This is a genomic window from Paraburkholderia nodosa (assembly GCF_001718195.1).
GTDB classification, from domain to species: Bacteria; Pseudomonadota; Gammaproteobacteria; order Burkholderiales; family Burkholderiaceae; genus Paraburkholderia; species Paraburkholderia nodosa_A.
Genome location: NZ_MCNV01000003.1, coordinates 339,129 through 395,880, shown reverse-complemented (window position 1 = coordinate 395,880; position 56,752 = coordinate 339,129). Strand labels below are relative to the sequence as shown.

Genomic DNA, 56,752 nt, shown 5'->3' with positions numbered 1-56,752 from the left:
CTGTGCCGTTCTGTTCGCTGTTGCCGTCTGGCTCATGCCCACGCTGCGTGGCACGCTCGCCGCCCGCGTGATGCCGTTCGTCTCGGCGGCGGTGCAGGCCGGCCCGGCACGTCTGCTGCAAGGCAACCCGCTGCCCTCGTTCGCGCCCCCCGGCGTGACGAATAACGAGGACAACGCCGACGGCGCGATGCTGCCCACGGCGCTCGCGCCCGATGCCGGTGCTGCCGGCGTCACTGCCGCCGCCGGCGCCACGGGCATTTCGCCCGCAGGCTCCAACGGCACGGTCGCGAAGGTCGCGAACTCGGTGTCGAACGGCGGCATCGCCACGCTCGATGCCGTCACGCTCAACGGCCTCGATCCGCGTGCGCTGCCGACCAGCGTCGGCTCGCTCGCGCGCATGATTCCGCCCCAGCGCGTCACGCCCGACGCGCGCGATGACCGCGTGCTCGTTTCGGCGCGTGAACAGGCGCTCGTCGCCACCTATCTGGCGCGCCGCTACCGGGTCGCGCAGGAGCCGGTCGGCGAACTCGTGAAAGCGGCGTTCGACACCGGCCGTGAAGTGGGGCTCGATCCGCTGCTGCTGCTCGCCGTGATGGCGATCGAATCGGGCTTCAACCCGTACGCGGAGAGTGGCGTGGGCGCGCAGGGCCTCATGCAGGTCATGTCGAAGGTGCACTCGGACAAGTTCCGGTACTTCGGCGGTCAGCGCGCGGCGCTCGATCCGCTCGCCAACATCAAGGTCGGCGCGCTGGTGCTCAAGGATTGCATCGCACGCGGCGGTTCGCTGCCGGGCGGCCTGCGTCTCTACGTCGGTTCGACGTCGCCGGACGACGGCGGCTACGGCGCCAAGGTGATGGCCGAGCGCGGGCGTCTGCGTGACGTCGCACGCGGCCGCAACGTGCCGATCAACGCGCCGCAGGCGCCCGTCACCACCACGGCCAGCACGTCTGCGCAGAAGGTGGCGAGCATCAACGGCGAGAAGCGCGTGCACGTGACGCTCGACAACGCCCACGCAATCGTCGAGAAGTCGTCGTCCGCGAACAGCGGTTCCGCTCAGGACGACGCCAGCACCAGCACGACGGCCCAGAAGCACGCTTCGTCCGAACTGGGTGCCTGAGCAGCTAGCTGAAAGACCGGACCAAACAAAAAGGCACCCGCGGGTGCCTTTTTCCATTTCTCGACCACTAGCGCATTAGCGTCCGAAGAACGTATGCAGCCGCTCGACCGCTTCCTCGAGGCGCTCGTACGCCGTGGCATACGAGAGCCGCACGTACTGATGCGGCGCGGCGACGCCGAAGTCCATGCCGGGCACCATCACCGTGCCCGCGTCGTGCAGCATTGCGCGGGTGAGCGCGTCGCTGTCGCCGGCGGCAGGGTGCGCGACGTTCGAGCAGTCGGCGTAGACGTAGAACGCGCCGTCGGGCATCACGGGTACCGTGAAGCCGAGCGACTCGAGCGCCGGCGCGATGAAGTCGCGCCGGCGCTTGAATTCGAGCCGGCGGCCTTCGTAGAGCTTCAGCGTGTCCGGCTCGAAGCAGGCGAGCGCGGCATGCTGCGCGAGCGCCGACGCGCAGATGAACAGGTTCTGCGCGAGCTTTTCGAATGCGCCGACCAGCGAGGGCGGCACCACGAGCCAGCCCAGACGCCAGCCGGTCATGTTGAAGTACTTCGAGAAGCTGTTGACGGTCACTACGTCGTCGCCGTACGACAGCGCGGAGACGGGCGGCGTGTCGTACGACAGGCCTTGATAGATTTCGTCGACGATCGTGAAGCCGCCGCGCGCACGCACGCTTTGCACGATGCGCTTGAGTTCGTCGGGCTCGATCGAGGTGCCGGTGGGGTTCGACGGCGAGGCGAGCAGCACGCCGCGCGTGCGCGGCGACCACAGGCGCTCGACATCGGCGGCGGTGAGCTGGAAGCGCGCTTGCGGGCCGCTCGGCACGAGCACCGGCTTGCCTTCCGCGGCGGCCACGAAGTGGCGGTTGCACGGATAGCAGGGGTCGGGCATCAGCACTTCGTCGTCGCGGTCGACGAGCGCGGTGCAGGCGAGCAGGAGCGCCGCCGAGGCGCCGGCCGTCACGACGATGCGCGCGGGGTCGACCGTGAGGCCGTACGCGTGCTGGTAGTGCGCGGCGATCGCCTCGCGCAGCGCGTGGATGCCGAGCGCGCTCGTGTATTGGGTGACGCCGCGGCGCAGCGCGGCGGCGGCCGCCTCGACGACGGGCTCGGGTGCCGTGAAGTCCGGCTCGCCGATACCCATGTGGATAATGTCGCGCCCAGCGCGCTCGAGCTTCGCGGCTTCCTTCGCCAGTTCCATGACGTAGAAAGGCTGGATCTCGTCGACGCGCGCGGCTAGCCGCAGCAGCGGTTCGGCAACGGTGTTCATGCGGGTCTTTCCAGTACTGACAGATCACGCGGCGCGCGGGGCCGGGCGCTCAGGCGCACCCGCTCGCCCCGGCGGCTCGCGTTCTTACGACTTGCGGGCGTTTTGTGCTTCGGTGGCGCGCAGTTGCGCCGCGAGCTTGTCGAGCACGCCGTTCACGTACTTGTAGCCGTCCGAGCCGCCGAAGGTCTTCGTGAGCTCGACCGCCTCGTTGATCACGACGCGGTACGGAATGTCGACGTGATGCTTGAACTCGTAGGTCGCGACGAGCAGCACTGCGCGTTCGACGGGCGAAAGCTGCTCGATCGGACGGTCGAGGCACGGCGTGATGGCGGCGGACAGTTCGTCCGACTCGCGGATGACGCCGTGCAGGATCGCGTCCAGATGCTCGTGATCGGCCTTGTCGTAGCCCTGCGAACCGCGCAGCTGCGCGTCGATCTCGCCGGCGGGCACACCCGACAGCAGCCACTGATACAACCCCTGCGTGGCCAGTTCGCGGGAGCGGCGGCGCGCGCTCTTCATTGCTGTTCCTCTTCGTCTTCCTCGTCTTCTTCGTCGTCGTCGCCGCCGTCGAGCTGCTCCAACGCCACCGTCAGGTTCGCCATTTCCACGGCGACGCGAGCGGCGTCACGACCCTTCTCGGTCATGCGGGCCACGGCCTGCTCGTCGCTCTCGGTGGTGAGCACGGCGTTCGCGATGGGCACGTTGAAGTCGAGCGAAACGCGCGAGATGCCCGCGCCGCTCTCGTTCGAGACGAGCTCGAAGTGGTACGTCTCGCCGCGCACGACCGCGCCGAGCGCGATCAGGGCGTCGAACTGGCCGCTTTCGGCGAGCTTTTGCAGCGCCAGCGGGATTTCGAGTGCGCCCGGCACGGTGACGAGCAGCACGTCTTCGCCCGTCACGCCAAGGCGTTCGAGTTCTTCGATGCAGGCATCGGCGAGGCCGTTGCAGACGGGTTCGTTAAAGCGCGACTGGACGATGCCGATGCGCAGTCCGTCGCCGTCGAGGTTCGGTTGGTATTGTCCGATTTCCATGTGGTGTCCGTAAGTTCGGTTGAGCGTGGTGACGCGTGAAAAGAGCGCGATGCGACTTCAGGCGCGCGACGAGGCTGGGTCAGCCGCTTCAGGCGGGCAGGGCGCTTGCGCGTCCCCGCCAGGCATCGGCACGAAGCCGGTGACCTCTAGACCGTAGCCCGACATGCTGCCGAGGCGGCGCGGCTTCGAGAGCACCTGCATACGGCCCACGCCGAGTTCGCGCAGGATCTGCGCGCCGATGCCGTAGGTCTTGAAGTCCACGGGCCGGCGGGCGAGCGCCTCCGCGCGCTCTTTCTGGTCGAACGCCTTGAAGACGTCGATCAGATGTTCCTTGGGTTCGCCGCAATTGAGCATGACGATCACGCCCACGTCGCGCGAGGCGATTTCGCGCATGGCGGCGTCGAGCGTCCACGAGTGCGTGGACGAACCCGTTTCGAGCAGATCCAGCACCGAAAGCGGCTCGTGCACGCGCACGGGCGTATCGACGTCGGGCTTCGGCGTGCCGCGCACGAGGGCGATGTGCGGCGTGCGCGTGGGGTGATCGACGTACATGATTGCGCGGAACTGGCCGTGCGCGGTTTGCATGGTGCGTTCCGCCACGCGCTCGACGATCGATTCGGTGCGGCTGCGGTAGTGGATCAGGTCCGCGATGGTGCCGACCTTCAGGCCGTGCTCCTGGGCGAACTCCATGAGGTCGGGCAGGCGCGCCATCGTGCCGTCGTCCTTGATGACCTCGCAGATCACCGAGGCCGGCGTGAGGCCGGCAAGCGCCGTGAAGTCGCAGCCCGCTTCGGTGTGGCCCGCGCGCACGAGCACGCCGCCTGGCTGCGCCATGATCGGGAACACGTGGCCGGGCTGCACGATGTGCTCGGCGCGCGCGTCGTGCGCGACGGCCGCCTTGATCGTGCGGGCGCGGTCGGCGGCGGAAATGCCGGTCGTAACGCCTTCGGCGGCCTCGATGCTGACCGTGAACGCCGTGCCGTACTGCGTGCCGTTGCGGTAGGTCATGAGCGGCAGGTTGAGCAGCTTGCAGCGTTCCTGGGTGAGCGTGAGGCAGATCAGCCCGCGGCCGTACTTCGCCATGAAGTTGATGGCTTCAGGCGTGACGAACTCCGCAGCGATGACGAGGTCGCCCTCGTTTTCCCGGTCTTCTTCGTCGACGAGGATGACCATCTTGCCGGCTTTGAGCTCGGCGATGATCTCAGGGGTGGAGGCGAGCGTCATGTTGGGATTCTGGCTGGAAAGGCCACATTTTACGCCACGCGGGCGGGCGCGTCGCCCAGAACGCGGGAAGGCGCGAATCGCGTCTGTTTCACGCTAGTAACGCCATGCGTCATTCGGGTGAAACGTTCCTATTCGTGGTTCATTTCGCGTGCTCGCGCGCATTGCGCCGCACGCGGGCGCGGCTCCCGCCTGAGCCGGCTTGCGGCGGGAGGGCGCGCCCGCGAGGGGCACGAACGGGCGAGGCGTCAGCGCAGGACCACATCGTCGGCGAGTCCCTTCGTCAGTTCCAGCGCCTGGCGCTCGAACAGGCGCCGGTACAGGCCGTTTTCGCGGCGCACGAGCGCGTCGTGCGTGCCTTCCTCCGCCACGCGTCCGCGTTCGAGCACCAGCAGCCGGTCGAGCGCGCGCACGGTCGAGAGCCGGTGTGCGACGACCACGGTCGTGCGGCCTTCCATGAGCCGCTCCATGGCCTGCTGGATCAGCACCTCGCTTTCACTGTCGAGGCTCGAGGTCGCTTCGTCGAAGATCAGGATCGGCGCATTCGCGAGGAACGCGCGCGCGATCGCCACGCGCTGGCGCTCGCCGCCCGAGAGCTTCACGCCGCGCTCGCCCACGAGCGTGTCGTAGCCGTGCGGCAGCGCCGTGATGAAGTCGTGGGCGCTCGCGAGCTTCGCCGCGCGCTCGATTTCGGCGTGCGTGGCGCCGGGCCGGGCGTAAGCGATGTTCTCGGCGAGCGAGCGGTGGAACAGCACCGGCTCCTGCTGCACGATGGCGATCTGCGAGCGCAGCGACGCCTGCTGCACGCGCGCGATATCCTGGCCGTCGATCGTGATGCGCCCCTCGGACACGTCGTAAAGGCGCTGGATCAGCTTGATCAGCGTCGTCTTGCCGGAGCCCGAATGGCCGACGAGGCCCACGCGCTCGCCCGGCGCGATACGCAGCGTGAGGTTCTCGTAGAGCGGCCTCGCGTCCGCGTGATCGCCGTAGCGGAACGTCATGTTCTCGAAGCGGATGTCGCCCTGATCGATCACGATGGGCGGCGCATCGCGCTGGTCCTCGATGCCGAGCGGCGCCGCGTCGAGCGCGACGAGTTCTTCCATGTCGTTGACCGAGCGCTGCAGGTTGCGCACGTGCATGCCCACATCGCGCAGGTAGCCCTTGAGCAGGAAGAACAGCGTGAGCGCGAACGTGATGTCGCCGACGCTTGCGAGACCGCGCGCCCAGAGCAGCAGCGCCGCGCCGAGGATGGCCGCCTGCATGCCCACGAGCAGCGCGCCCTGCACGCCGCCGTTGAGCGTGCCGCGCTGCCACGTGCGCCGCGTGCGGCTGCTCCACTTCGTGACGACGCGCGCGAGCCGCGCTTCTTCGCGCGTTTCCGCGCCGAACGCCTTGACGACGGCGTTGCACGAAATGGCGTCGGCAAGCGCGCCGCCCATCTTCGTATCCCACTGGTTCGCGAGCCGGGCCGAGGGCGCGACGTAAAAGAGCGAGAGCGAGACCGTGATCGCCAGATACACGGCCGAGCCGAGGCCGACAACGAGGCCCATCACGTGCCACTGCACCGCGAGCAGGATGGTCGAGCCGACCAGCATGACGAGCGACGGGAAGAGGGCGACGAGCAGCGTGTCGTTGAGCAGATCGAGCGCCCACATGCCGCGCGTGACCTTGCGCACCGTTGAGCCGGCAAAGCTGTTCGCGTGCCAGTCCGTCGAGAAGCGCTGCACGCGATGGAAGGCCTGCGTGGCGATCTCGCTCATCATGCGCAGCGTCAGCGTGATGATGTTGCGGTACGCGGCCTGGCGCATGATCGTGCCGCCGAGCCCGAGCGCCGTGAGCGCCCAGAATGCGACGACCGCCGCATGCCAGGCGGCGGCGCTGCTGGCTGCGCCGCCGTGCGTGAGGGCGTCGACGAGCTGGCCGGCGTAGTGCGGCGTGAGCACGTCGGCGAGCGCGCCGAGGAGCGAGGCGAGTGCGACGGCCGTGACGCGCACCGGTTGGCGCGCCCAGTGCCGGAAGGTGAAGCCGAGGACCTTGCGGAAGGTTTGTCCGCCCGATTCGGGTTTGTTGTTTAGCTCTGTCATGGACAGCATGCTCCGGACGTGATGCCCAAAGACTCTCCTGAAGCAAGCGTGAAGCGTTAAGACGGAAAACGGGCTTCGCACGCCCGGGCATCGGTTGCCGGACGGCCTGACCTCGAATTCGCTGAATACGGCGCGGCGTCTGAAAACATGCCGCGCGGGACGCGCTATGGCTGCGCTGGAAGCGGGACGGCTGCGTGACGCGACGCAACGTGCAACATCACCCGGACCATCGGCATGGCGGCGCTCGTGTCAATCGTTGCCAACTGTGCCTCCTGGTTCGATTCGGGTGATGGGAACGCGGCACGCCGTGCGGCGAGCGCGTAGGGAAAGGTTAGATTCTATCAGCGCCCCGGCGCGCGTGCTTGCGCGCGTCCGGGGCCGGCATGGCGCCGGCCAGGCGGCGCTTAGTCCTGCGCGGCCGAACTGGCGGCCTTCTCCGCTGAGAGCATCCGCTCCACATAGCGCGCAATCAGATCGATTTCGAGATTCACCTTCGTACCGGTCTGAAGATGCTTGAGCGTGGTGACTTCCACGGTATGGGGAATCAGGTTGATCGAGAATTCGCAGCCGTCTGCGCGATCGTCGACCGAGTTGACCGTGAGGCTCACGCCGTTCACGGTGATCGAGCCCTTGTAGGCGAGATAGCGGCCGATATCCGCCGGCGCGAGAATGCGCAGCTCGTGCGACTCGCCCACGGGCGCGAAGCGCGTGACGGTGCCAAGGCCGTCCACGTGACCCGAGACGATGTGGCCGCCCAGGCGGTCGTTCGCGCGCAGCGCCTTTTCGAGGTTCACTTCGCCCGTCGCCGCGAGGCCCACGGTGCGGTTCAGGCTTTCGCGCGAAACATCGACGTCGAAGCCCGTTGCCGACTTCTCGATGACGGTCATGCAGGCGCCCTGGATCGCGATGCTGTCGCCGAGCTGCACGTCGTCGAGGCCGAGGCTCCCTGCATTGACGGCGAGGCGCACGCCTGCGTCGGCACCTGTGCCGAGCGGCTTGATCGATTCGATGCGGCCCACTGCCGCGACGATTCCGGTAAACATCGTGCTGTTCCTTGTGTTCAGTGCTTCAGTGAGGGTCAGGCGTCTTGCGTCGTGACGACACGCGCAAGAATGCGCAGATCGCTGCCGAGACGATCGACGGAATGAAAGGCGAGGCGCGTGCGCTCGTCGAGCGTTGCGGGCGCAGCGATGTCGATCATGCCGAGCGCATTCGTGCCGAGCAGCGACGGCGCCACGTACACGAGCAGTTCGTCCACGCAGCCTTCGCGCAGCAGCGAACCGTTGAGCTTGTAGCCCGCTTCCACGTGCAGTTCATTCACGCCGCGCGCAGCGAGCTCCGTGAGCATGGCCGGCAGATCGACCTTGCCCTGGTCGTTGCCGAGCGCGACGATCTCGGCGCCGCGCACGCGCAACGCTTCGGCGCGTTCTTCGTTGCTCGCGTCGAGCGCCGAGCAGAACACGAGCGTGGGCGCGCCCACGAAAATCTGCGCGAGCGGCGAGGCGTCGAGCCGGCTGTCGATCAGCACGCGTTTGGGCTGGCGCGGGGTGTCGACGGCGCGCACGGTCATGCGCGGGTCGTCTTCCTTCACCGTGCCGATGCCCGTGAGGATGGCCGAGGCGCGCGCGCGCCAGGCGTGGCCGTCGGCGCGCGCGGCTTCGCCCGTGATCCACTGGCTTTCGCCCGAGGGCAGGCCGGTGCGGCCGTCGAGCGATGCAGCCACCTTCATGCGCACCCATGGACGCTTGCGCGTCATGCGCGAAACGAAGCCGATGTTCAGTTCGCGCGCCTCGTTGGCCAGCAGCCCGCAACGCACGTCGATACCCGCGTCGCGCAGGATGGAAAGCCCGCGCCCCGACACGAGCGGGTTCGGGTCTTCCATCGCTGCAATCACGCGCGCGACCTTCGCTTCGATCAGCGCGTTCGCGCAGGGCGGCGTGCGGCCGAAGTGGCTGCACGGCTCGAGCGTCACATACGCGGTCGCGCCGCGCAGGTCGTGCCCGCGCGCGCGGGCGTCCTTCATCGCCTGAATTTCGGCGTGGTCCTGGCCGGCCGGCTGCGTAAAGCCTTCGCCGATCACCACGCCGTCCTTCACCAGCACGCAGCCGACGCGCGGGTTCGGGTCGGTCGTGTACAGGCCGCGGTGGGCGAGCGCGAGCGCACGCTCCATGTGGACGAAATCGGATTGCGAAAACATCGTCGGGCTTTCTCCCGGGCGGCGGTCAGATGGGGCCGGCGAGGCGCGCGCCGCGCCGGCAGTCGTTGGCGTGATGCCTTATTGCGTGACGTTTTCCGCCGCGGCTTCCGCTGCAAACGCGCTGCGCGCCGCGGCGATGGTCGCGTCGAGGATCGCGTCGTCGTGGGCGCTCGAGACAAAACCCGCCTCGTAGGCCGACGGCGCGAAGTAGACGCCCGCGTCCAGCATGCGGTGGAAGAAGCGGTTGAAGCGCGCGATGTCGCTCTTCGTGACCTCGGCGAAGCTGCCTGGGACGTTGTCGGCGAAATAGAGGCCGAACATGCCGCCCACCGAATCCGCCACGAACGGCACCTTCGTTTCGCGCGCCGCGGCCGACAGCCCCTTCGCGAGACGTTCGGTCTTCGCGGTGAGCTGCTCGTAGAAGCCGGGCGCCTGGATGAGCTGCAGCGTTTTCAGGCCCGCCGCGACCGCGATCGGATTGCCCGAGAGCGTGCCTGCCTGATAGACCGAGCCGTTGGGCGCGAGGTGATCCATGATTTCGCGACGGCCGCCGAAGGCCGCCGCCGGCATGCCGCCGCCGATCACCTTGCCGAGGCACACCATGTCGGCCTCGACGCCGTAGAGCGCCTGCGCGCCGCGCAGGCCGACGCGGAAACCGCACATCACTTCGTCGAAGATCAGCACGCTGCCGTGCTTCGCCGTGAGGCTGCGCAGTGCGCCGATGAACTCGGGCGTGGCCTTCACGAGGTTCATGTTGCCCGCGACCGGTTCGACGATCACGGCGGCGATCTCGTCGCCGAACGCCTTGAACGCTTCTTCGAGCGCCGCGACGTTGTTGTATTCGAGCACCGTAGTGTGCTTCGCGATGTCCACCGGCACGCCCGCCGACGTCGGGTTGCCGAACGTGAGCAGCCCCGAGCCGGCCTTCACGAGCAGGCTGTCGGCGTGGCCGTGGTAGCAGCCTTCGAACTTCACGATGCGGTCGCGCTTCGTGAAGCCGCGCGCGAGACGCAGCGCGCTCATGGTCGCCTCGGTGCCGCTCGACACCATGCGCACCTGCTCCATCGACGGGACGATCTTGCAGATTTCTTCGGCGATCTCGATCTCGGCCTCGGTGGGCGCGCCAAACGAGAAGCCATTCGCGAGCACGCGGTGCACGGCTTCGAGCACTTGCGGATGCACGTGGCCGACGATCATCGGGCCCCACGAGCCGATGTAGTCGATATAGCGCTTGCCTTCGGCGTCCCAGAAGTACGGCCCTTGCGCGCGCTCGATGAAGCGCGGCGTGCCGCCGACCGAGCGGAACGCGCGCACGGGCGAATTCACGCCGCCCGGGATGGTGCGCTGGGCGCGTTCGAAGAGGGCTTCGTTGCGGTTATGCGTGCTGGACTGGATGTTGGACATGAGTGCTGGACCTGCGAAAGTGGTGTGGCGCGCGGCGCTGACGAAACGGGCCGGCGTACGGACCCATGCGGCGCCGCAGGGGCGCGGGCGACCGGGCTGTTCTCTTGAAATTGTACCGGAGTCGCGCGGATCGGGCCGGCCCGTCCGGTCGGTCTGGGCGGTCCCCGGCGCGCCCCGGGTCAGCGCGCTGACGGCCCCTTTTTGCCTGCTACTTTCTGCCTTTGCGGGCTGGCGGCGCGAGCTGCGGCGCCGTGTCGCGCAGATTGTCGTGCCATGCCTGCATGGCCGTGACGGCCGGCGCCGGCATGGGCCGCCGCCCGGTCAGTTCGGCCCAGCGTTTTTCCAGCGCGCCTTCGGCCGCCGGCTTGATGACGGTGCCCGAACTCTGTGCGTCCCAGGTCTGGATCGAAAACGGGTGCACGCGCAAGTCGTCGCGCGCGATGACGACATCCTCGCCCGCGTCGACGAGCCAGTCGTAGACGAAGTCGATACACAGCCGGTAGCCGCGCTTGTACGCGGCGTCCGGCACTTCGTAGGGTGCACGCGTGACGTAGCCGGAACCGAAGAGCCCGCGCGGCTCGGCAGCCACACGATGCAGGAACACCCGGTCTCCCGGCAGGATGCCGCGTGCGAAGCCGCATCCCCAGGTGTCGGCGACGGCTTCCCCGGCGCGCACACGGAGCGCGAAGTCGGGCAGTTCGGGCCAGGGCCACTTCTTGGGGCTCCAGATGAGCAGGAAGGCGGTCATGTCGGCAACGCGGCAAGTTGAGCGAAAGCGGGCAGCTTAGCGCAAAGCCGCGCCGCAGCCGCTTGTAGGGCGGCAGATGGCGGGCAAGGGGTGTCAGGTACAATTCGGCGGCACTCCGTTGCTGTTTTTGTCCGCTTTCGTCCGCTCCTGCAGCGACGGATGAATCGGCCCTTGACATCGAGACCGCGCGAGCCGCGCGAGTTTCGCCGCCACACACACCATGTCCCATTCCCCGCGCCGCCGGCCCGATGGCCGGCTGATTCTGTTGCTCGGCGCACTCGCCGCCTGCGGCCCGCTCGCCACCGACATGTATCTGCCGAGCCTGCCCGCCATCGCGCAGTCGTTCGGCGTGAGCGCTGCCGCTGCGGCCTCGACGCTCACGAGCTTCATGGCCGGCTTTTCGATCGGCATGCTGCTCTACGGCCCGGTTTCCGACGCTTACGGCCGCCGCCCCGTGCTGCTCGGCGGCATCGCGCTCTTCACGGTGGCCAGCATTGCCTGCTGGCTCTCGTTCTCGGTGGGCGAGCTCGTGATCGTGCGCTTTCTGCAGGCGCTCGGCGCGGGCGCGGCCTCGGTGCTCTCGCGGGCCATCGCGCGCGACGCCCACGAGCCATCGGACGCTGCCAAAGTTCTCTCGATGGTCGCGATTGTCACGGCGATCGGGCCGCTGCTCGCACCGCTGATCGGCGGACAGTTGCTGCTGATCGGCGGCTGGCGCGTGGTGTTCGTCGCGCTCACGCTGTTCGGCCTCGCGTGCGCCGTGGCGGCCTATCTGCGCGTACCGGAAACCTGGCCGCCGGAAAAGCGCGAAAGCGCGGCCGTGCTGCGCTCGTTCGCGGCGTATGGGCGCTTGCTGCGCGATCCGCTCGTCTGGGGGCACATGCTCTGCGGCGGCATGGCGTTCGCCGCGATGTTCACCTATATCTCGGCCACGCCGTTCGTCTATATCGAGTACTTCCACGTTTCGCCGCAGCACTACGGGTTCTTCTTCGGCGCGAACGTGTTCGGCATCATGCTCGGCAACTTCCTCAACACGCGCTTCATCGGGCGGCTCGGCACCCTGCGCATGGTGTCGATCGCTTCGGGCGTGAGCATCGTCGCGTCGCTCTTCGTCGCGCTCATGTGCGTGACGGGCTGGGGCGGCCTGTGGTCGATCGTGTTTGGCCTGTTCTTCGTGGTGAGCGTGGTGGGGCTGCTCGGTGCGAACTGCGCGACCGATCTCATGTACCGCTATCCGAAGAACGCGGGCGCGGCGGCGGCGGTATTCGGCGCGACGCAACTCGCGCTCGGCGCGTTCGCGAGCGCCGTCGTCGGCTGGTTCCCGGGCATCTCGCCGTTCGGCATGGGCGTGACGATCGGCGTATGCGGACTGCTCACGTGGGTGGGGCGCGCGCTCGTCGTGAAGTGGCACGGCACGCCGGCGCCGGACGCGGTGCGAACGGCAACGCCGTGAGCCGTACGTCGATACGACGTGCAAAATAAAAAATGGGACGCCGAGGCGTCCCATTTTTTCATCGCTCGAATGAGTCGATGAATGAGCCGACCTCAGTCGCGCGCCGTGGGCGAAGCACCGTGGCTCAGCCAGTCGAGCACGGCCGATGCATCGTCGTCGGCATGCTCGCGCACCTTTTCGACGGCGTTGCCGAGGTCCGCATCGGGTGAAGCACGGCGAATCGCGACGCCCACCGCGAGGATGTCGATCATCAGCAGATGCAGGATGCGCGAGATCATCGAAAGCTGCGATTCGCGCATCTCGATGTGATCGGTTTCGAGCGCCACGGTCGCGCGCTTGGCGAGCGGCGTGTTGCTCGACGTGATCGCGATCACCTTCGCGCCCGCCTGCATGGCGACGTCGAGCACGCGCAGCAGTTCCGGCGCGCGGCCCGACTTCGACACGGCCACGATCACGTCGCCCTTGCCGAGCAGCGCGGCGGAAGCGGCCTGCATGTACAGGTCGCCATAGGCGATGGTCGGGATGCCGAAGCGGAAGAACTTGTAGTGCGCGTCCTGCGCGACGATGTGCGAGTTGCCGAGGCCGTAGAACTCGATGCGGCGCGCGCCGTTGAGCAGCGTGATCGCATTTTCGACCTGCTCGAAGTTCAGGTGCTCGCGCAGTTGCAGGATGGCCGAGACGGTATTGTCGAGCACTTTCGCGCCGAAGTCGGTGGCGGTGTCGCCCAGATGCACCTGGCTGTGGCTCACCGGAATCGTGCCCGTGAGGCCCGTGGCGAGCTTGAGCTTGAAGTCCGAGAGGCCCTGGCAGCCCAGCGAGCGGCAAAAGCGGATGACCGTGGGCTGGCTCACATCGGCCTTGCGCGCGATATCGACGATCGGATCGTTGATGATCGAGCGCGGATGGTTGAGCGCGAGGTCGGCCACGCGGCGCTCGGCGGGCGTGAGCGCGTCGCGCATCTGGCGAATGCGTTCGAACACGGCCGACGAGCCGCCGCCCGCGCGATTCGACAGCTGCTCCGCGAGAATGGCCGACACGCCGAGGAACGCCGGATACTCCGCCGTGATCACGTAGGTGGGGACGTTCGAGAGATAGGTGTCGAAACGGCCCTTCGCCTCGAAGCGCTGGCGGAACGACGAGCGCGTGAAGAGGTCGCCCAGGCGCGGCACCACGCCGCCGCCGATATAGATGCCGCCGAGCGAGCCGAGCGTCATCGCGATGTTGCCCGCGAAGCTGCCGAGAATGCCGCAGAAGCATTCGACGGTCTCGAGCGCGAGCGCCTCGCCGTCGTGCGCGCGCTGCACGACTTCAGCCGTGCCGAGATCGGCGGGCAGTTTCTTCTTGTCGCGTGCGGCGAGCGCACGGTAGATGAGCTCGAGGCCGGGCCCCGCGCACACGCGCTCGAACGACACATGCGGCCACTTCTTGCGCGCGAACTGCAGCACGATGTCTTCGCGCTCGTCCTGCGGCGAGAAGCTTGCGTGGCCGCCTTCGCTGCCGAGCGCGATCCAGCGGTCGTCGGCGGGAATCAGGCCCGAAACGCCGAGACCCGTGCCCGGACCGAGCAGGCCGATCACGCTGTTCTGGCGGCGCTGGCCGCCGCCTACCTGCACGCGCTGCGAGTCGGTCAGGCCGGGCAGCGCCATGGCGAGCGCGGTGAAGTCGTTGACGACCAGCAGCGTGTCGAAGCCGAGCGAGCGACGCGTCGCTTCGATCGAGAAGGTCCAGTCGTGATTGGTCATGCGCACCTGGTCGCCGTCGACCGGATTCGCAATCGCGATGGCCGCATGATTCACGCGGCCGATCTTGTTGTCCTTCAGGTATTGCTGGATCACTTCCGCGACGCCGGGATACTGTGCGCACGGATACACGCGCACCTGGCCGATTTCGCCCGGACCCGTTTCCAGCGCGAAGCGCGCGTTGGTTCCGCCGATGTCGGCGAGCAGCCTCGGACCGTCGGCGTGCTGGCCTGCGCCAGGGGCGTTTTTATTAGGCGCACCAGTAGACATCGAGTCTCACTCCCTTGTCGTTCGCCAGCTTCGAGATGGCGTTGTTTTGTTCGGCCGCGGCGGCCTGTTGCAGCACTTCGAGCTTGCGCTGTCCCGCGATCAGCAGGAACAGCCGATCGACCTGGCGCAGCGCCTGCATCGACCACGAGACGCGCGCATGGGGCGCTGCCTGCGGATGCACGGCCACGAACGGGCGCGCCGTGGTGATCGCTTCGTGCCATTCGGGGGCGTCGGCGAAGATCGAGGCCGTGTGGCCGTCCTCGCCCATGCCGAGCACGGCGACGTTCGGCAGCTTGCGGGCAGGGTCGGCGTTGAGCGCGGCGACATGCGCGTCGAGGTCTTGCGCCACGTCGACGAGCGGCAGGAAGTGCGCGTGCGCCGCTTCGTGCGTGAGCAGCGTCTCGCGCGCGAGGCGCGCGTTGCTCGCGGAGTCGGTGTCCGGCACCCAGCGGTCGTCGACGAGCGTGACGTCGATGTGCGCCCAGTCGAAACGGTGCGTCGAAAGGGCCTCGAGGAAGGGGCGCGGGCTCGTGCCGCCGGAGACGGCAAGCGTTGCACGGCGCGCGGTAGTACCGGGCGCCGCCTGCTGAGCGGCGAGCGACGCATGTAGCGCGTCGCCCACGGCTCGCGCCAGCGCGTCGGATTGGACGCGCGGGTCGTCGAATACGTGAAGCTCGATCACTTCTCCTCCATGCTGCTTTTTTGTAGGTCTACGGGGTAGTTCATCTGTCCGGTCCGGCGTCGCGCTCGCTGTGCGCGCCGCCATGCAATCCCATCAATTCTCTTCTTCGAGCCAGCAGGTGCCGTGCTGCGCAAGCATCGCGCTCGCGGCCGCCGGTCCCCATGTGCCGGCCGCATACGGCTTGGGCGCGCGGGGCGTTGCCGCCCACTCGTTGAGGATCGGCTCGACCCACGTCCACGCCGCTTCCTGCTCGTCGCGCCGCACGAACAACGCGAGGCGACCGTTGATCACGTCGAGCAGCAGGCGCTGGTAGGCCTCCATCTGGCCTTCGCGGAAGAACTGGTCGAACGCGAGATCCAGATGCACGCTCGCGAGATTCATGCCTTCGCCGGGCTGCTTCGCGAGGCAGTAGAGGCGGATGTTCTCGTTCGGTTGCAGGCGAATCACGAGGCGGTTCGCGCCGGGGCGCAGCGCCGGTGCGCCGAGCGCCGAATGCGGCACCGGACGGAAGTTCACGACGATCTCGGCCACGCGGTCGGCAAGACGCTTGCCGGTGCGCAGGAAGAAGGGCACGCCCGCCCAGCGCCAGTTTTCGATCTCCACCTTGAGCGCGACGAAGGTTTCCGTGTGGCTTTCGGGTTTCACGCCATGCTCGGTCGCATAGCCCGGCACCGCCTGGCCGCGGATCACGCCCGCATGGTACTGCCCGCGCACGGCGACCTTGCTGATGTCGAGCGGGTTGATCGGCTTGAGCGCGCGCAGCACGCGAAGCTTTTCGTCACGCACCGAATCCGAATCCATCGAATGCGGCGGCTCCATGGCGACGATCGAAAGCAACTGCAACAGGTGATTTTGCACCATGTCGCGCAGCGCGCCCGTGTTGTCATAAAAGTCGCCGCGCGCTTCGACGCCCAGTTCTTCGGCAATCGTGATCTGGATGCTCTCGACCCATTCGCGGCGCCACAGCGGCTCGAAGAGCGCGTTGCCGAAACGCAGCGCGAGCAGGTTCTGCACCGGCTCCTTGCCGAGGTAGTGGTCGATCCGGTAGATCTGGCCTTCGGCGAAGATCTCGCCCACGGCGTCGTTGATCGCGTTGGACGACTTGAGGTCGTAGCCGAGCGGCTTTTCCAGCACGATGCGCGAATTCTCGTTCAGCCCCACGGCGGCAAGCGCGCGGCAGATCGGCACGAACAGCGACGGGCCCGTCGCCAGATAGAACACACGAATGCCGGGCAGCGACGCGATGCCGTCGCGCAAGTGAGTAAAGTCCTCGGCGCGCGAGAGGTCGAGCTTCACATAGACGATGCGTTCGAGGAAGCTGGCCCACGCGTTGTCGTCGAAGCCGCCGTTCTTCTTCACGTGCGGCTTGACGTGCTCGTCGACCCACTGGATGTACGCTGCACGATCTTCTTCGTGGCGCGCGACGCCCACGATCTTGCCGGCCTGGGCGAGCATGCCTGAACGGTGCGCTTCATACAGGGCGGGGAGGATCTTGCGCATCGACAGGTCGCCGGTGGCGCCGAAGAGCACGAACGTGAAACCTGAATCGATCGGGGTTTGCATGAGTCTCGGTCAGAGTCCTGGGGGCCGCTGCAGGGTACAACGGGTGCCCGTCTGTGTGGGCGATCGGGCGGCCGTAGTCCGATAAAATTTTTTTTGACACTGAATTGTAGTTTAACTACAATCCAAATCAAGAGGTAACGTTCATTCGAAGAAAAAAGCGTGGAACGCAGCCAGCAAGGCGGTTTGCGCGGTTTCGCGAGCGGACGGAATGCCCCCTCATGTTAACGGAGAACCACGCGGGACTCAGCCCGGCTTGCCAGTGAGCCGTGCGCCCGGTTCCCCGCCGTGCGGAGGCTTCAAGGCCGCGTGACGCAAGCGGCGCCTCGGCCGGTCGGGTGACCGGTGAAAATCAAAAGAGGAGACAGTCAAGTTGCATTCCGAACCACTCATCTCTTGAGCGTCCTGCGGCCGGTAACCGGCACGCGGCCCGCGCGCATCTAATGAAAAGCACGCGCGCGCGGCACTCCGGCGCCCGTCCGTCCAGTGTTTTGCCTGTTTTGCCTGTTTGACCAACCACCGCACCCTGGTGATCAGGGGCCAATCGTTTTTTGTTCAGGTGTCTGGAGGAGATAAGCAATGAAATTCCGCGCGATCATGGGCGCCCTGTGCGCAGCAGGTCTGTTGGGTGGCGTCGCCACGGCGCAAGCAGCCGAGTCCCTCGAAGTGCTGCACTGGTGGACTTCGGGCGGCGAGTCGAAGGCCGTCGGCGTGCTCAAGGACGACATGACGAAGCAGGGCTATGTGTGGAAGGACTTCGCGGTCGCCGGTGGCGCGGGCGCGGCGGCCATGACCGCACTGAAGACCCAGGTGATCTCGGGCAACGCACCGACGGCCGCCCAGATCAAGGGTCCGCTGATCCAGGAATGGGCTGAGCAGGGCGTGCTGGTGAACGTCGACTCCGTCGCCGGCGACTGGAAGGCCAATCTGCCGCCGCAGATCGACAAGATCATGCACGCCGACGGCCACTACGTGGCAGCGCCGTTCTCGGTGCACCGCGTGAACTGGGTGTGGATCAACAAGGCAGCGCTCGACAAGGTGGGCGGCAAGGCGCCGACCACGTGGCCGGAATTCTTCGCGCTGGCCGACAAGATGAAGGCCGCGGGCATCCAGGCGGTCGCCGCCGGTGGTCAGCCGTGGCAGGACCTGACGCTGTGGGAAGACGTGGTCCTCTCGCAGGGCGCGGACTTCTACAAGAAGGCACTCGTCGACCTCGACCAGAAGACCCTCACGTCGCAGCAGATGGTCGGCGTGTTCGACACGGTCCGCAAGATCGAGTCGTACATGGATAACGGCCGCACGGGCCGCGACTGGAACCTCGCCACGGCCATGGTCATCAACGGCAAGGCCGGCATGCAGTTCATGGGCGACTGGGCCAAGGGCGAGTTCGCGAACGCGAACAAGCAGCCGGATACGGACTACGTTTGCGCAGCCGTGCCGGGCACGGCAAAGGCCTACACTTTTAACGTCGACTCGTTCGTGTTCTTCCAGCAGAAGGGCCAGAAGGAGGCAACGCCTGGCCAGCTCGCCCTCGCGAAGACGATCATGAGCCCGGGCTTCCAGGAGCAGTTCAGCCTGTACAAGGGTTCGATTCCGGTTCGTCTCGGCGTGGACATGAGCAAGTTCGACGCATGCGCGAAGAAGTCGTACGCGGATGAGCAGGTCGCGATCAAGGCCGGCGGCTATGTGCCGTCGCTCGCTCACGGCATGGCTCAGCCGGACGCAACGGCCGGTGCGATCACCGACGTCGTGACGAAGTTCATGAACTCGAACCAGGATTCGAAGAGCGCGGTCGAAGCGCTCGCGAAGGCTGCGAAGACGAAGTGAGCGTAGCAGGTTAGTGCTGTAAGACGGGGGGCGCCATACGTGGCGCGCCCCGGGCATGACGGTTCACTCTCTGAACCCCATCATCGTGCGAAAGCGGTTTTCGCACCGTACCAGGAGTTGCGCAGTGACTGCTTCTCTTAGCGGCAACGGCAAGGCGGCCACGCCTGCTACCCGCCGCGCGTCGCCCATGGCGGCGCTCGCAGACCGCTGGATCCCGAAGCTGGTGCTTTCGCCCAGCATTCTGATCAGCCTCGTATTCGTCTACGGCTTCATTCTCATTACCGGGTATCTGTCGCTCTCGACCTCGCGACTGATGCCGCGCTATGAATTCGCGGGTCTCGACCGCTATCGCGAGCTGTTCGCGAACGACGTCTGGTGGACGTCGGCGCAGAACCTCGGATGGTTCGGCATCCCGTTCATCGCGATCTGCGTAGGGCTCGGGCTGTTCCTCGCGATCCTGCTCGACCAGCAGATTCGTCAGGAAGGCGCGCTGCGCGCGGTGTTCCTCTATCCGATGGCGCTCTCGTACATCGTGACGGGCACGGCATGGCAGTGGATCTTCAATCCGGACCTCGGCATTCAGCAGGTGATGCACAGCATCGGCTGGACGAGCTTCCACATCGACTGGCTCAACGACCCGGACAAGGCCATTTTCTGTATCGTGGTCGCCGCCGTGTGGCAGTCCACGGGCTTTTGCATGGCGCTGTTCCTCGCCGGCCTGCGCGGTGTCGATAGCGAGATCTTCAAGGCGGCCCAGGTGGACGGCGCGACGCTGCCCACGATCTACCGCAAGATCGTGATTCCGAGCATGCGTCCGGTGTTTTTCTCCGTGCTGCTGATCCTGTGCCACATCACGATCAAGACGTTCGACCTCGTCGTCGCCTTGACGGCCGGTGGTCCGGGCACGTCGTCGTCGCTGCCGGCCATCTTCATGTACACGTTTTCGTTCAACCGCGGGCAGCTCGGCGTCGGCGCAGCTTCGTCGATGATGATGCTCGCCACGGTCGTGGCCGTGCTCGTGCCGCTCATGTATCTGGAATCGAGGAGCACGCGCAATGCAGCCTAAGATGAACGTGAGCCGCGTGGTCATCTATGCGGCGCTGATCCTGTTCGCGTTGTACTTCCTGTTCCCGCTCTACGTGATGCTGTCGACGTCGTTCAAGTCGCTCGACCAGATTCACACGGGCACCATGCTCTCGCTGCCCACGAGCCCGACCTTCGCGCCGTGGATCAAGGCGTGGAGCGAAGCGTGTACCGGCGTGCGCTGTGACGGCATGCAGCCGTTCTTCATGAACTCGGTGAAGATGGTGATTCCGGCCGTGCTGATCTCGTCGATCATCGGCGCGTTCAACGGCTACGTGCTCACGCACTGGCGCTTTCGCGGCGCGGACGCGCTCTTCACGATGCTGCTGGTGGGCTGCTTCATCCCGTTCCAGGCCATCCTGTTGCCGATGGCGCGTCTCGAAGGCTTCCTCGGCCTGTCGAACACGATCGGCGGTCTGGTGCTGGTGCACGTCGTGTACGGCATTGCGTTCACCACGATGTTCTTCCGCAACTTCTACGTGAGCGTGCCCGCTGAACTCGTGAAGGCCGCGCGCATCGACGGCGCCGGTTTCTTCATGATCTTCACGCGCATCATGCTGCCGATCTCGCTGCCCATCTTCATGGTGTGCCTGATCTGGCAATTCACGCAGATCTGGAATGACTTCCTGTTCGGTATCGTGTTCTCGGGCGTCGATTCGATGCCGATCACGGTGGCGCTGAACAATCTCGTGAACACGTCCACGGGCGTGAAGGAATACAACGTCGACATGGCCGGCGCGATCATCGCCGCGCTGCCCACGCTGCTCGTCTACGTAATCGCCGGCCGCTACTTCGTGCGTGGCCTCACGGCGGGCGCGGTGAAGGGCTAACTGCGCGACAGAACGCGCATTCGATTAAAGGATTCATAGCATGGCAAGCCTTTCCATTCGCGACGTCTACAAGACCTACCCGAACGGGGTGCCCGTCCTCAAGGGCGTCAACATCGACATCGAAGACGGCCAGTTCCTGATTCTGGTCGGCGGCTCGGGCTGCGGGAAGTCGACGCTGCTCAACATGATCGCGGGTCTCGAAACCGTGACCAAGGGCGAGATCATGATGGACGGCAAGGTGGTGAACAACCTCTCGCCGAAGGATCGCGATATCGCGATGGTGTTCCAGTCGTACGCGCTCTATCCGTCGATGACGGTGCGCGAGAACATCTCGTTCGGCCTGAACATCCGCAAGGTGCCGAAGGCCGAGCAGACCCAGATCGTCGACCGCGTGTCGAGCATGCTGCAGATCCAGCATCTGCTCGACCGCAAGCCGGGCCAGCTTTCGGGCGGCCAACGTCAGCGCGTCGCCATGGGCCGCGCACTGGCGCGCGATCCGATCATGTTCCTGTTCGACGAACCGCTCTCGAACCTCGACGCCAAGCTGCGTATCGAGATGCGTTCGGAAATCAAGCTGCTGCATCAGCGCGTGGGCAAGACCATCGTCTACGTGACGCACGACCAGATCGAGGCAATGACGCTCGGCGACCGCATCGCGGTCATGAAGGACGGCATCGTGCAGCAGTTCGGCGCGCCGCAGGACATCTACGACTCGCCGTCGAACCTGTTCGTCGCGGGCTTCATCGGCGCGCCGCCGATGAACTTCATCGAAGGCAAGCTGGTGGAGCAGGGTTCGGGCATCGGCATCGAGCTCGACACGGGCGTGGCGCGCAACGTGCTGAACCTGCCGTTCGACGCGAACAAGGTGCGCGGCCATATCGGCCAGAATGTGGTGCTGGGCCTGCGCCCCGAGCGCATCACCGACGCGCGCAGCTCGCACGACGGCCACGGCCACGAACTGCAGCGCCACGCGGTGCAGGTCGATGTGATCGAGCCGACCGGTCCGGACACGCTCGTGTTCGCGCAGGTCAACGGCAAGCGCATCGTGAGCCGCGTGCACCCGGGCGCGAATCCGCAGCCGCTCAACAATATGGATCTGCTGTTTGACGTTTCGAAGGCCGTGCTGTTCGACCCGAAGACGGAAGCACGTATCGCCTGATCTTCGTTCACCGGTTTGTCCGGCGCGATAAAAAAACCCCGTTCGCTGCGCAAGCAGCAACGGGGTTCTTTCGTATCGGCGCGACGATGACGGGTTCGGTCAGGGCGCGTGTGTATGATGCTGCCCGTGTCCGACCGGGTGCGGCTGCAACAGCACGAGCACGGCGCCCGCGCCGCCGTCGTGCGGCCGCGCCTGGCAGAACGCGATGACTTCTTCCTTCTGCACGAGCCACGCGCGCACCTTGCCCTTGAGCACGGGCTCCTTGCCGACGGAACCGAGGCCCTTGCCGTGGATCACGCGCACGCAGCGCAGCCCGCGCTTGCCCGCTTCACGGATGAAGTCCTGCAGCGCCTCGCGCGCTTGCTCGCGGCGCATGCCGTGCAGGTCGAGTTGCGCCTGCACGATCCACGTGCCGCGCCGCAGCTTCTTGACGACTTCCTCGCTCACGCCGGGGCGGTGATAGTAGAGCGAGTCGTCGGTGTCGAGAAACGCTTCCGGGTCGAATTCGTCGGAGATCGCTTCGTGCAGCACGGCCTGCTCGTCGAGCCGCGTTTGCAGCGGCAACGGCACGGGTGCTGCCCGGCGCGGCTGCGCGCGCGCGGGCTGCTTGAGCGGCGCGATCTGGCCGATCTCGCGGCGAAAGAGATCACTGTCGGCGGCGGCTTCGACACGCGCCGCCTGCGCGGCCACGCGTTCGCGCTCGCGCTGGCGGGTTTGCACCTTGAGCGCGTCGCGCAGGCTGCCGAGGCCGGCGAAGCCAGAAGCCGTCTTGCCTGGCGTGGCTTCTTCCGTTGCGGGAGCCGGCGTGGGCGCTGGAGCCTGGCGAGCCGGGGCGGGGCGCCTGGGCTCGCCCGGGTGGGGCACGTTCTTGGGCATGACGAAAAACGCTGGGTGAAGCCCGCTCGTCCGGCTCAGCGGTCGGCTTCGGCGCTCATCACGTGCGCCTGGCCCAGCTCGTTGACGGTCTCGAGGTAGCGCTGCGCGTCGAGTGCGGCCATACAGCCCGTACCCGCGCTCGTAATCGCCTGGCGATAGACGTGATCCTGCACGTCGCCGGCCGCGAACACGCCCGGCACGCTCGTACCGGTAGCATTGCCGTTCAGGCCGCCGTTCGTGATGATGTAGCCGTTCTTCATCTCGAGCTGGCCTTCGAAGATGTCCGTGTTCGGCTTGTGGCCGATCGCAACGAACAGACCCTGCAGGTCGAGCTCGGTGGTCTCGCCCGTCTTCACGTTCTTGATGCGCAGGCCGTTTACGCCGCCTTCGTTGCCCTTGACTTCGTCGAGCACGTGGTCCCACTTGATGTCGACCACGCCTTCCTTTTCCTTTTCCAGCAGGCGGTCGATCAGGATCGGCTCGGCGCGGAACTTGTCGCGGCGGTGAATGACCGTGACCTTCTTCGCGATGCCCGAGAGGTAGAGCGCTTCTTCGACGGCCGTGTTGCCGCCGCCGATCACGGCGACGTGCTGGTTGCGGTAGAAGAAGCCGTCGCAGGTCGCGCACGCCGAGACGCCGCGGCCCATGTACAGCTCTTCGCTCGGCAGGCCGAGGTATTGCGCCGACGCGCCGGTCGCGATGATGAGCGAGTCACAGGTGTACTCGGCCGAATCGCCGATCAGGCGGATGGGCTTTTCGTTGAGCCTGGCCGTATGGATGTGATCGAACACGATTTCCGTATTGAAGCGTTCGGCGTGCTCGAGGAAACGCTGCATCAGTTCGGGGCCTTGCACGCCGTTCGGGTCTGCGGGCCAGTTTTCGACGTCGGTCGTCGTCATAAGCTGGCCGCCTTGGGCCAGGCCGGTGACGAGCAGCGGCGAAAGGTTCGCGCGCGCCGCATAGACGGCGGCCGTGTAGCCGGCGGGGCCGGAACCGAGAATCAGGACTTTGGCGTGTTTGGTTGCAGACATGATCGAATTCCGTAGAAAGACGCTGCGTGGCGCGTAAGGTCGGGCGCTCGGCGAGGGCCGCCCGGCATAGCGGCGGGGCTCACGCATTGTAATTGGGCATCAGCCCGCAATTATAAAGGCGGGGGACGTTCGCCGCTCGATGAAGCTTCCTCATCGGCGCGATAGCCTAAGCGTTGCGGGCGGGGCGCGCAGCGCGGATAGACGGGTGCGGCGCAGCCGGATGTCGCTTTGTGGCGCGCCCGCAGCGTTGTCAGTTACCGTCATTTACAGCGAGGGGCCGCCGGGGCCGAAACAACGCGTTTACAATAGGCCCGATCGGACGACGGCGGCCGCGCCCGTCTGCCCGGGGTTTCGGGCATACGGAAGGACTGGCGGACCGCAAACGCATCAAGAATCAGCCCAGGATTCAATGGCCAAAGCTCCCTTTTCCGCGCAGGCGCAGGCATTGCCTCACCGCATGTCGCGCCTTTTCACCGAAATTCGCTGGATCCTGCAGGTCGCGCTAGGCGTATTCCTGCTGATGGCGCTCATCAGTTACAGCCGCCACGACCCGAGCTGGACGCACGCGGCCCAGGTCGACCACATCTCGAACTGGGCGGGGCGCGTCGGCGCGCGCGTCTCGGACATCCTGCTGCTGCTGTTCGGCCTGTCCGCCTACTGGTGGATCGTGCTGCTCGGGCGCCTCATCTCGGCAAACTACCAGCGCATCACGCGCCACGAAGCGATTGCCGACGATGACGAGGACAAGCCGCGCGACATCAGCTGGGTCGCCGAAGCCTTGTCGTTCGTGCTCGTCATGCTGTCGAGCTGCGGCATCGAAGCGCTGCGCATGTGGTCGCTCAAGGTGCAACTGCCCCAGACGCCCGGCGGCGTGGTGGGCGGCGCGGTGGCGCGCGGCGTTTCACACGCGCTCGGCTTCACGGGCGGTACGCTCGCGCTGCTGCTCGGGCTCGCGATCGGTCTTTCGCTCTACTTCCGCTTTTCGTGGCTTTCGGTCGCCGAAAAGGTCGGCGAATACATCATCAACGCCGTGACCATGGCGAGGCTGCGCCGCGAGGCGGGCCGCGACCGCAAGCTCGGCGAAGCGGCGGCCGTCAAGCGCGAAGGCAAGGTCGAGCGTGGCCGCGTGAAGATCGAGGAACACGAGCCGGTTACGATCGTGCCGCCGGTGGTCACGCCGCAGCGCTCCGAGCGCGTCGAGAAAGAGCGTCAGGTGCCGCTCTTCAAGGATCTGCCGGGCGATTCAACATTGCCGGCGATCTCGCTGCTCGACCCGGCTTCGGCCACCCAGGAAACCATCTCCGACGACACGCTCGAATTCACCTCGCGCCTGATCGAGAAGAAGCTCAAGGACTTCGGCGTGGACGTCGCCGTGGTGGCCGCGTATCCGGGCCCGGTCGTCACGCGCTACGAGATCGAGCCGGCCACGGGCGTGAAGGGCAGCCAGATCGTGGGCCTCGCGAAGGATCTCGCGCGTTCGCTCTCGCTCGTCTCGATCCGTGTGGTGGAAACGATTCCGGGCAAGAATTTCATGGCGCTGGAGCTGCCGAACCAGCGCCGCCAGACTGTGCGTCTTTCGGAAATCCTCGGCTCGGCGGTCTATTCCGACGCGCCTTCGGCGCTCACCATGGGCCTTGGCAAGGACATCGGCGGCAAGCCGGTATGCGCCGATCTCGCGAAGATGCCTCACCTGCTCGTGGCCGGCACGACCGGCTCGGGCAAGTCGGTGGGGATCAACGCGATGATCCTCTCGCTGCTCTACAAGGCGAGCGCCGAGCAGGTCCGCATGATCCTGATCGATCCGAAGATGCTCGAAATGAGCGTCTACGAGGGCATTCCGCATCTGCTCTGCCCGGTCGTGACCGACATGCGTCAGGCCGGCAACGCGCTGAACTGGACCGTGGCCGAGATGGAGCGCCGCTACAAGCTCATGAGCAAGCTGGGCGTGCGCAATCTCGCGGGCTACAACAACAAGATCGAAGAGGCGAACAAGCGCGAGGAGAAGATCCCGAACCCGTTCAGCCTCACGCCGGACGATCCGGAACCGTGCCAGAAGCTGCCGCATATCGTGGTCGTGATCGACGAACTCGCCGACCTCATGATGGTGGTCGGCAAGAAGGTCGAGGAGCTGATCGCACGTATCGCGCAGAAGGCGCGCGCCGCCGGCATCCACCTGATTCTCGCGACGCAGCGGCCTTCGGTGGACGTCATCACCGGCCTCATCAAGGCCAACGTGCCGACGCGCATTGCGTTCCAGGTCTCCTCGAAGATCGACTCGCGCACGATTCTCGACCAGATGGGCGCCGAGTCGCTGCTGGGCATGGGCGACATGCTCTACCTGCCGCCGGGCACGGGTCTGCCCGTGCGCGTGCACGGCGCGTTCGTCGCCGACGACGAGGTGCACCGCGTCGTCGAGAAGCTCAAGGAGCAGGGCGAGCCGAACTATATCGAGGGCATTCTCGAAGGCGGGGTGGGCGGCGAAGGCGACGAGGGCACCGCTGCGGGAACCAGCGGTACTGGCGACGAGTCCGATCCACTGTATGACCAGGCCGTCGAAGTGGTCATCAAGAATCGCCGCGCGTCGATTTCGCTCGTGCAGCGGCACTTGCGCATCGGCTACAACCGCGCGGCGCGGCTGCTCGAACAGATGGAGCAGTCCGGGCTCGTTTCGGCGATGTCGTCGAGCGGCAACCGCGAGATCCTCGTGCCCAACCGCGGCGACGCCGAATAAGCCATGCCAGGCCGCCGCGCGCCTTGGCAACGGCCCGGCAGCGGCTGCGGCAACCCGACGGCCAAAGACACACCTCTTGGAGAACGATAGATGCAGTATCCGGCTGGACTTCCGACCCGCTTTGCGCGCGCAGCGCGCCGCGCGCTCTTCGTTGCGCTTGGCGCGTCGGTCCTGATGGTCTCGCAGGCGTATGCGAGCGGCACCGATCAACTGAAGCAGTTCGTCTCACAGGTCCATTCCGCGCGCGGCAGTTTCGTGCAGCGGGAACTCAAGGCGCCCTCGGGCGCGAAGAACGCCAGCGACGCCATTGCCACGGCCACGATGAATGCCAAGACTTCGAGCGGCACATTCGTGTTCGCGCGGCCCGGCAAGTTCATCTGGTCGTATGAGAAGCCGTATCAGCAGGTGCTGCAGTCGGACGGCGACAACCTCTACGTCTATGACAAGGACCTGAACCAGGTGACCGAGCGCAAGCTCGGCGGCGCGCTCGGCGCGAGCCCGGCGGCGATCCTGTTCGGCAGCAACGATCTCGACAAGAACTTCATGCTCTCCGACGCGGGCGTGAAGAACGGCATCGACTGGCTGGAGCTGATTCCGAAGTCGAAGGACACGCAGTTCAAGAGCGTGGGCATCGGCTTTCGCGACGGCAACCTCGAAGCCATGGAGCTGCACGACGTGTTCGGCAACGTGACGCTGCTCACGTTCTCCAACATCGAGAAGAACCCGACGCTGCCGGCTTCGACCTTCAAGTTCGTGCGGCCGCCAGGCGCCGATCTGATCACGGGCGGCTCGAACTAAAGCCGTTCACCTCACGCACCACGTAAAAACGGGCGGCTCTTTGCAGGCCGCCCGTTTTTCTTTGTGCGCAGCGGTTTGTCAGGCCGTGAAGCGGATCACGCCGTCCGCGCCGGTCGTGCGCGTGACTTTGCCTTCGAGCCACAGCAGGTTCAGGTGCGCGAGCGCCTCGCCCATCGCGAAAGTCATCTGGTGGATGTCGAGCTCGCGCTTGAACATCATCGGCACGATGTCGGCGGCGCTTTGCGGCGCTCGCCCGCACGCTTCGATCACTTCGGCAAGACGCGCGTCATGGTGCGCGCGCAACTGCGCGATGCGCATGCGCACGCCGCGAAACGGCTTGCCGTGCGAGGGCAGCACGAGCGTGTTCTCGGGCAGCGTTTCGTAGCGGCCGAGCGATTCGAGGTAGAGGCCGAGCGGATTGCCTTCCGGCTCCATGTCGAACACGGAGACGTTGGTCGAGATGCGCGGCAGCACCATGTCGCCGGAAATCAGCACGCCGGTTTCTTCGCAGAACAGCGCGCAATGCTCGGGCGAGTGGCCGTAGCCTGTGATGACGCGCCAGTCGCGGCCGCCGATCGCCACCGTATCGGCTTCGCGCAGGCGGCGGTACTGCGTGGGGAGCGCTGGCACGAGGCTGCCGTAGTAGCCGCGGCGGTTGCGCAGCTTGTCGAGCGAGGCTTCGTCCTTAAGCCCGTGACGCGCGAAATGACGCGCGGCGCCTTCGCCGCCCGCGTTCGAGCCGTCGCCGGCCGCCATCACGCGGGCCTGCATGTATTCGCCGAGCGTGGTCCACAGGCGCACGTCCCAGCGCGCTTTGTCCCCGCCCGCGCAAATCCAGTGTGCAAGGCCGATATGGTCGGGGTGGCAATGCGTGACGAGCACGCGCAGCACCGGCAGGCCTTCCAGCTGGTTCTCGAACACGGCTTCCCAGCGGGCCTTGATGGTGTCGTTGGTGATGCCGCAGTCCACCACAGTCCAGCCTTGCTGGCCGTCGATCTCGTCGCGCAGCAGCCAGAGGTTGATGTGGTCGAGCGCGAATGGCAGCGGCATGCGCAGCCATTTCACGCCGGGCGCGACGTCGAAGGCGAGGCCGGGCTCCGGCAGGGTGTCGGCGTAGGGATAGTCGAGCTGGTGTTCGAGGGCATTCATTGGGGGTGTCTTCTCCTGTCGACCAGAGTTAGCGCTTGAGCTGTCGGCCGGAGTTGGTGCTTTAGCACCTACTCCGGGCCCATGCAAAGCACTTACTCTGGTCCCATGTAAAACGGTCGACCAGAGTTAGCGCTTGAGCACCGACTCCGGCCCCATGCAAAGCGCGTCTTGCGCGTCGCTCCTGCCGGTTGCGTAACCGCGTACTTGACGATAACGTAAACGTCGATTCTATCGTCCCTCGCGCTGTCGTGCAGACAACAGCCGGGCCAGCCGCCTTTCGCACACCATGACGACCCAGTACACGATTACCGAACTCGCCCGGGAATTCGACGTAACGCCGCGCGCGATCCGTTTCTACGAGGACCAGGGCCTTCTGGCACCCAGCCGGGAAGGCGCGGGTGGCCTGAAGCGCGTCTTTTCGGGGCGCGATCGCACGCGGCTGAAGCTGACGCTGCGCGGCAAGCGCCTCGGCTTCACGCTCTCGGAGATCCGCACGCTGCTCGACCTCTACGAGTCGCCGACCGACACGCTCCCGCAACTCCAGGCGTTCCTCGACACCGTGGTGCATCACCGCGAGATACTCGAGCGCCAGCGCGCGGACCTCGACGCGACGCTCGAAGACCTCGCGCAGTACGAGTCCCAGGCGCGCGCGCTGCTCGACAGGAATGCGGCGCACGAAAGCGACGCTCCCGCCGCCGCTCGCGCGAAACCCTGACGCCCGCGCAACGGGCATGGCCGCCATGAAACACTTCCCGAAACTGCTTTCTTCGCAGATCGGCTTCGATGTCGCGCAGACCATGCTCGACGGCTTCAACCGTCACTACCACAACTTCTGCGACGCGGCGGCGAGGGCGCGGACGTTCTTCGAGGCCGCCGACTGGCGCGCCCTGCAGCAGCTTGCGCGCGAGCGCATCGCCTCTTACGACGATCGCGTGAAGGAATGCGTGGTCGCGCTCGAAGACGAATACGGTGCCGAGAGCATCGACGACGAGGTGTGGCAGCAGATCAAGCTGCACTACATCGGCCTGCTCACGACGCACCGGCAGCCCGAATGCGCGGAGACGTTCTTCAACTCCGTGTGCTGCAAGATCCTGCATCGCTCGTACTTCAACAACGATTTCATCTTCGTGCGGCCCGCCATCTCGACCGAATACATCGAGAACGACGAGCCCGCCGCGAAGCCCACTTACCGCGCGTACTATCCGGGCAAGGACGGCGTCGCGGCGACGCTCGAGCGCATCGTCACGAACTTCCAGCTGCGGACGCCGTTCGAGGATCTCGGGCGCGACGTCGACTGCATCATGCAGACGATGCTCGACACCTTCGGTGTGGTCGAGCCCAAGCCGAACTTCCAGATTCACGTGCTGTCGTCGCTGTTTTTCCGGCACAAAGGCGCGTATATCGTCGGGCGCATCATCAACGGCGATCTGCTCGCGCCGTTCGTCGTGCCGATCCGTCATGTGGAGTCGGGCAAGCTTGCACTGGACACGGTGCTGCTGCGCACGGAGCAGCTGCTCATCCTCTTCAGCTTCTCGCACTCGTACTTTCTGGTGGACATGGAAGTGCCGTCTGCCTATGTCGAGTTTCTGCGCACCATCATGCCGCGCAAGGCCAAGGGCGAAATCTACACGTCGCTCGGGTTGCAGAAGCAGGGCAAGAACCTGTTCTATCGCGACTTGCTGCACCACCTCTCGCATTCGAGCGACCAGTTCATCGTCGCGCCCGGCATCCGCGGCATGGTGATGATCGTGTTCACGCTGCCTTCGTATCCGTATGTGTTCAAGGTCATCAAGGACAGCTTTCCCGCGCCGAAAGAGACCACGCGCGAGCAGGTCGAGGCGAAGTATCAGCTCGTGAAGCGCCACGACCGGCTTGGGCGCCTTGCCGACACGCTGGAATATTCGAGCGTGGCGCTGCCCATCGCGCGGCTCGACCACGCGCTCGTGCGTGAGCTGCAGACGCTGGCGCCCTCGATGCTCGAGTACGAGGGCGATAACCTCGTGATCCGTCACGTCTACATCGAGCGGCGCATGGTGCCGCTCAATCTCTATCTGCAGAACGGCAGCGACGCGGAAGTCGAGCATGGCATTCGCGAATACGGCAACGCGATCAAGGACCTGCTGCGCGCGAACATCTTTCCGGGCGACATGCTCTACAAGAACTTTGGCGTGACGCGCAACGGCCGCGTGGTGTTTTACGACTACGACGAGATCGAATACCTCACCGACTGCAACGTGCGCGCCGTGCCGCCGCCGCGTAATGAGGAAGACGAACTATCGGGCGAGCCATGGTACCCGGTCGGCCCGCGCGACATCTTTCCGGAGACGTACGGCACATTTTTGCTCGGCGATCCGCGCGTGAAGCGCGCATTTCTCGCCCATCACGCGGACTTCTTCGAGCCCGGGCTCTGGCAGGAAAGCCGCGCGAGGCTCATCGCGGGCGAAGTGCCGGACTGCTTTCCCTACGACGCATCGATTCGTTTCAGCGTGTGTTACCCGGAACGTTTCGCGCGTGAAGACGCACCGGCCGTGCGCGTTGCCTGAACGCGCGTGCGGCCAACAGCGAATGCAAACGGATTCATCAAGGAGCACAAACATGAGTGAGACGCAAAAGCAGGACGCCATCGTGATCGTTTCGGCGGTGCGCACGCCGATGGCGGGCTTTCAGGGTGATTTCGCGACGCTCACCGCGCCGCAGCTTGGCGCGGCGGCGATCGCGGCGGCCGTCGAGCGCGCCGGGTTGAAGCCCGAACAGGTCGACGAGGTCGTGATGGGCTGCGTGCTGCCCGCGGGGCAGGGCCAGGCGCCCGCGCGCCAGGCGGCGCTCGGCGCGGGGCTGCCGCTCGCAGCGGGTGCCACGACCGTCAACAAGATGTGCGGCTCGGGCATGCGCGCGGCGATGTTCGCGCACGACATGCTGCTGGCGGGTTCGGCCGATGTGATCGTCGCGGGCGGCATGGAGAGCATGTCGAACGCGCCTTATCTGCTGCCGAAGGCGCGCTCCGGCATGCGCATGGGCCACGGCCAGGTGCTCGACCACATGTTCCTCGACGGCCTCGAAGACGCCTATGACAAGGGCCGCCTGATGGGCACGTTCGCGGAAGAATGCGCGGGCGAGTACGACTTCTCGCGCGAGCGCCAGGACGCGTTCGCGATCGAGTCGCTCAAGCGCGCGAAACGCGCCAACGAGGACGGCTCGTTCGCATGGGAGATCGCGCCGGTGAAGGTGGCCTCGCGCGCAGGCGAAACGACCATCGAACGCGACGAGCAGCCGTTCAAGGCCAATCTCGACAAGATCCCGACGCTCAAGCCCGCGTTCAGCAAAACCGGCACGGTGACGGCGGCGAATTCGTCGTCGATTTCGGACGGCGCGGCGGCGCTCGTGATGATGCGCGAATCGACGGCGAAGCAACTCGGCCTCAAGCCGCTCGCACGCGTGACGGGCCATTCGACCTTTGCGCAGCAGCCCGCGAAGTTCACGACGGCGCCGGTGGGTGCGATCAGGAAGCTGTTCGAGAAGACCGGCTGGACGGCCGGCGACGTCGATCTCTACGAGATCAACGAGGCCTTTGCCGTGGTCACGATGGCCGCGATGAAGGAGCACGATCTGCCGCACGAGAAGGTCAACGTGAACGGCGGCGCGTGTGCGCTCGGTCACCCGATCGGCGCTTCGGGCGCACGCATTCTCGTGACGCTGATCGGCGCATTGCGCGCACGCGGCGGCAAACGCGGCGTGGCGACGTTGTGCATCGGCGGCGGAGAGGCCACGGCGATGGGCGTCGAACTGCTGTAGGCTGGCGCCAGACGAAGCGCGCCGCATTGCAAGGCGGGCGGCGCGCTGCAGCGGTTTCCATGCACGGACAAGCAAGGTGACGAGATGAAAACAGCGTTGATCGTGGGCGCGTCGCGGGGCCTGGGTTTCGAGTTCGCGCGGCAGTATGCGAAAGCCGGCTGGCGCGTGCTGGCCACGGCGCGTGGGCCCGAAGCGCTCGAAGCCCTGCGCGCAATCGGCGCGCAGACCTTCCAGCTCGACATCGCGCGGCCCGAGGAAATTGCTGCGCTCGGCTGGAAGCTCGACGGCGAACGGCTCGACGTGGCGCTCGTCGTCTGCGGCGTCTACGGCCCGCGCACCGAGGGCGTGGAGACCATCACGGCCGAAGACTTCGAATACGTGATGAACACCAATGTGCGCGGCCCGATGCAGTTGATCCCCGTTCTGTTGCCGCTCGTCGACGACGCCCACGGCGTGCTCGGCGTGCTGTCGAGCCGCATGGGCAGCATTGCGGAGACCACGGGCACGACGGGCTGGCTCTATCGCGCGAGCAAGGCCGCGCTCAACGACGTGCTGAAGATCACCTCGCTGCAAACTCGCCGCGCCACCTGCGTCGCGCTGCATCCGGGCTGGGTGCGCACCGACATGGGCGGCGCGCACGCGGCGATCGACCCGGCGGTGAGCGTCGCCGGCATGCGCGAGGTGGTGGCCGAGGCGGCTGCCGCGCGCGACGTCTTCAATGGCCGCTTCTTCCAGTACGACGGCACCGAACTCGACTGGTAAAGCGCCGCCCGTCTGCGCTACGCTTGCGGCCTCTCGCAACGGAGCCTCGACCCATGAACGCTGAAACTGCGCGCGTTGTCCCGCCCGCCACCCGGCCCACCGATTGTCCTTGCGGCGGCGCTGCGCCCAACCAGAAGGCGGTCAGCAAGCCGCCGCGTTACGCGCAGTGCTGTGGCCGCTTCATCGACGCAGCGGCGATCCCCGCCACGGCGCTCGAGCTGATGCGCTCGCGCTACACGGCCTACGTGCTGGGTGAGGAGGCGTATCTGCGCTCGACGTGGGCGCCCGAAACCTGTCCCGCCGATCTCGACGTCGATCCCGCAGCCGAAGGCGCCCCGCGCTGGCTGGGTCTCGCGGTGAAGCGCCACGAACAACGCGACGACGCGCACGCGATCGTCGAATTCGTCGCGCGCTACAAAACGGGCGGCCGCGCGTTCCGGCTGCACGAGACGAGCCGCTTTACGCGCGGCGACGACGGCCGCTGGCGTTATGTTGACGGCGACGTTTCGTCGGGCTAACGAATAACTGACTGCCGGCAATATTTTCCGCAGCGAATTCCCTCGCCGGTTCTCTAACGACGCCGAAATTAATGCCTTTGCAAACAGGCGCTTACTGCAGAATCCCGCGGCTGTTGTCCGCGCGCGACGCTCACCACCCGGACCTTTTTTAAAACGCGCGCGTCCGGCGCGGGCCGAAAGTGCTGTGTCCGCCTTGCCTCATAGGGCCGCGCGAGGTTGGCATGCGTTATGCCGGGTTAGCCCTGAATTGCACAACAAATATTTGTCGTGCGAGTATCTAATCACGGTGCCCCGCACGATACGTAAGTGCATAGTGAAGAAGTTTTTTCACGTGATGCGTGTATCGACTGCAATGGGTGCTGGCGGCGGGTCTGATCGACGATAGAACTGCGCCGCGCAGGTGTTCCGATCGATGCAATTCCCCGTTACGGGTACACGCCCGCTCCTGGCTTCGCGGCCAGGCGCAACGGTGTCTCGTTGTGCCTTGAAAGGGCTGAAGCGTGGGTAATGGTCGGACGGTTGTCGGGTTCACAGCAGCAGGTCTTTTGCAGGTGGTGTAGCGCATGGCGTTCAGGAAGCTCCTTACCGGATGGGTCGTAGCCGGCACCGCGTGTGTGCTTTCGGTGGCTCACGCAGCGTCGCTTTCCGATCCGGCAAGTGCGAGCGCGAACGCGCAACTCGCCGCCAAGACCCCGGCCACGCATTCCGCCAACGGCCCCCAATCCAGCCTCGCAGGCGGTCCCCTCGGCAGCGCCAACGTGCCGCGCATCGCGCTCGACGACGCGTATCTGCCCGTCGTGCCCGCCAGCATGAACGAGCAGGTGATCCGCGTTCCCGTCGATGCATCGGGTGACGTCACGCTCGAAACCACGATTTACCGCCCGAACGGCCCCGGCCCGTTCCCGATGGTGATCTTCAACCACGGCAAGATTCCCGGCGACCCGCACCTCCAGTCACGCAGCGACCCGCTCTCGTTCGCGCGCGAATTCGTGCGCCGCGGCTACGTCGTCGTCGCGCCGAACCGCCAGGGCTTCGCGGAGTCGGGTGGCTCGTATCAGCAGGACGGCTGCGATGTCGCGAACAACGGCCTCGGCCAGGCGGCCGATGTTGCTTCGACCATCGCGTACATGTCGAAGCAGCCTTATGTCGACGCGAGCCAGATCATCGTCGCGGGCACCTCGCACGGCGGCCTTGCCACCATGGCCTATGGCACCGAGGCGGCCAACGGCGTGCGCGCACTCATCAACTTCTCGGGCGGCTTGCGCCAGGACGCCTGCACGGGCTGGCAGAACAACCTGACGCAGGCGTTCGGCGACTACGGCGGCAAGGCCCGCGTGGCCTCGCTCTGGCTCTACGGCGACAACGACTCGGTCTGGTCGCCCGATCTCGTCGCGAAGATGTTCGCCGCTTACCGCGACGCGCAGACGGGTGAGGATCACCCGGCCGCGACGGCAAAGCTCGTGGACTTCGGCGCCTACAAGAACGACGCGCATCGCCTCGTGGGCGATCGCGACGGCGTGAGGATCTGGTGGCCCACGGTCGAGGCGTTCCTCGCCAACCGCGGCCTGCCGACGGCGGTGCAGTATCGCGTGGCCTCGCCGGTCGCGCCGCGCGGCACCGGCTTCGCGCAAATCGACTCGGTCGGCGCGGTGCCGTTCGTCGATCAGGCGGGCCGCGACGGTTATCGCAACTTCCTCAAGCAGTATCCGAGCCGCGCCTTCGCGGTGTCCGACTCCGGCGCGTGGTCATGGGCCGAAGGCGGCGACAATCCGATGGCCGTGGCGATCTCGAACTGTGAAAAGCACAGCGCCGATCCTTGCCGCCTCTATGCCGTCAACAACACGGTGGTCTGGAACAACGGCGGCACGCAGACCGCCCAGACCGACGAGAGCGACACCACGCGCGCCACGGCGGACAACACCGCCAACGACAGCGACCACCCGCTGGCGAGCCGGTAAGGACCGCTGCCCGGCGAGCGCCGGGCTCACACTCTCCATCGCGTTTGAAGCTTGCGGCCCCAGAGCGGGCCGCTTTGCTTTTGCGCGGCCCATTGCCTCGCACGCAACCCGTTGTGCCGCCCACTATCGGCTGACTTTCGCGCGCCTGCGCCGGCGGACGCGTCGCCAAAAATATCCGCCGCGCCGTCCTGCGTTCTGCAATTTCGCACCGCCGCGCAGATTTTTTTGCGTAAGGCGGGTTCACTTTGCCGTCGTCATCTCCGCGCATTTCTGGTCTTTCTTTTCCATCGGTCCGGAGTTGTCCCGAACGGCGCGAAACGCCGCACCGCCGTGCGTTGGAGGGCGATTTCCGGGGTAGTGCATTGCGGCAGCTAACACGTTAATCTCGGTCCCGCTGTCGTATCGGGAGTCGTATTTGAATTCGCAATCTCACCTTGCCCGCGAAGATCGCGCCGCGACCGATTGGGTCGCTCGCAGCCTGCGCGCCGTGTGGCACCCTTGCACCCAGATGAAACATCACGAGCGCCTGCCGCTCGTGGCCGTCGCACGGGGCGAAGGCCCGTGGCTGCATGACCGCGAGGGCCGCCGTTACCTGGACGCGATCAGTTCGTGGTGGGTGAACCTCTTCGGCCACGCCAACGCCTCGATCAATGCCGCGCTCAAGGCGCAACTCGACACGCTCGAGCACGTCATGCTCGCGGGCTGCACGCACGAGCCCGCCGTGGAGCTCGCCGAGCGGCTGTCGGCGCGCACGGGCGGCGTGCTCGGCCACGCGTTCTTCGCTTCCGACGGCGCGTCGGCCGTCGAAATCGCGCTCAAGATGAGCTTTCATTCGTGGCGCAACCGCGGCGAGAGCGGCAAGCGTGAATTCGTCTGCCTTGCCAACAGCTATCACGGCGAGACCATCGGCGCGCTCGGCGTGACCGATGTGAAGCTCTTCAGGGATGCGTACGATCCGTTGCTGCATCACGCGCATGTGGTCGCTTCGCCCGACGCCCGCGCGGCGCAACCCGGCCAAACGGCGGCGGATGTCGCCGTGCGCGCGCTGGCCGATGTCGAGCGTCTTTTCATCGAGCGCGAGGGGCGCATCGCTGCGTTGATCGTCGAGCCGCTCGTGCAGTGCGCCGCCGGCATGGCGATGCACGATCCCGCGTATCTCAAGGGCCTGCGCGCGCTGTGCGACCGCCATCGCGTTCACCTGATCGCCGATGAAATCGCCGTCGGCTGTGGGCGCACCGGCACGTTCTTCGCGTGCGAGCAGGCCGACATCTGGCCCGATCTGCTCACGCTCTCGAAGGGCATCAGCGGCGGCTATCTGCCGCTTTCGATCGTGCTGTCGCGCGACGCGATCTACGAGTCGTTCTACGACGACGACACGACGCGCGGCTTCCTCCATTCGCATTCGTACACGGGCAATCCGCTCGCGTGCCGCGCCGCGCTCGCCACGCTCGATTTGTTCGAGCGCGATGACGTGCTGGTTGCGAACGCCCGCAAATCGGCGCATCTGCGCGAATTGTTCGATCCTCTCGCCGCGCATCCGCTCGTGCGCAACCTGCGCCAGTGCGGCACGATTCTCGCGTTCGACGTGGCGCTCGAAGACGCGCAGCGCGCGGCGACGTTTTCGCGCCGCTTCTTCGAAAACGCACTGCAGCGCGAACTGCTGCTGCGCCCGATCGGCACGACGGTCTACGTCATGCCGCCGTATATTCTGGACAACGAAATGCAGGCGTTCCTCGCTGCACGCACGCGCGAGACTTTCGACGCCACCGTCGCGGAGGACCTCTGACATGGCATTGCTCGATATCCTCGAACAGGGCTTGCGCGATATCGACGCGCACGGCCTGCGCCGCCGCCGCCGCACCGCCGACACGCCTTGCAGCGCCCATATGCAGGTGGACGGCCGCGCGACTATCGGTTTTGCCAGCAACGACTATCTCGGCCTCGCCGCGCACCCGCAACTGGTCGCGGCCATCGCTGAAGGCGCGCAGCGTTACGGCGCGGGCAGCGGCGGCTCGCATCTGCTCGGTGGCCACTCGCGCGCTCACGCCCAGCTCGAAGACGATCTCGCGGCATTCGCGGGCACCTTCGTCGCTGCGCCGCGCGCGCTGTACTTCAGCACCGGCTACATGGCCAACCTGGCCGTGCTCACGGCGCTCGCCGGGCGCGGCACGACGATCTTTTCCGATGCGCTCAACCACGCCTCGCTGATCGACGGCGCGCGGCTCTCGCGCGCCGACATCCAGATCTATCCGCATGCCGACATGGCGGCGCTCGCCGCGATGCTCGAAGCCTCCGACGCGAGCGCGAAGCTGATCGTGAGCGACACGGTGTTCAGCATGGACGGCGATGTCGCGCCGCTCGCGCGTCTCGTCGAACTCGCGCAACAGCATGGCGCGTGGCTCGTGGTCGACGACGCACATGGTTTCGGCGTACTGGGCCCGCAGGGCCGCGGCTCGCTCGCGCAAGCCGCGCTGCGCTCGGAGCATCTCGTGATGGTCGGCACACTCGGGAAGGCGGCGGGCGTGTCGGGCGCGTTCATTTGCGCGCATGGCACCGTGATCGAGTGGCTTGTGCAGCGTGCGCGTCCGTACATCTTCACCACGGCTTCGTCGCCGGCGGTTGCGCATGCGGTGTCCGCGAGCCTGCGTTTGATCGAAGGCGAGGAGGGCGACGCGCGCCGCGCGCATCTCAAGCATCTGATCGCGCGCACGCGCGCGCTGCTCAGCGATACCTGCTGGCAACCCGTCGATTCGCATACCGCCGTGCAGCCGCTCGTCATCGGCGCGAACGAGGCGACGCTCGCGCTGCAGGCCACGCTCGAGCGCGACGGCCTGTGGGTGCCCGCCATTCGTCCACCGACCGTGCCCGAGGGCACCTCGCGTCTGCGCATTTCGCTCTCCGCTGCGCATTCGGATGCCGACCTCGACCGGCTGAACGCATCGCTGCAACGCGCGAGCCTCGAAGCACGGGAGCTTGTGCAATGACGGTTTCGCTTTTCGTCACCGGCACCGATACCGAGATCGGCAAGACCTTCGTGAGCGCGGCGCTGCTGCGCGGCTTCGCCCGCGCGGGGCTGCGCGCCACGGCGCTCAAGCCGATCGCCGCGGGCGCTTGCGAGCGCGACGGCGTGTGGCACAACGAGGACGCCGATCAGCTCGACGCCGCCGCGAGCGTGCTGCTGCCGCCGGAGATCCGCACGCCGTTCCTGCTCAAGGAGCCCGCCGCGCCGCACATCGCCGCCGCGCTCGAAGGCGTGACGCTCGATATGGCGCGCATCGTCGATTGCTACGAGGCGGCCTGCGAGCGCGCGGATGCCGTCGTCGTGGAAGGCGTGGGCGGTTTTCGCGTGCCTCTTACGCCGACCGAAGACACCGCCGATCTCGCCGTCGCGCTCGGTCTGCCCGTCGTGCTCGTGGTGGGCATGCGCCTCGGCTGCATCAGCCACGCGCTGCTCACTGCCGAAGCGATTGCCGCGCGCGGATTGACGCTCGCGGGCTGGGTCGCGAACCGTATCGACCCGGCCATGACGTTCCCCGAGGAAAACATCGGCACGCTGCGCGAGCGCCTCGCCGCCCAGTACGGTGCGCCGCTCGTCGGCGTCGTGCCGCACATGCGCGGTGCGAGCGCCGACGACGCAGCCGGACATCTGAACATCGACGCGTTGCTCGCACACCTGCGCGCCAACGCGTAATGCACACTCAAGCACAGTCAAGCACAGTCACGTAAAGAAGGACCCGACACCATGACGCAAACCCACATCGACATCACAACGCTCAAGGCCACCGCACCGAGCGCCCAGGCCGCAGCCGAAGCCGCCGCGCGCTGGAAAGTCGCCGACGTCGCCGCACTCTACGAGTTGCCGTTCAACGACCTGATGTTCCGCGCGCAGCAGGTGCATCGCGAGCATTTCGATGCGAACGCCGTGCAGCTTTCCACGCTTCTCTCGATCAAGACCGGCGGCTGCGAGGAAGACTGCGCGTACTGCCCGCAATCGGCGCATCACGACACGGAACTGGAAGCCGGCAAGCTGATGGAAGTCGACGCCGTGCTGGACGCGGCGCGCGCGGCCAAGGCAAACGGCGCGACGCGCTTTTGCATGGGCGCGGCGTGGCGCAATCCGAAGGATCGCCACCTCGAACCGATCAAGGACATGATCCGCGGCGTGAAGGCGATGGGTCTCGAAACCTGCGTGACGCTCGGCATGCTCGAAGATCACCAGGCGAAGGCGTTGGCCGATGCGGGCCTCGACTACTACAACCATAACCTCGATACGTCGCCGGAGTTCTACGGCAAGATCATTTCGACGCGCACCTACGACGACCGCCTCGAGACGCTCGAACGCGTACGCGACGCGGGCATCAACGTATGCTGCGGCGGCATCGTCGGCATGGGCGAGTCGCGCCGCGAACGCGCGGGCCTGATCGCCCAGCTCGCGAACATGGAGCCGTATCCGGAGTCGGTGCCCATCAACAACCTCGTGCAAGTCGCGGGGACGCCGCTCGAAGGCACGGAACCGATCGACCCGTTCGAATTCGTGCGCACGATCGCGGTGGCGCGCATCACGATGCCCAAGGCGATGGTGCGCCTCTCGGCGGGCCGCGAGCAGATGGACGACGCGCTCCAGGCACTGTGCTTCATGGCGGGCGCGAACTCGATTTTCTACGGCGACCAGCTGCTCACCACGAGCAACCCGCAGGCGCAAGCCGACCGCAAGCTGCTGCAGCGCCTGGGCATCACGGCGCAGGCCGCGCAGCATCTGCCCGCCGACGACCACGCTCATCACGACCATCACGGTCATGCGCACGGCGGCTGCGGCCATTGCGAGTGACGCTGCGCATGTCGCCAAAAGCAAAAACGCCAGGCTGCGAAGCCTGGCGTTTTTTATTGTCCAGCGAAAGTACGGCGCGTTACGCGTAAGCCGCGCGCCGGCGCCCCGCGAGCACGAGATAGCACAGTGCGCCGATCACGAGCGAAGGCAGCGTCGCGCCGAGATTCGGCAGCCACTGGTTGAGCGCCTGATACGCGCCGAAACCGACCACCCACGCGACGAACGCGCTCACGTGCCAGCCGCCCGAATAGCCATAGGCGCCGTTCAGATCGGCGAGGGCCTGGGTGTCGATGCGGCGGCGGCGCACGATGAAGTGATCGGCGAGCACTACCCCGAAGAGCGGCGCGAACACCGAACCGATAAAGAGCAGGAAGTTCTCGTACTTCGCCATCGGCACGACGAGGCCGATCAGCGTGCACAGCGCGCCGAACGCCGCCGAGAGCCAGGGCACACTGGCGCGCGTCCAGAACGTGCCGGTCGAGACCGCGGCCGAGTGGATATCGGCGAAGGCATTGTCGATTTCGTCGATCAGCACGAGCAGCAGCGCGAAGCCGCCGCCGGCCTGCGCGAGCGCCGTGGTGAGGAGGGCGTCGCCGCCGCCCGCGGCGAGGCCGTAGATCGCGCCGAGCGCATAGAACCACAGGTTCGCGATGCCATAGCCGAACAGCGTGCCGCGGAAGGTTTCGCCCGCCTTGCGGCCGAACCGCGTGTAGTCGGCGATGAGCGGCAGCCACGAGAGCGGCATCGCCACCACGAGGTCGATGGCGCTGCCAAACGGCATTTCGCCCGTGCCGGGGCGGCGCATCAGCGCGCCCAGGTCCTGCTTCACGAGCAGGCTCCACGTGAGCCAGGCGGCGCCAGCGAGCAGCAGCCAGATGCCCCACGTGCGCAGGAAGCGCCGCACGAACGAGAGCGGCCCGCTCACGGCGAGCAGCGTGGCGAGCACGCCGAAGATCACGGTCCAGACGAGCGGCATCGACAGGCCGAAGGCTTGTTTGGCGAGCGCATCGGCGGAATCGCGCATCACGATGATCTCGAACGAGCCCCAGCCCACGAGCTGCACCATGTTGATGACGGCCGGCACCGACACGCCGCGCACGCCGAGCGTCGGGCGCAGCGACGACATGGCGGCGAGGCCCGTGTCCGTGCCGATCACGCCCGCGAGCGCGAGCAGCACGACGCCGATCACGCTGCCGATGACGATGGCCATAAGCGCGTGGGGCAGCGAGAGGCCCGGCACGAGCAGCGCGCCTGCCTGCGCGACGAGCAGGCCGATGCCGAGCGAAAACCATAGCGCGAAGGCGTCGCCGGTGCGGAACTGGCGGCGCGCGTCGGGCACGGGCACGTTCGGCGCGTAGGTGGAGCCGGTCTCGCCGGCGTGCGAATCTTGAGTCATGTGGAACGCTTTCCTCTGTATCGTCTGTTTTGTCTGTTTTGTCCGGGTGCGTCGGCTTCAGCAGCTCGGCCCGCGCTTCGCGCCGCGGCGCACGCTGTCATAATGCACGACTGCATCCGGTGCGGCGCGCCGTTTTGTGGAGTGGGCCGCTGTGTCCCCGAATCTGCCACCGAATTTGCCACACATGTGTGGCCAGCCGGAAAGCCGTCATTATCGCGAAAACGTCATGTTTGAAGAAACCCGTGCCAACGTCCCGCTCGCCGAACGGCTGCGCCCGCGCTCCATCGACGAGGTCATCGGCCAGAAGCATCTGCTCGGGCCCAACAAGCCGCTGCGCGTCGCGTTCGAGTCCGGCGAAGCGCATTCGATGATTCTCTGGGGGCCGCCGGGCGTGGGCAAGACCACGCTCGCGCGCCTCATGGCCGATGCTTTCCACGCCGAATTCATTGCGCTCTCGGCGGTGCTTTCGGGCGTGAAGGACATCCGCGAGGCCGTGGAGCAGGCGCAACTGCATCGCGCACATGGCCACCAGACGCTCGTGTTCGTCGACGAAGTCCATCGCTTCAACAAGAGCCAGCAAGACGCCTTCCTGCCGCACGTGGAGTCGGGCCTCTTCGTGTTCGTCGGCGCGACGACGGAAAACCCGTCGTTCGAGGTGAACAGCGCACTGCTGTCCCGCGCCGCCGTGTACGTGCTCAAGAGCCTCGACGAGGAAGAGCAGGGCGAACTGCTCGCGCGCGCGAGCGAGGAACTGGGCGGCCTGACTTTCACGGATGAAGCGAAGAAGGCGTTGATCGGTTCCGCCGACGGCGACGGGCGCAAGCTCCTGAACAACCTCGAAATCGTCGCGCGCGCGGCCGCCCAGCAAAAGAAGACCGAGATCGACGGCGAGTTGCTCGGCAGCGCGCTGGCGGAGAACCTGCGCCGCTTCGACAAGGGCGGCGATGCCTTCTACGACCAGATCAGCGCGCTGCACAAGTCGGTGCGCGGCAGCAACCCGGACGGCGCGCTCTACTGGTTCTGCCGCATGCTCGACGGCGGCGCGGACCCGCGCTATCTCGCGCGGCGCATCGTGCGCATGGCGTGGGAGGACATCGGCCTGGCCGACCCGCGCGCCGGGCGCATCACGCTCGATGCCGCTGAAACCTACGAGCGCCTCGGTTCGCCCGAAGGCGAACTCGCGCTCGCGCAGGCCGTGATCTATCTGGCCGTCGCGCCGAAGTCGAACGCGGGCTACAACGCCTATAACGAGGCGCGGCGCTTCGTGAGCAAGGACCAGTCGCGCGCGGTGCCCATCCATCTGCGCAATGCGCCGACCAAGCTGATGAAGGAGCTGGGCTACGGTCACGAATATCGCTACGCGCACGACGAACCCGACGCCTACGCAGCCGGCGAGACCTATCTGCCCGACGGCATGCGCGAGCCGCGCTGGTATCAGCCCACGCCGCGCGGGCTCGAGGGCAAGATCGGCGAAAAGCTCGCGCGCCTGGCCGACCTCGACGCGCACTGGCGCGAGGAGCACCGTGAGGAAATCCGCGAGAGGAAGCGCAAGGGCTGAATCGCCACGAACAACGGCGATGCCCGCCGCGCCGGGATGGCCCGGCCGGTGCGCTAAAATCGTCCCTTCACACAACGACACTGCGTCTCACAATCCCATGCTCGACATCCAGCTGCTGCGCAAAGACCTCGACGGCGTCGCGAAGCGCCTCGCCGACCGCGGCTACACCCTCGACGTCGCGGCCTTCTCCGCGCTCGAAGCGGAACGCCGCGCCATCCAGACCCGCACCGAAGAGCTCCAGGCGCGCCGCAACAGCTTGTCGAAGCAGATCGGCGCGATGAAAGGCCGTGGCGAGGACACCTCGGCGGTCATGGCCGAAGTGGGCGGCATCGGCGACGAGATGAAGACGTCGGCGGCCAAGCTCGACGAGATCCAGTCGAAACTCTCGGACCTGCTGCTCGGCGTGCCGAACCTGCCGCACGAAAGCGTGCCCGCCGGCAAGGACGAGGCCGACAACGTGGAAGTGCGCCGCTGGGGCACGCCGCGCGCGTTCGACTTCGAGGTGAAGGATCACGTGGATGTCGGCACGCCGCTGGGTCTGGACTTCGAAACGGGCGCGAAGCTCTCGGGCGCCCGCTTCACGATGCTGCGCGGCCAGATCGCGCGCCTGCACCGCGCGCTCGCGCAGTTCATGATCGACACCCACACGCTCCACCACGGCTACACGGAAACGTACACGCCCTACATCGTCAACCCGGAAATTCTGTACGGCACGGGCCAGCTGCCCAAGTTCGCCGACGACATGTTCCGCGTGGAAAAGGGCGGCGGCGAAAACACGGTCACGCAGTACCTCATTTCGACTTCAGAAATCTCGCTCACGAACACCGTGCGCGAGAGCATCGTGGAAGGCAGCGCGCTGCCGATCAAGCTCACGGCGCATTCGCCGTGCTTCCGGTCGGAAGCCGGTTCGTATGGCCGCGACACGCGCGGCATGATCCGTCAGCACCAGTTCGACAAGGTCGAGATGGTGCAGATCGTTGCGCCCGAAACGTCGTACGACGCGCTCGAGCAGATGGTCGTCCACGCGGAAACCATCCTGCAGAAGCTCGGCCTGCCGTATCGCGTCATCACGCTGTGCACGGGCGACATGGGTTTCTCGGCCACCAAGACGTATGACCTCGAAGTGTGGCTGCCTGCGCAGAACACGTATCGCGAAATTTCGAGCTGCTCGAACACGGAAGCGTTCCAGGCGCGCCGCATGCAGGCGCGCTATCGCAACGCGCAGGGCAAGCCGGAACTCGTGCACACGCTCAACGGCTCGGGCCTCGCCGTCGGCCGCACGCTGGTTGCCGTGCTGGAGAACTATCAGGAAGCCGATGGCTCGGTCGCCGTGCCGGAGGTGCTGCGGCCGTATATGGGCGGCGTGGCGCGTCTCGAAGCCGGCGCCTGAGGCGCTGTCTCGCGCGCAGGACATGTGATTCCTTGCCCTCGAAACTTTTTTCCGATGAGGGCTTGCAGAAGTCAAAAAATGTTCTATAATCTTCGCTTCTCCGGTTGCCGACCAACACCGGGGAAGCAGTAAAGAGCCGTACACCGGAGAGGTGGCAGAGTGGTCGAATGTACCTGACTCGAAATCAGGCGTACGGTTTCCCCGTACCGTGGGTTCGAATCCCACCCTCTCCGCCAGATTCAGAAAACCCCTGCATGCCTAACCGCTGCAGGGGTTTTTGCTTTTCTGCTCGAGATCCGGCATGCAGGCTGGCGCGCGCATTCACTTGCACTTGGGGTCATGATCGGACTGCCAGCGCGCGATGTAAGATATTTCTCATTCTTGACGGCGGCTTGTGCTCGAACGATCGGAGATCTCTGAAAATTCCGCGTCCGGCGTCATCGGGATGACACAGATTGCTGCGGGTTGCTGCGCTGGCGACGCCGCAGCGCCGGTACAATCGCTCCTTTGAATTGCGGCGCAGGCTTCTCTGCCACCGCCGCGCCCACTCCGGTCCATCGATGCCTATCACCTACAAGTCTGCCGATGATCTCGCCCGCCTGCGCATTTCGGGCCGGCTCGCCGCCGACGTGCTCGCGATGATCGGCGAGCACGTGAAGCCGGGCGTCTCTACCGACGACCTCGACGCGATCTGCAACGACTACATCGTCAACACGCTCAAGGCCGTGCCGGCCAATGTCGGCTACCTCGGCTTTCCGAAGACGATCTGCACGTCCGTCAATTCCGTGGTCTGCCACGGCATTCCGAATCGCGGCGAAGTGCTCAAGGACGGCGACATCATCAACATCGACGTGGCCGTGATCAAGGACGGCTATTTCGGGGACACGAGCCGCATGTACTGCGTCGGCACGCCGAGTTCGGTGGGCCGCCAGCTGATCGACACGACCTACGAGGCGATGCTCGCGGGCATCCGCCAGGTGAAGCCGGGGGCGACGCTCGGCGACGTCGGCAACGCCATCCAGAAGCGCGCTCAGGCGGACGGCTTCTCGATCGTGCGCGAGTACTGCGGCCACGGCATCGGCAAGGTCTACCACGAGGAACCGCAGGTGCTGCACTACGGCCAGCCGGGGCAGGGCGTGCGCCTGAAGCCGGGCATGGTCTTCACGATCGAGCCGATGGTCAACGCGGGCCGCGCCGGCACATCGGTGCAGCGCGACGGCTGGACGGTCGTCACGAAGGACCGCTCGCTCTCGGCGCAGTGGGAACACATGGTCGCGGTTACCGACGACGGCTACGAACTCCTCACGCCCTGGCCGGACGGCACAGGCGCCTACGAGGCCCCATGAGCGTGGCTGTGCGGCCTCTGGGGCCGTCTGTCAAGGCTCGCGCGCGGGGCGTCGCGTGTCGGCAATTGTCAAATAAGGATTTGACTCTCAAGCCAGTTCGGTTAAAGCTACGCGTTAGCGCTTTATTGGGGTTTACGACTGCATGAGTCCGTCACTGACCGTTCGCCGTATCGCCGCCGATCAGGGTGCCGTGCTCCGCGAGCTTCGAACAGCTTCGCTGCGCGACGCGCCTTATGCATTCGGCGACACGCTCGAAGACGCGCTATCCGCCGATGTCGCCGTTTTCGACGCCGCGGCGGCCCGGCATGCGGTCTCGCACACGGGCACGTCGTTCATTCTCTATACCGAGGGCCATCCGGCCGGTCTGATCGGCGCGAGCTTCGAAAGCGCGCCGGCGCGCCGCGCGTTCGTCTCGGCGCTGTGGGTCGCGCCTGCGGTGCGTCATCTGAGCGGCGGCGAATTGCTGCTGAACAGCGCCATCGACTGGCTCGTGAGCGAAGGCGCCACGCAGGTCTATGCCTGGATCACCGACACGAACGCCACGGCCATGCGCTTCTACGAGCGCCTCGGCTTTGTCGCCACCGGCGACCACGCGCGCAGCCAGCAGCAGCCCGAGCAGTGGGAAACGCTGCTCATGCGCACGCTCGGCGAGCATACGAAGTCCGCTTCCTCGCCGTAACGCCCTGCGTTCGCGCCGCTGCGTGCGGCGTCGCGCGCGTTCCGCTGCCCTCCGCACGTCACACCGAAACACCATTAAAAATAATGGCCGTGTGCGTCCGCGCCTGTAAAATACGCAAAATTTTTAGCCGAACGCCATGTCGCCCAAGAAATCGCCATATTTTGAACTGAAGAGCGGTTCAGTCGATACGCTTCTGTTCGTGGTCAAGACGACCGAGCTCGACGCCATGCGCGCCGAGCTCACGCGGCGCTTCGAGGCGACGCCCGAATTCTTCGCGAACGACACTGTCGCGATCGACGTGCGGCGTCTCGCCGACGGCGAGCAGGTCGCGCTCGGCGACATCGCGCGCCTGCTCGAAAGCGTGCGCATGCGTCCGGTAGGCGTGGTTGCGCAACCTGAACAACACAGCTGGGCCGCTGCGGCAGGCCTGCCGTTCCTCGAGGCCCGCGACCGCCGCGGCGCGGGCGCGAAGCCGGCCGCCGAAGAAGGCGCAAGCGAAGGCGAGGCAGCGAATGCATCGGCGAGCGCATCCGCCACCGGTTCGGCCGCGCCGCACGCCACCGCTGCGCAGCCCGAACTCTCTACCGCCGAAACGGACCCGGCCGCCGCCGAAGCGAGCGCAGCGGCAACGGTGAGTGCCGCGGCGGCCCTCGACGCCGGCGCGTCGGGCACGCGCGCGGAACCCACGCTCGTGATCGACCGGCCGCTGCGCTCGGGCCAGCGCATCTACGCGAAGGGCGACGTGGTCGTGCTCGGCCTCGTATCCAACGGCGCGGAAGTGATCGCCGAGGGCAACATCCACATTTACGCGCCGCTGCGCGGCCGCGCGCTCGCGGGTGTGCACGGCAACCACGACGCACGCATTTTCTGCACGAGCCTCGAGGCGGAACTGATTTCGATTGCGGGCATCTACCGTACGACTGAAGTTCCACTCGCCGACGACGTGCGGGGCAAGCCGGCGCAAATCCGGCTCGAGGAAGAAAAGCTGTTGATCGAACCGTTGAGGCTCACCTGAGTCGCAGCTCGAGCGTCGTGCGCAGGCGATCAGGGGCATGAGCGGCACGCGATGAGACCAAACTGAGAAACTGACGAACGCAAGGTAAGGGAATGGCAAAAATCATTGTGGTGACTTCGGGCAAAGGTGGTGTCGGCAAGACGACCACGAGCGCGAGTTTCGCATCGGGCCTCGCGTTGCGCGGCCACAAGACTGCGGTCATCGACTTCGACGTGGGCCTGCGCAATCTCGACCTCATCATGGGTTGCGAGCGCCGCGTCGTGTACGACCTGATCAACGTGATCCAGGGTGAGGCGAACCTCAATCAGGCGCTCATCAAGGACAAGAAGTGCGAAAACCTCTTCATTCTCCCGGCCTCGCAAACGCGCGATAAAGACGCGCTCACGAAAGAAGGCGTGGAGAAGGTGATCGAGGACCTGCGCAAGATGGACTTCGAGTACATCGTGTGCGATTCGCCCGCGGGCATCGAGTCGGGCGCGCTGCTCGCGATGCACTTCGCCGACGAAGCGCTCATCGTGACGAACCCGGAAGTGTCTTCCGTGCGCGACTCGGACCGTATCCTCGGCATGCTGTCGTCGAAGACGAAGCGTGCGATCGAAGGCAAGGACCCGATCAAGGAGCACCTACTCATCACCCGCTACAACCCGAAGCGCGTGAGCGAAGGCGAAATGCTCTCGCTGAACGACATTCAGGAAATCCTGCGCATTGAACTGATCGGCGTGATTCCCGAATCGGAAGCGGTGCTGCACGCATCGAACCAGGGTCTGCCGGCAGTGCATCTGGACGGCACCGACGTCGCCGAGTCGTACAAGGACGTCGTGTCGCGCTTTCTCGGCGAGGACAAGTCGCTTCGCTTCACCGATTACCAGAAGCCGGGCCTCTTGCAGCGCCTCTTCGGTAGCAAGTAAGGGAGGCGAACGTCATGTCGTTTCTTTCGTTTTTTCTCGGCGAGAAGAAGAAGTCCGCCTCGGTAGCGAAGGAACGCCTGCAGCTCATCATTGCTCACGAGCGCGCAGGCGGCCATCCGCCCGCCGACTATCTGCCGGCCTTGCAACGCGAACTGGTCGCGGTGATCTCGAAGTACGTGAAGATCTCCGATGAAGACATTCGCGTGAGCCTCGAACGTCAGGACGATCTCGAAGTGCTCGAGGTCAAGATCGAGATTCCGCAGGCTTGAGTTTCAACGCGCGCAGCCACTGCGCTGCGCGCGTCGTTCGTCGTATCGCCCCGCTGTTCCTTCGCGCCGTCCCTTCTCGTGCGCCGTGCTTTGGCCCGGTCGCCTGCCTTGCCGAAATATTCCGTTTCACATCACCCCGCGCCGTAACACCGCCGCTGTCAGCGCAACGCCGTGCTCGCGCATTGATCGGGTAACGCCAATCCAGGCGTCAAACAATCAAGGGTGGCCAACATGAACAACTCCATTCGCCTCTTCATCGCCAAGGTCGCAATCGTTGCCGCTGGCACCTGCGCGGTCGCGGCTCCGGCGCTTGCCGAAATCGTCGTGGTCGAGCCGAGCGCGCCGCCGCCTGGCGAACGTGTGGAAGTCGCGCCGGCGCCGCGCGTGGGCTACGTGTGGGACAAGGGCCACTGGCGCTGGGACCACGGCCAGTACGTGTGGGTGAGGGGCCACTGGCAGGCCGAGCGTGTCGGCTACCACTGGGTGCCGGGCCACTGGATCGCGCACGGCCCGAACTGGCGCTGGGTCGAAGGCCACTGGGCCGTCTGATCCTTCAAGCCTGAGGGGAGCCCTATCATGAGTAAAAAATTGCTCGCGGCGGCCGTGCTCGCGCTTATGCTGGCGGGCTGCATCGTCGTGCCGGCGCGGCCCATGTACGTGAGACCCGCACCGGTCGTCGTCTACTAGCCGTCGACCGTTTCTATCGCTCCTCGACGGATCGTCCCGACCGGGCCCGACACGCATTGGCGTGTCGGGCCCGGTGCGTTTTGCGGCGTACTTTGTCGACGCCGCACAGGGAACCTGTAAGAAAGGGACAGATTTCGCTCGTGTCGAATCGCTCATTCGCAGGTTGGCGCAAGGTTCGTCCGCTAAAATCTCCGCCAATCCCTTGAAGACTGGAATATCGGGCCCTGAGGCCCGCAGCACAATGAAACGAGTTTTGATTGTCAAAGTGACTTCGCTCGGCGATATCGTCGAGGCGCTTCCGGTCGTGGCCGACGTGCAGCGCGCCTTCCCCGGCGTGAAGGTCGATTGGGCCGCCGATGAGGCCTTTGCCGATATCGTGCGCTGGAATGCCGGCATCGACCGCGTGCTCTGCGCGCCGCTGCGCCGTTTCAAGAAGGCGCGCCGCTGGAGCGACTTCAAGTCGATCTGGGCGTCGATTTCGGAGTTGCGCGCCTACCGCTACGACGCCATCGTCGACATTCACGGCGTGTACAAGAGCGCGATCATCGCGTTTCTCGCGCGCGGGCGGCGCCGCTTTGGCTATCTCACGCAGGACCTCGGCGAGCGTGGCGCAGCCTTCGCGTACAACGGCCGTTTCGGGCCGCGTCCGAAGTGCGATGCGTGGCACGGCATGCGCATCAGCGCCGGCGAGGCGCTCGGCTATACGGTCGACACGCCGCCCGAATTCCAGATGCGCGTTCCGCGCGACGGCACCGCGCTGCCCGCGCCTGACGCGCCCACGGCGCTGCTCTTTCACGCGACTTCGAAAGACGAGAAGAAGTGGCCGGTCGCGCATTGGGGGGAACTGGGCAATGCGTTGATCGCGCGTGGCCTGCGTATCGAGTTGCCGTGGGGATCCGATAACGAGCACGCCACGGCGCGCGAGATTGCGGCGCTCATCCCGGGCGCGACGGTGCTGCCGCGCCTCACGGTTTCTCAGGTCGCACAGCGCATCGAGGATTGCGCGCTCGTGGTCGGCACCGACACGGGGTTCGTGCATCTCTCGCACGCGCTCATCAAGCCGACGGTGATGGTCTTCGTTTCGACCGACGCCGAACACAGCGGCGTGCGTGCGCCCAATCGCTCGATCTCGATCGGCGATGGCCGTCACGTGCCGCCCGTGCAGGTGGCGATCGATGCCGTCGATCGCATCTACCCGGTGCGCGACGGCGGCGTGTCCGTGCCGTCATCGCGCGTTCACGCCGCTTGATTTTGGCGGGTCGCCACGCGCGTTGCGGCGGGCATTCCCCCGCCGTTTCCCATTACGAGCTTGTTAAAAGTGTCGTGCCTGTATTGCAGGGGCGCGCCTGACAGCGCGTGCAAAAGGCTTTGCGCTCCGATGCTGTTACACGGGCCATACCGCTGCTTACAAATTGCAACGCCTCACGCCTTCGCCGTCGTGTTCAATCGTAACCGTCCAGCCCGACATCGCATGGCCGGACACAGACACTGACTTGAAGGGAGAGACCACTGTGAAACGATTGACGCTTACCCTCATCGCCGGCGCATTGCTCGCGGCTTCGCTGGGCGGCTGCGTCGTGGTGCCGGCCGGCGGCTACTACGGCGGCGGCTACCATCACGGCTATTACTATCGCTGATCGCCGCCGGACGGTGCCGCACCAACGGTACCAGCGGCACAGCAGCCTTCAGGCAAGCAGCATTTCAATCGCGATAACCGCGGCAATTGCCGCGGCGTTCGCGGCCAGCGCTTCGAGCAGGACCGCACGCCAGCTCGCGGTGCGCAGTCGAAACGCCAGCAGGAGCGAGATGCCCAGGGCGAGGGCGATGATCAGGACAATGTCGGCGTTGCTCAGATGCAGGTTCATCGTCGGCTCCCCCGGGAGATCGCTCCCCGCTAGCTGATTCGAGTATAGACACGCCTCGCGCGTACCCAAAGCGATCAAAAAAAGGCATAAAAAAAGCGGAGACCGCCTGGCGGCCTCCGCTTTTTCATTGTTGCGGCGTTGCGTTACGAGAGCGACGTATGGCGCGTCTCGCGCATGCACAGGACACCGAACAGGCTCACGCAGGCGGCGATCGACACATACGCGCCGACCCACGAGAGTCCGCCGCGCGCGGCCAGCACCTGCGCGATATACGGCGCAACCGATGCGCCAAGAATGCCGCCCAGGTTGTACGCCACGCCCGCGCCCGTGTAGCGCACGCTGGTCGGGAACAGCTCCGGCAACAGCGCGCCCATCGGCGCGAACGTGGCGCCCATCAGGAACAGCTGGATCACGAGGAAGAGCAGCACGAGCGGCGTGGCACCGCTGCCGAGCAGCGGCTCCATCGTGAAGCCCGAGAGAATCGCCAGAATGCAGCCGACGATCAGCACGGGCTTGCGGCCGAAGCGGTCGGAAAGCCAGGCCGAGATCGGCGTCGCGATACCCATGAACACCACCGCGATGCACAGCATGCCGAGGAAGGTCGGGCGCGGAATGTGGAGCGCCGTCACGCCGTGCGAGAGCGAGAACACCGTGGCGTTGTAGAAGAGCGTGTAGCACACGACCATGGCGAGCGCGCCGAGCAGCGTCGGCCACCAGTACTGCGAGAGCAGCGTCGCGACCGGCACCTTGACGCGTTCCTCGCGCTCGACAGCGGCCTTGAAGGCGGGCGTCTCGGCAATCTTCATGCGCACGTACAGACCGAGCGCGACGAGCACCGCCGAGACGATGAACGGCACGCGCCAACCCCAGTCGCGGAACTGCTGGTCGGAGAGCGTGGAGGCGAGGCCGAAGAAAAGGCCGTTCGAGGCGAGAAAGCCCACCGACGGCCCGAGCTGCGGGAACATGCCGAACCAGCCGCGCTTGCCTTGCGGCGCGTATTCCGTTGCGAGGAGCGCGGCGCCGCCCCATTCGCCGCCGAGGCCAATGCCCTGGCCGAAGCGCAGGATGCACAGCAGGATCGGCGCGAGGCTGCCAATCGCGTCATAGCCGGGCAGGAAGCCGATCAGCGTGGTGGAGAGGCCCATGACGAGCAGCGACGCCACCAGCGTCGATTTACGGCCGATGCGGTCGCCGAAGTGGCCGAAGATGAACGAGCCGATCGGCCGCGCGACGAACGCAATGCCGAAAGTGACGAACGCCGAGAGCGCCTGCGCCGTAGCCGAACCGTGCGGGAAGAACACGGGGCCGATCACGAGCGCGGCGGCCGTTGCGTACACATAGAAGTCGTAGAACTCGATCGCGGTGCCGATAAAGCTCGCAAAGATCACGCGCGCGGTGCTTTGCTGCTTCGCTGCGTTTGCCTGATCGGCGCGCGCGGGCGAAATGGGTGAGGTGGACATTCAAGGGTCTCCAGTCGTTGTGACGCGCTTGCGCCTGAGTCTTGCGTGGCTTTGCGCGGGCGTCTTTGTACAGGCTCGAAGCGTAGCGGGGCGCGTGCCTGATGCTCGACGCTCCGGCAGCGTCCGTCAGGCGGCGACGCTTCGCCAGTATGCAACGCACAGCGCGGGCCGTGCGCGTTGATTCCCGACCGGCCAAAGCGCGCGCCGATAGGCGCAAGAAGGCGAAAGCGCGGTCGAAGCCTCACGCGGCCGCGCGGATGGCGCATGGCAAGAGGTATGGCCGGCGGGCGCCGGCTGGGGATAGCGAAAAATTATAACGACCGTGCGCGCCGTGCAGCAAGGCGGGCGTAAGCAGGCTCGCGCGCGTCAGGTATCGCGCGAAGCGCGTTGGTCACTGGTAGTTCTGCGCCTGCGGCGAGGCGAGCGTGCGCAACTGGAACTTGCCGTTGTCGTTGAAGAGCCAGTCCTCGAACATCTCGAGCTGGCCCGCGGAATTGAGCAGGCCGCCCGGCGGCGGCGGCAGAGGCGCGGCGCGGCGCAACGTTGCGAGGGCAGTGGCTTCGGCTTCGTCGTCGCCGTTGGTCCGGTAAACCGACGACTTCACGATCTGGCCGTTGCGATTGACCGTGAACGACACGACCACGAGGGAGCGCAGCATGGCCTGGGGCGCGCCGTGCAGAACGTAGGACGGGTTGTGCTCGACGATGTGTTTCGCCACCGTGGTGCGGTAGTCGTCGAGTGTGGCGCTATTGATCGCCGCGGGGGGAATGACGAGAAGCGGCCTGGGCGGCGGCGTGATCGTGCAGGCGCCGAGGCACCCGAGCATCGCGAGCAGCAAAACCAGACCGAGGCGCCGTGCGAGGGAGGCGCTGTGTGCGGACGAACCGCAAGACCACTGGACGCGGATGAGCATGTCGAACAAGCTCGGAAGCGGAACCTGAATCGAGCTTAGACGATACGCAGCGGGAAGCAATCAGAACTGTCCCGCGTAGTCACGGGACTGGCGAAACGGCGAGGGTATTCGAGGTGCTTATTCGACCGGGAACTGCGCGCAGGGATCGGCCGCGGTGGTTGCGCAGGCGTACGAGTATTCGCCGCTCTTCAGGAACAGCTCCTTGCCGACCTGGAAGTTGTCACGCAGATTGGGCGAGCTTTCCCACGCGATGTAGCTGGAGCACATCACGGCGAACAGGACGACGAGCGAAAACGCGAATTTCTCGAGCAGTTGGTATTGGTGCGGCATGGCGATCTTTCCATCAATGGGTAGGATTTTACCTCATGGTTAGGGTTTTCACCTAGTGAATTGAGCGCGATTTTCCGGGCGATTTTTGGGTTTGACCCTTTAATTGTTGATTGGCGTGTCCATACGCTCGGCGCGAGATGATCAGCGCAAAATAACTCGCAGTCCTGATTACTGAGGGTGCAATGCTGACCACGCATTTTCGCGTGGCGCAGGGGCGGTATCTCGTTGATCGATGGCGTTTCGGCCTGAGGGCCGGCATCTTGACGACACGCTGGCGTTCAGTCGCGCCAGGTTTCACGAATTGGCGGAGGCGGTGTCCGCCATACTACCTGTTTTCTCTTATCTCTAACTGTCTCCGCTTGTCGCGAAAAGAGCCATGTAAAAGGGGATAAACGCGTTTTGTTGTCTCCCATTGTCGCTCGATGTACACTCGAATCTCGATTCAGAGTGTGGGAAGGAAGCATGGCCAAACGTCTCATCAACCGGCTCACGCCGCTCGCGGTGAAGCGCGCCACGGCTGGCGCTCACCTAGACGGCAATGGCTTGATCCTGTACGTGGGCAAGAGCGCCAGCGCAGACGGAGGCGGCAAGTCCTGGATTTTTCGCTACAAAATCCGGGGTAGGTCAACCGACATGGGCTTGGGCAGTGCCGACATCGTGACGCTGACTGAGGCCCGCGCGAAGGCAACCGAGTGCCGCAAGCTGCTAATCGACGGCATCGACCCACTCACGCACCGTCGCGCTGTGCTACGCGAGCGCGAGCTGGCCGCGATGTCCGCGCGAACGTTTGAGGAGTGTGCGAAGGCGTATATCGCGATTCACGAGGCGGGATGGCGCAACGACAAGCACCGCAAGCAATGGACATCGACGCTCACCAAGTACGCCTATCCGAAAATCGGCGCTCTCGACGTGCGCGAGATCGGGACGCCGCACGTCATGCGCGTGCTCGAACCCATCTGGCTCAAAAAAAACGAAACGGCAAGCCGCCTGCGCGGGCGCATCGAGGCGATTCTCGACTGGGCCGCCGTCCACGGGCACCGCAGCGGCGACAACCCTGCGCGATGGAAAGGCCATCTGGACAAGCTGCTGCCGGCACCGGGCAAGGTCCAGCGTGAAACCTCAAAACACCATGCGGCGCTCCCCTACCAAGAGATCGGCGCGTTCATGCGCGACCTGCGCGGGCGCGAGGGCATCGCGGCGCGGGCGCTCGAATTTGCGGTCCTGACGGTGGCGCGCAGCGGCGAAGTGCGCCACGCCGTGTGGCAAGAGATTGATCTGGCGGCGAGGCTGTGGACCGTGCCGGCCGGACGCATGAAGGCCGGCCGCGAGCATCGCGTGCCGTTGAGCGGCGCCGCCGTGACGCTGCTTGAAGCCTTGCCGCGCCGGGATAACTACGTATTCGCCGCGCCACGGCTTGGGCCGCTCTCCGACATGAGCCTGACGGCCGTGCTCAAGCGCATGGGACGGGCCGACCTGACCGCGCACGGCTTCCGAAGTTCGTTCAGGGACTGGGCCGGCGAGACTACCGCTCATCCGCGCGAGGTGATCGAGCACGCATTGGCTCACCAACTGAAGGACCAGGCTGAAGCCGCCTATCAGCGCGGCGACCTGCTCGTGAAACGGACGGTGCTGATGGCGGACTGGGCGCGCCATTGCGTGACGGTGCCGGACGCCGCCGGCGTGCTGCCAATGCGCAAGCGCAAGGTGGCGAAGTAGAAAAGAAAAGGCGACATGCCGGCCGAAGCAGTGCTGTCGCCTTTTCCCGACCACGCATAGCGCGTCAACGATGTGCATGGTCTGATCACCAACCCCGCCTTATGGGAGGCGCGGCAGATGACTACGGAAGATGATAACGCGCCGCTGTCGCGCGAAGAGATCGAGCGTTGTGAGCGGAGACGCCAGCCGCGATGGGATCAGTACGACTGCGCCCAGCCCGGTCCACTTTGGCCATTGGTGGCGCTATCGCTCGGTTGCGATCCGGGCTGGTTGCAGGACATTGAACGTGATCCGCGTTTGCGAAATCACTACTGGTTTCTGCTGGAATCAGCCGAGCGGCACCGGCAGCTCCTCACGGAGTTCGGGATTCTACGCAACCCCGAATCCGCAAAGGTGCCGCGTCATCTGGTGCTGTATCAGTCAGACGATCATGCGCCGTATATCCGCGAACTTGACAAGCGCTTTGTCACGGTACCGAAGCAGCTCACGGACGCGGCGGCCCGTACCGTGCTGGCCCGCGCCGGTGTGATGCCGGAAGCGCCGCATGCATCTGTTCAGCCGGACCACGACGCGCCTGTGCGGCCGGGCGATGGCACGCCTATGCCGCTGAAACTGAAGCGGCCATCTTGGCTCGATGCGGAGATCGCGGAAGCCAGGAAGCGCGCCTCTGATTCCGACGATCCCCACAGCGTGTATGTCGAGTTGATGAAGCTGGCCGGACAGCGCTACTGCTCGCTAATTGGCCTCTCGGACGACGGCGACGGCATCAAATACCAAACCCAAACCGCAGTTCGGTTTTTCACGCTCAAGAATTTGGCCGACCGAATGCGGCGCGGGAACGCGCGCAAACGCTCGTGAAAGCTCGCGAACGCTCGCGAAGCCGAACGCGGCTTGCAGGGTGCGCCGGACCGGCAGACGATGCGCTCGAAAGCGTGACGCTCGGAGGTCATCAGAGATGAAAAAAACGACTGTGCCCAAAAAACCCGACGCGAGTCCGGTTGCCGCGTTGAGGCCGAAAAACGCCGCGCAATACATCGCCGTAACTGTCAGTAGGCTTTGGAAATTCGTACGAGAGCCGGGTTTTCCGCAGCCGGTCAAATTGG

Annotated in this window: 51 protein-coding genes and 1 tRNA gene (2 of these 52 only partly in view); 32 read left to right on the top strand and 20 right to left on the bottom strand. The window is 65.8% G+C overall.

What is annotated here, in order from left to right; genetic code table 11:
• Positions 1-1,117: the 3' portion of a lytic transglycosylase domain-containing protein gene (locus tag BFD71_RS08055; RefSeq protein WP_069262728.1), read on the top strand. It extends 113 nt beyond the left edge of the window; the window shows 1,117 of its 1,230 coding nt (coding positions 114-1,230); its start codon lies beyond the left edge, outside the window; the stop codon is at positions 1,115-1,117.
• Between the two features lie 75 nt (positions 1,118-1,192).
• On the opposite strand, the gene BFD71_RS08050 is transcribed toward BFD71_RS08055, so the two are convergent.
• From BFD71_RS08050 to BFD71_RS08010, 9 genes are all read right to left on the bottom strand, one after another.
• Entirely contained in the window at positions 1,193-2,386 is a 1,194-nt protein-coding gene (locus BFD71_RS08050) for a pyridoxal phosphate-dependent aminotransferase (RefSeq protein ID WP_069262727.1), read from the bottom strand.
• Positions 2,387-2,470: 84 nt separating this feature from the next.
• Positions 2,471-2,905, bottom strand: a complete 435-nt coding sequence (nusB, locus tag BFD71_RS08045) for a transcription antitermination factor NusB (RefSeq protein ID WP_042260852.1) — start codon at positions 2,903-2,905, stop codon at positions 2,471-2,473.
• On the bottom strand, positions 2,902-3,417 hold the full coding sequence (gene ribH, locus BFD71_RS08040; protein ID WP_069262726.1) for a 6,7-dimethyl-8-ribityllumazine synthase: 516 nt from the start codon (positions 3,415-3,417) through the stop codon (positions 2,902-2,904). The genes nusB and ribH overlap by 4 nt, the downstream gene beginning before the upstream one ends.
• Before the next feature lie 57 nt (positions 3,418-3,474).
• Positions 3,475-4,641, bottom strand: coding sequence for a bifunctional 3,4-dihydroxy-2-butanone-4-phosphate synthase/GTP cyclohydrolase II (gene ribBA / locus BFD71_RS08035; protein WP_069262725.1), 1,167 nt, complete (start codon positions 4,639-4,641; stop codon positions 3,475-3,477).
• 245 nt (positions 4,642-4,886) lie between these two features.
• Entirely contained in the window at positions 4,887-6,722 is a 1,836-nt protein-coding gene (locus tag BFD71_RS08030) for an ABC transporter ATP-binding protein (RefSeq protein WP_069262953.1), read from the bottom strand.
• Positions 6,723-7,126: 404 nt separating this feature from the next.
• The gene (locus BFD71_RS08025) at positions 7,127-7,765 is read right to left on the bottom strand and encodes a riboflavin synthase (RefSeq protein ID WP_069262724.1); all 639 of its coding nucleotides are present in this window, start codon (positions 7,763-7,765) and stop codon (positions 7,127-7,129) included.
• 35 nt (positions 7,766-7,800) lie between these two features.
• Positions 7,801-8,919, bottom strand: coding sequence for a bifunctional diaminohydroxyphosphoribosylaminopyrimidine deaminase/5-amino-6-(5-phosphoribosylamino)uracil reductase RibD (gene ribD, locus BFD71_RS08020; protein WP_069262723.1), 1,119 nt, complete (start codon positions 8,917-8,919; stop codon positions 7,801-7,803).
• 78 nt (positions 8,920-8,997) lie between these two features.
• The gene (hemL, locus tag BFD71_RS08015) at positions 8,998-10,323 is read right to left on the bottom strand and encodes a glutamate-1-semialdehyde 2,1-aminomutase (protein WP_069262722.1); all 1,326 of its coding nucleotides are present in this window, start codon (positions 10,321-10,323) and stop codon (positions 8,998-9,000) included.
• A gap of 208 nt (positions 10,324-10,531) precedes the next feature.
• Positions 10,532-11,071, bottom strand: a complete 540-nt coding sequence (locus tag BFD71_RS08010; protein ID WP_256094543.1) for a hypothetical protein — start codon at positions 11,069-11,071, stop codon at positions 10,532-10,534.
• Positions 11,072-11,291: 220 nt separating this feature from the next.
• On the opposite strand from BFD71_RS08010, the gene BFD71_RS08005 reads away from it, so the two are divergent.
• Positions 11,292-12,524 (top strand): Bcr/CflA family multidrug efflux MFS transporter, encoded by a 1,233-nt coding sequence (locus BFD71_RS08005; RefSeq protein ID WP_069262721.1) that lies wholly within the window; start codon positions 11,292-11,294, stop codon positions 12,522-12,524.
• Between the two features lie 92 nt (positions 12,525-12,616).
• On the opposite strand, the gene BFD71_RS08000 is transcribed toward BFD71_RS08005, so the two are convergent.
• The 3 genes from BFD71_RS08000 to zwf form a co-directional block, all read right to left on the bottom strand.
• A complete protein-coding gene (locus BFD71_RS08000) occupies positions 12,617-14,533 on the bottom strand; it encodes a bifunctional transcriptional regulator/glucokinase (protein ID WP_069262720.1) in 1,917 nt (638 codons plus the stop codon).
• On the bottom strand, positions 14,514-15,215 hold the full coding sequence (gene pgl / locus BFD71_RS07995) for a 6-phosphogluconolactonase (protein ID WP_069262719.1): 702 nt from the start codon (positions 15,213-15,215) through the stop codon (positions 14,514-14,516). The genes BFD71_RS08000 and pgl overlap by 20 nt, the downstream gene beginning before the upstream one ends.
• A gap of 93 nt (positions 15,216-15,308) precedes the next feature.
• The gene (zwf, locus tag BFD71_RS07990) at positions 15,309-16,778 is read right to left on the bottom strand and encodes a glucose-6-phosphate dehydrogenase (protein WP_069262718.1); all 1,470 of its coding nucleotides are present in this window, start codon (positions 16,776-16,778) and stop codon (positions 15,309-15,311) included.
• Positions 16,779-17,354: 576 nt separating this feature from the next.
• Here zwf and BFD71_RS07985 point away from each other — a divergent pair.
• The 4 genes from BFD71_RS07985 to BFD71_RS07970 all read left to right on the top strand — a co-directional run bounded on the left by BFD71_RS07985 (position 17,355) and on the right by BFD71_RS07970 (position 21,674).
• Positions 17,355-18,602 carry an ABC transporter substrate-binding protein gene (locus BFD71_RS07985; protein WP_069262717.1) on the top strand — a complete coding sequence of 416 codons (1,248 nt, stop codon included), beginning with the start codon at positions 17,355-17,357 and terminating at the stop codon, positions 18,600-18,602.
• Positions 18,603-18,726: 124 nt separating this feature from the next.
• Positions 18,727-19,668 (top strand): carbohydrate ABC transporter permease, encoded by a 942-nt coding sequence (locus tag BFD71_RS07980; RefSeq protein WP_069262716.1) that lies wholly within the window; start codon positions 18,727-18,729, stop codon positions 19,666-19,668.
• Positions 19,658-20,515 carry a carbohydrate ABC transporter permease gene (locus BFD71_RS07975; protein WP_176732845.1) on the top strand — a complete coding sequence of 286 codons (858 nt, stop codon included), beginning with the start codon at positions 19,658-19,660 and terminating at the stop codon, positions 20,513-20,515. The genes BFD71_RS07980 and BFD71_RS07975 overlap by 11 nt, the downstream gene beginning before the upstream one ends.
• A gap of 40 nt (positions 20,516-20,555) precedes the next feature.
• Entirely contained in the window at positions 20,556-21,674 is a 1,119-nt protein-coding gene (locus tag BFD71_RS07970) for an ABC transporter ATP-binding protein (RefSeq protein WP_069262714.1), read from the top strand.
• A gap of 99 nt (positions 21,675-21,773) precedes the next feature.
• On the opposite strand, the gene BFD71_RS07965 is transcribed toward BFD71_RS07970, so the two are convergent.
• Entirely contained in the window at positions 21,774-22,550 is a 777-nt protein-coding gene (locus BFD71_RS07965; RefSeq protein WP_069262713.1) for a Smr/MutS family protein, read from the bottom strand.
• 35 nt (positions 22,551-22,585) lie between these two features.
• Complete coding sequence (gene trxB / locus BFD71_RS07960; protein ID WP_069262712.1) at positions 22,586-23,581, bottom strand: thioredoxin-disulfide reductase; 996 nt, start codon at positions 23,579-23,581, stop codon at positions 22,586-22,588.
• A 409-nt stretch (positions 23,582-23,990) separates the two neighbouring features.
• On the opposite strand from trxB, the gene BFD71_RS07955 reads away from it, so the two are divergent.
• Positions 23,991-26,312, top strand: a complete 2,322-nt coding sequence (locus tag BFD71_RS07955) for a DNA translocase FtsK (protein WP_069262711.1) — start codon at positions 23,991-23,993, stop codon at positions 26,310-26,312.
• Positions 26,313-26,402: 90 nt separating this feature from the next.
• Positions 26,403-27,110, top strand: a complete 708-nt coding sequence (gene lolA, locus BFD71_RS07950; protein WP_069262710.1) for an outer membrane lipoprotein chaperone LolA — start codon at positions 26,403-26,405, stop codon at positions 27,108-27,110.
• Positions 27,111-27,188: 78 nt separating this feature from the next.
• On the opposite strand, the gene BFD71_RS07945 is transcribed toward lolA, so the two are convergent.
• Positions 27,189-28,259: an MBL fold metallo-hydrolase gene (locus BFD71_RS07945; RefSeq protein WP_069262709.1), complete on the bottom strand. Its 1,071-nt coding sequence runs from the start codon at positions 28,257-28,259 to the stop codon at positions 27,189-27,191.
• 286 nt (positions 28,260-28,545) lie between these two features.
• On the opposite strand from BFD71_RS07945, the gene BFD71_RS07940 reads away from it, so the two are divergent.
• From BFD71_RS07940 to bioB, 10 genes are all read left to right on the top strand, one after another.
• A complete protein-coding gene (locus BFD71_RS07940) occupies positions 28,546-28,974 on the top strand; it encodes a MerR family transcriptional regulator (RefSeq protein WP_069262708.1) in 429 nt (142 codons plus the stop codon).
• A 25-nt stretch (positions 28,975-28,999) separates the two neighbouring features.
• A complete protein-coding gene (gene aceK, locus BFD71_RS07935; RefSeq protein WP_069262952.1) occupies positions 29,000-30,802 on the top strand; it encodes a bifunctional isocitrate dehydrogenase kinase/phosphatase in 1,803 nt (600 codons plus the stop codon).
• A gap of 52 nt (positions 30,803-30,854) precedes the next feature.
• A complete protein-coding gene (locus BFD71_RS07930; protein WP_069262707.1) occupies positions 30,855-32,051 on the top strand; it encodes an acetyl-CoA C-acetyltransferase in 1,197 nt (398 codons plus the stop codon).
• Between the two features lie 84 nt (positions 32,052-32,135).
• Entirely contained in the window at positions 32,136-32,813 is a 678-nt protein-coding gene (locus tag BFD71_RS07925) for an SDR family oxidoreductase (RefSeq protein ID WP_069262706.1), read from the top strand.
• A 53-nt stretch (positions 32,814-32,866) separates the two neighbouring features.
• Positions 32,867-33,331, top strand: coding sequence for a YchJ family protein (locus BFD71_RS07920; RefSeq protein WP_069262705.1), 465 nt, complete (start codon positions 32,867-32,869; stop codon positions 33,329-33,331).
• Between the two features lie 563 nt (positions 33,332-33,894).
• The gene (locus tag BFD71_RS07915; protein ID WP_083245126.1) at positions 33,895-35,289 is read left to right on the top strand and encodes a dienelactone hydrolase family protein; all 1,395 of its coding nucleotides are present in this window, start codon (positions 33,895-33,897) and stop codon (positions 35,287-35,289) included.
• Between the two features lie 415 nt (positions 35,290-35,704).
• A complete protein-coding gene (gene bioA / locus BFD71_RS07910; RefSeq protein ID WP_069262704.1) occupies positions 35,705-37,075 on the top strand; it encodes an adenosylmethionine--8-amino-7-oxononanoate transaminase in 1,371 nt (456 codons plus the stop codon).
• Between the two features lies 1 nt (position 37,076).
• Positions 37,077-38,273, top strand: a complete 1,197-nt coding sequence (gene bioF, locus BFD71_RS07905; RefSeq protein ID WP_069262703.1) for an 8-amino-7-oxononanoate synthase — start codon at positions 37,077-37,079, stop codon at positions 38,271-38,273.
• Positions 38,270-38,980: a dethiobiotin synthase gene (gene bioD, locus BFD71_RS07900; RefSeq protein ID WP_069262702.1), complete on the top strand. Its 711-nt coding sequence runs from the start codon at positions 38,270-38,272 to the stop codon at positions 38,978-38,980. Before bioF ends, bioD begins: the two co-directional genes overlap by 4 nt.
• Before the next feature lie 51 nt (positions 38,981-39,031).
• Positions 39,032-40,117 carry a biotin synthase BioB gene (gene bioB, locus BFD71_RS07895; RefSeq protein ID WP_069262701.1) on the top strand — a complete coding sequence of 362 codons (1,086 nt, stop codon included), beginning with the start codon at positions 39,032-39,034 and terminating at the stop codon, positions 40,115-40,117.
• A gap of 79 nt (positions 40,118-40,196) precedes the next feature.
• Here the strand turns inward: bioB and cytX are convergent, their stop codons facing one another.
• Positions 40,197-41,513 (bottom strand): putative hydroxymethylpyrimidine transporter CytX, encoded by a 1,317-nt coding sequence (gene cytX, locus BFD71_RS07890; RefSeq protein WP_069262700.1) that lies wholly within the window; start codon positions 41,511-41,513, stop codon positions 40,197-40,199.
• Between the two features lie 226 nt (positions 41,514-41,739).
• Between cytX and BFD71_RS07885 the strand changes: the two genes are divergently transcribed.
• From BFD71_RS07885 to BFD71_RS42075, 11 genes are all read left to right on the top strand, one after another.
• Positions 41,740-43,071, top strand: a complete 1,332-nt coding sequence (locus BFD71_RS07885) for a replication-associated recombination protein A (protein WP_069262950.1) — start codon at positions 41,740-41,742, stop codon at positions 43,069-43,071.
• A gap of 97 nt (positions 43,072-43,168) precedes the next feature.
• Entirely contained in the window at positions 43,169-44,461 is a 1,293-nt protein-coding gene (gene serS / locus BFD71_RS07880) for a serine--tRNA ligase (protein WP_069262699.1), read from the top strand.
• A gap of 145 nt (positions 44,462-44,606) precedes the next feature.
• Positions 44,607-44,697: transfer RNA gene (locus BFD71_RS07875), tRNA-Ser, on the top strand.
• Between the two features lie 324 nt (positions 44,698-45,021).
• Positions 45,022-45,807, top strand: a complete 786-nt coding sequence (map, locus tag BFD71_RS07870; RefSeq protein ID WP_069262698.1) for a type I methionyl aminopeptidase — start codon at positions 45,022-45,024, stop codon at positions 45,805-45,807.
• 142 nt (positions 45,808-45,949) lie between these two features.
• A complete protein-coding gene (locus tag BFD71_RS07865; protein ID WP_069262697.1) occupies positions 45,950-46,486 on the top strand; it encodes a GNAT family N-acetyltransferase in 537 nt (178 codons plus the stop codon).
• A 136-nt stretch (positions 46,487-46,622) separates the two neighbouring features.
• Complete coding sequence (gene minC, locus BFD71_RS07860) at positions 46,623-47,501, top strand: septum site-determining protein MinC (protein ID WP_069262696.1); 879 nt, start codon at positions 46,623-46,625, stop codon at positions 47,499-47,501.
• Positions 47,502-47,593: 92 nt separating this feature from the next.
• Positions 47,594-48,409 carry a septum site-determining protein MinD gene (minD, locus tag BFD71_RS07855; RefSeq protein ID WP_042260914.1) on the top strand — a complete coding sequence of 272 codons (816 nt, stop codon included), beginning with the start codon at positions 47,594-47,596 and terminating at the stop codon, positions 48,407-48,409.
• Positions 48,410-48,423: 14 nt separating this feature from the next.
• Entirely contained in the window at positions 48,424-48,678 is a 255-nt protein-coding gene (gene minE, locus BFD71_RS07850; protein ID WP_027795398.1) for a cell division topological specificity factor MinE, read from the top strand.
• Positions 48,679-48,909: 231 nt separating this feature from the next.
• Positions 48,910-49,227, top strand: a complete 318-nt coding sequence (locus BFD71_RS07845) for a YXWGXW repeat-containing protein (protein WP_069262695.1) — start codon at positions 48,910-48,912, stop codon at positions 49,225-49,227.
• Between the two features lie 379 nt (positions 49,228-49,606).
• Positions 49,607-50,614: a lipopolysaccharide heptosyltransferase I gene (waaC, locus tag BFD71_RS07840; protein ID WP_069262694.1), complete on the top strand. Its 1,008-nt coding sequence runs from the start codon at positions 49,607-49,609 to the stop codon at positions 50,612-50,614.
• 262 nt (positions 50,615-50,876) lie between these two features.
• Positions 50,877-51,002, top strand: a complete 126-nt coding sequence (locus BFD71_RS42075; protein ID WP_256094537.1) for a hypothetical protein — start codon at positions 50,877-50,879, stop codon at positions 51,000-51,002.
• Positions 51,003-51,050: 48 nt separating this feature from the next.
• On the opposite strand, the gene BFD71_RS07835 is transcribed toward BFD71_RS42075, so the two are convergent.
• The 4 genes from BFD71_RS07835 to BFD71_RS07820 all read right to left on the bottom strand — a co-directional run bounded on the left by BFD71_RS07835 (position 51,051) and on the right by BFD71_RS07820 (position 53,933).
• Positions 51,051-51,230, bottom strand: coding sequence for a hypothetical protein (locus tag BFD71_RS07835; RefSeq protein ID WP_069262693.1), 180 nt, complete (start codon positions 51,228-51,230; stop codon positions 51,051-51,053).
• A gap of 143 nt (positions 51,231-51,373) precedes the next feature.
• Positions 51,374-52,690, bottom strand: a complete 1,317-nt coding sequence (locus BFD71_RS07830; RefSeq protein WP_069262692.1) for an MFS transporter — start codon at positions 52,688-52,690, stop codon at positions 51,374-51,376.
• A gap of 391 nt (positions 52,691-53,081) precedes the next feature.
• The gene (locus tag BFD71_RS07825) at positions 53,082-53,516 is read right to left on the bottom strand and encodes a TonB family protein (protein WP_256094568.1); all 435 of its coding nucleotides are present in this window, start codon (positions 53,514-53,516) and stop codon (positions 53,082-53,084) included.
• Between the two features lie 204 nt (positions 53,517-53,720).
• Positions 53,721-53,933 carry a hypothetical protein gene (locus tag BFD71_RS07820; RefSeq protein ID WP_028205175.1) on the bottom strand — a complete coding sequence of 71 codons (213 nt, stop codon included), beginning with the start codon at positions 53,931-53,933 and terminating at the stop codon, positions 53,721-53,723.
• A gap of 402 nt (positions 53,934-54,335) precedes the next feature.
• On the opposite strand from BFD71_RS07820, the gene BFD71_RS07815 reads away from it, so the two are divergent.
• From BFD71_RS07815 to BFD71_RS07805, 3 genes are all read left to right on the top strand, one after another.
• On the top strand, positions 54,336-55,649 hold the full coding sequence (locus BFD71_RS07815) for a tyrosine-type recombinase/integrase (RefSeq protein WP_370684254.1): 1,314 nt from the start codon (positions 54,336-54,338) through the stop codon (positions 55,647-55,649).
• Between the two features lie 117 nt (positions 55,650-55,766).
• Positions 55,767-56,507 (top strand): hypothetical protein, encoded by a 741-nt coding sequence (locus BFD71_RS07810; RefSeq protein ID WP_141710597.1) that lies wholly within the window; start codon positions 55,767-55,769, stop codon positions 56,505-56,507.
• Between the two features lie 97 nt (positions 56,508-56,604).
• A protein-coding gene (locus BFD71_RS07805) for a helix-turn-helix transcriptional regulator (protein ID WP_141710596.1) crosses the window boundary here: on the top strand, positions 56,605-56,752 show its beginning. Its footprint extends 344 nt past the window's final position; the window shows 148 of its 492 coding nt (coding positions 1-148); the start codon lies at positions 56,605-56,607; its stop codon lies off the right edge, out of view.

What these genes read in the sequence shown, in the direction of transcription:
- BFD71_RS07885 (WP_069262950.1), top strand. Translation starts at nt 41,740, where the DNA reads ATGTTTGAAGAAACCCGTGCCAACGTCCCGCTCGCCGAACGGCTGCGC.
- BFD71_RS07975 (WP_176732845.1), top strand. Translation starts at nt 19,658, where the DNA reads ATGCAGCCTAAGATGAACGTGAGCCGCGTGGTCATCTATGCGGCGCTG.
- serS (WP_069262699.1), top strand. Translation starts at nt 43,169, where the DNA reads ATGCTCGACATCCAGCTGCTGCGCAAAGACCTCGACGGCGTCGCGAAG.
- BFD71_RS08000 (WP_069262720.1), bottom strand. Translation starts at nt 14,533, where the DNA reads ATGTCTACTGGTGCGCCTAATAAAAACGCCCCTGGCGCAGGCCAGCAC.
- BFD71_RS08030 (WP_069262953.1), bottom strand. Translation starts at nt 6,722, where the DNA reads ATGACAGAGCTAAACAACAAACCCGAATCGGGCGGACAAACCTTCCGC.
- BFD71_RS07835 (WP_069262693.1), bottom strand. Translation starts at nt 51,230, where the DNA reads ATGAACCTGCATCTGAGCAACGCCGACATTGTCCTGATCATCGCCCTC.
- BFD71_RS07970 (WP_069262714.1), top strand. Translation starts at nt 20,556, where the DNA reads ATGGCAAGCCTTTCCATTCGCGACGTCTACAAGACCTACCCGAACGGG.
- waaC (WP_069262694.1), top strand. Translation starts at nt 49,607, where the DNA reads ATGAAACGAGTTTTGATTGTCAAAGTGACTTCGCTCGGCGATATCGTC.
- BFD71_RS07810 (WP_141710597.1), top strand. Translation starts at nt 55,767, where the DNA reads ATGACTACGGAAGATGATAACGCGCCGCTGTCGCGCGAAGAGATCGAG.
- BFD71_RS07830 (WP_069262692.1), bottom strand. Translation starts at nt 52,690, where the DNA reads ATGTCCACCTCACCCATTTCGCCCGCGCGCGCCGATCAGGCAAACGCA.
- BFD71_RS07940 (WP_069262708.1), top strand. Translation starts at nt 28,546, where the DNA reads ATGACGACCCAGTACACGATTACCGAACTCGCCCGGGAATTCGACGTA.
- BFD71_RS07985 (WP_069262717.1), top strand. Translation starts at nt 17,355, where the DNA reads ATGAAATTCCGCGCGATCATGGGCGCCCTGTGCGCAGCAGGTCTGTTG.
- lolA (WP_069262710.1), top strand. Translation starts at nt 26,403, where the DNA reads ATGCAGTATCCGGCTGGACTTCCGACCCGCTTTGCGCGCGCAGCGCGC.
- nusB (WP_042260852.1), bottom strand. Translation starts at nt 2,905, where the DNA reads ATGAAGAGCGCGCGCCGCCGCTCCCGCGAACTGGCCACGCAGGGGTTG.
- BFD71_RS08010 (WP_256094543.1), bottom strand. Translation starts at nt 11,071, where the DNA reads ATGACCGCCTTCCTGCTCATCTGGAGCCCCAAGAAGTGGCCCTGGCCC.
- ribD (WP_069262723.1), bottom strand. Translation starts at nt 8,919, where the DNA reads ATGTTTTCGCAATCCGATTTCGTCCACATGGAGCGTGCGCTCGCGCTC.
- BFD71_RS07845 (WP_069262695.1), top strand. Translation starts at nt 48,910, where the DNA reads ATGAACAACTCCATTCGCCTCTTCATCGCCAAGGTCGCAATCGTTGCC.
- BFD71_RS07920 (WP_069262705.1), top strand. Translation starts at nt 32,867, where the DNA reads ATGAACGCTGAAACTGCGCGCGTTGTCCCGCCCGCCACCCGGCCCACC.
- bioF (WP_069262703.1), top strand. Translation starts at nt 37,077, where the DNA reads ATGGCATTGCTCGATATCCTCGAACAGGGCTTGCGCGATATCGACGCG.
- aceK (WP_069262952.1), top strand. Translation starts at nt 29,000, where the DNA reads ATGAAACACTTCCCGAAACTGCTTTCTTCGCAGATCGGCTTCGATGTC.
- BFD71_RS07955 (WP_069262711.1), top strand. Translation starts at nt 23,991, where the DNA reads ATGGCCAAAGCTCCCTTTTCCGCGCAGGCGCAGGCATTGCCTCACCGC.
- BFD71_RS07915 (WP_083245126.1), top strand. Translation starts at nt 33,895, where the DNA reads ATGGCGTTCAGGAAGCTCCTTACCGGATGGGTCGTAGCCGGCACCGCG.
- BFD71_RS07925 (WP_069262706.1), top strand. Translation starts at nt 32,136, where the DNA reads ATGAAAACAGCGTTGATCGTGGGCGCGTCGCGGGGCCTGGGTTTCGAG.
- zwf (WP_069262718.1), bottom strand. Translation starts at nt 16,778, where the DNA reads ATGCAAACCCCGATCGATTCAGGTTTCACGTTCGTGCTCTTCGGCGCC.
- cytX (WP_069262700.1), bottom strand. Translation starts at nt 41,513, where the DNA reads ATGACTCAAGATTCGCACGCCGGCGAGACCGGCTCCACCTACGCGCCG.
- minE (WP_027795398.1), top strand. Translation starts at nt 48,424, where the DNA reads ATGTCGTTTCTTTCGTTTTTTCTCGGCGAGAAGAAGAAGTCCGCCTCG.
- bioD (WP_069262702.1), top strand. Translation starts at nt 38,270, where the DNA reads ATGACGGTTTCGCTTTTCGTCACCGGCACCGATACCGAGATCGGCAAG.
- BFD71_RS07820 (WP_028205175.1), bottom strand. Translation starts at nt 53,933, where the DNA reads ATGCCGCACCAATACCAACTGCTCGAGAAATTCGCGTTTTCGCTCGTC.
- BFD71_RS08005 (WP_069262721.1), top strand. Translation starts at nt 11,292, where the DNA reads ATGTCCCATTCCCCGCGCCGCCGGCCCGATGGCCGGCTGATTCTGTTG.
- bioB (WP_069262701.1), top strand. Translation starts at nt 39,032, where the DNA reads ATGACGCAAACCCACATCGACATCACAACGCTCAAGGCCACCGCACCG.
- BFD71_RS07865 (WP_069262697.1), top strand. Translation starts at nt 45,950, where the DNA reads ATGAGTCCGTCACTGACCGTTCGCCGTATCGCCGCCGATCAGGGTGCC.
- ribBA (WP_069262725.1), bottom strand. Translation starts at nt 4,641, where the DNA reads ATGACGCTCGCCTCCACCCCTGAGATCATCGCCGAGCTCAAAGCCGGC.
- ribH (WP_069262726.1), bottom strand. Translation starts at nt 3,417, where the DNA reads ATGGAAATCGGACAATACCAACCGAACCTCGACGGCGACGGACTGCGC.
- BFD71_RS07945 (WP_069262709.1), bottom strand. Translation starts at nt 28,259, where the DNA reads ATGAATGCCCTCGAACACCAGCTCGACTATCCCTACGCCGACACCCTG.
- BFD71_RS07965 (WP_069262713.1), bottom strand. Translation starts at nt 22,550, where the DNA reads ATGCCCAAGAACGTGCCCCACCCGGGCGAGCCCAGGCGCCCCGCCCCG.
- hemL (WP_069262722.1), bottom strand. Translation starts at nt 10,323, where the DNA reads ATGTCCAACATCCAGTCCAGCACGCATAACCGCAACGAAGCCCTCTTC.
- trxB (WP_069262712.1), bottom strand. Translation starts at nt 23,581, where the DNA reads ATGTCTGCAACCAAACACGCCAAAGTCCTGATTCTCGGTTCCGGCCCC.
- map (WP_069262698.1), top strand. Translation starts at nt 45,022, where the DNA reads ATGCCTATCACCTACAAGTCTGCCGATGATCTCGCCCGCCTGCGCATT.
- BFD71_RS08050 (WP_069262727.1), bottom strand. Translation starts at nt 2,386, where the DNA reads ATGAACACCGTTGCCGAACCGCTGCTGCGGCTAGCCGCGCGCGTCGAC.
- BFD71_RS08025 (WP_069262724.1), bottom strand. Translation starts at nt 7,765, where the DNA reads ATGTTTACCGGAATCGTCGCGGCAGTGGGCCGCATCGAATCGATCAAG.
- BFD71_RS07930 (WP_069262707.1), top strand. Translation starts at nt 30,855, where the DNA reads ATGAGTGAGACGCAAAAGCAGGACGCCATCGTGATCGTTTCGGCGGTG.
- minD (WP_042260914.1), top strand. Translation starts at nt 47,594, where the DNA reads ATGGCAAAAATCATTGTGGTGACTTCGGGCAAAGGTGGTGTCGGCAAG.
- BFD71_RS07825 (WP_256094568.1), bottom strand. Translation starts at nt 53,516, where the DNA reads ATGCTCGGGTGCCTCGGCGCCTGCACGATCACGCCGCCGCCCAGGCCG.
- minC (WP_069262696.1), top strand. Translation starts at nt 46,623, where the DNA reads ATGTCGCCCAAGAAATCGCCATATTTTGAACTGAAGAGCGGTTCAGTC.